Consider the following 55577-nt stretch of genomic DNA (forward strand, 5'->3'; position numbering starts at 1 on the left):
CTGGTCGGCCTCCTGGTGCTCGCGTTCGGCGCCTGGCGGGCCCGGCTGGTGGCGTCGACAAGGGGCCCCTGCCTACCGCTCAGCAGGCGGTGCCGTTCAACTTCACGCTGGCGGGCGCTGAGGCCGTGCCGTTGGCGGTGAAGCCGATGGTCACCGAGGCGCCGGGGGTGAGGGTCTTCGCCCAGTCGGGCGCGGCGGCGGTGACCGTGGTGCCGGACTGGGTCACTGTGGCGTTCCAGCCACTGGCCAGGGTCACCCCGGACGGCCAGGTCCAGGTCACCGACCACGGGTTCAGCGTGCCGGTGCCGCCGTTCTTCACGGTCAGCTCGCCCTGGAAGCCGCCCTGCCACGCGTTGACCTGCTTGTAGGTCGCGGTGCAGGCGCCGGTCGGCGGCGGGGTGGTCGGCGACGCGGTGCCGGTCGGCGTCGGTGACGGGTTGCCCCCGCCGACGGGCGGGATCAGGTACGGCTGGAGGATGTCCTGCTTGGCCTGGTTGATGGTGGTCCAGTCGTCGTTCGCGATACCGCCGGTGTCACCCGAGTTCGGGTTCCACGACCAGTAGGTGAAGGACATTCCGGTCACCCCGGTCCCGGTGTACGCCATGAGGTTCTGCAGCCAGATCTTGTCCTTCGGGTCCTGCAGCGTGGTGCCGAACTCGCCCATCATGATCGGCGCGATGTTCTGCTTGTAGAGGTAGCCCCAGTACTTGTCCCAGATGCCCGGCATGTTTGCCGGGTACGTCGGATCGTCGAACCACGCCTGTCGGTAGACCGAGGTGGCGTACTCGTGCGGGGAGTAGACCAGCCGGTTGGCCACGTTCAGCCGGACCGGGAACTGCCCGGCCTTGGAGAGGTTGCCGCCCCACCAGCCGCAGTCCTCGTCGTTGCTGGGGTCGCCGTCCCACAGGTTGGACAGGCCGCCGCTGGGGCAGCTCACCCCCTCCACGAAGATCAGCCAGTTCGGCTGCACCCCGAGGATCGCGTTGCCCGCCCGCTCGGCGGCCAGCCGCCAGTCGCGGGCGGTGTCGCCGCAGCCCCAGCAGGCGCCGGTGGCGGCCGGGTTGGTGCCCTCGGCGTGCGGCTCGTTGTGCAGGTCCGCGCCGATCACCGTGGTGTTGCCGGCGTACCGCTGGGCCAGCATCTTCCAGTCGTTGATCCAGGTCGTCTCCGAGACCGTGGACGTGTACCAGAGCGGCGACTGGCCGGCCGCGGTGGGCCGGTGCCGGTCCAGGATGACCCGCATGCCCTTGCTGCCCGCGTAGTCGATGACCTTGTCGAGGATCTGCAACGGGGAGAGCCCGACCAGGTCCGGGTTGACGAAGTCGTTGATCCCCGTCGCCGTCGCGCCCGGCTTCAGTGCGTCGTTCGAGTACGGGATGCGCAGCGTGTTGTAGCCCAGCCGGGCCATGGTGTCGAGCTGACTGCGCCACGGGTTGCTGGACCACAGGCCGTGGAAGGTCCTGTTGTCGGTCTCCATGCCGAACCAGTTGATGCCGGTGAGCCGGACCGTGGCCCCCGTGCTGTCGACGATCTTGTTGCCGCTGGTGCGCAGGTATCCGGTGCCGGTGCCGCCGACGGCGGCGGCCGGGGTGGTGCTGACGGCGGCGGCGACGAGGACGCTCGCCGCGGCGGTGGCGAGCGCGGCGAGGGCGCCGCCGAGGGCGGTGGGTCGGTGCATCGCGAGCTCCACTTCGGATGCCCGCGCCGCTCGGGCGCCGCGGGCGGAAGGACCAAGGGAGACGGCCCGCTCGTCATCGAGTACGCGGACAACCGCGACGGGCCGTGTCACGTGGACGGCCACTCGTGGGGAGATCCGGCGACCTCCGACGGCGGGATCAGCCGTCGGTGCCCTGGTGCCGGTGCCGGAACCTGGCTCTGCCGCCCATTCTGATCAGCACGCCTCAATGCGTCAACCGCTCGCGCCGCCGGCTAGCCCCTGATCGCCTCGATGTGCCGCATGTTGTGGTCAAAACCGATGACGTGACCACGGGTTGCCGCACACCGAGTCGATCATCGGGGGTGCGGGGTGCGGACGTGCGGGAGCCCCCGGTCCCGTGGTGGGACCGGGGGCTCCCGGGATCGGCTCAGCTCAGCTGGCCTGCTCGGCCAGCTGGAGGAACTGCCGCTTCGAGGCGAGCGCCTGCTCGGCCTCCTTGATCCGCCGGGCGTCGCCGGCGGACTGCGCCCGGGCCAGCCGCTCCTCGGCCTCGGCGACCTGCGCCCGCATCTGGGCGAGCAGCGGGTTGTCCTGCGGGGCGGTACGCCGCCACGCCGAGTCCATGACCTCGCGGACCTTCTCGTCCACCGCACGCAGCCGGCGCTCCAGCCCGGCGGCGGCCTCCCGGGGGACCCGGCCGGCCTCGTGCCACTGCGCCTGGATCTCCCGCAGCTTCGCCTGGGCGCCCTTCGGGTCGCCGTCGACGTCGAGCGCCTCCGCCTCGGCGAGCAGGGCCTGCTTGCGCTCCAGGTTGGCGCGCTGCTCGTTGTCCCGGGCCGAGAAGACCTCGCTGCGCCGGGTGAAGAACGCGTCCTGCGCCGCCCGGAACCGTTCCCAGAGCTTCTGCTCGGCCTCCTTGGACGCCCGGGGCGCGGCCTTCCACTGCGTCATGAGGTCCTTGAGCTGGCCGGCGGTGACCCCCCAGTCGGTGGAGTCCTTCAGCTTCTCGGCCTCGGCGACCAGCTCCTCCTTGACCGTCTGCGCCTGCTTGCGCTGCTGGTCCAGGGAGGCGAAGTGGGCACCCCGGCGGCGGGTGAAGCCGTCCCGGGCCGCGGCGAACCGCTTCCACAGCTCACCGTCGGTCTTCTTGTCGACCCCGCGGATGGTCTTCCACTCATCCAGGATCTCCTTGAGCCGGTCCCCGGCGGTCTTCCACCCGGTCGACTCGGCGGCCAGCTTCTCCGCCTCCTCGACGAGGGCCGTCTTGCGGGCCAGGGCCTCGCCCCGGGCGGCCTCGCGGGCCGCCTTGGCCTCGCCGGCCTTCTCCTCGGCCACCGCGGCGAGCTTGTCCAGCCGTGCGGCCAACGCGTCGATGTCGCCCACCACGTGCGCCTCGGCCAGGGAGGCGCGGATCCGTCGGATCGTGGTCAGTGAGTGCCCGGCGTCCGCCGCGCCCGAGTTGAGCCGGGCCTCGGTCAGGTCAACCTCCGTCACCAGGTCGTCGAAGCGCCGGGCGAAGTGCGCCAACCCCTCCTCCGGGGCCCCCGCCTGCCAGGATCCGACCACCCGCTCGCCCTCGGCGGTCTTGACGTAGACGGTGCCGTCCTCGTCCACCCGTCCGAAGGCAGTCCAGTCGCTCATGTGCCCATCCTCGTTCTCCCGGCGTCGAAGGGACCGTCCCCGCGATCGCCGCCACGGCGCAGCAAAAGTTACTTCCGGCATTGTCACAGGTCCGACCCGGTCCGTGTCGAGCGCCTGTCGTCGACCGTGACCATACGGTGTCTAAGCGCCCGGACGACCGGATCGGCGCGGGGACGCACCAGGGCAGCCGGATAGGTTGGAGGGGTGCCTCTGGTCGCCGCCGCCGTCTGCCCCCACCCACCCCTGATCGTCCCCGAGCTGGCCGGCGCCGCCGCCGGTGAGCTGGACGACCTCCGCGCCGCCTGCGCCGCCGCCCTGGCCCGGCTCCTCGCCGCCGAGCCGGACGTGGTCCTGCTGGTGGGCGGCGGGCCGGAGACCGAACGGTTCGGGGCGGCCGACTACGGCTCGCTGCGCGGGTACGGCCTCGACCGGTCCGTCCGGCTGTGGCAGACCAACTGCGCCGGGGTGGAGAGCCTGCCGCTGAGCCTCACCATCGGCGCGTGGCTGCTCGGCCGGACCGGCACCGAGCTGCCCCGGCTGGCCCGCTCCGTCGCCGAGGACGCGCCGCCGGCGGAGTGCGCCGACCTCGGGGCGGCCCTGGCCGTCGAGTCGGAACGGCGTACCGCGCTGCTGGTGCTGGGGGACGGGTCGGCGTGCCGGGGGGTCAAGGCGCCCGGCTACGACGACCCGCGCGCGCAGGCGTACGACGACGGGGTGGCCCGGGCCCTGGCCGAGGCGGACGCCGAGGCCCTGCTCGGCCTGGACCCGGTGCTGTCGGCGGAGCTGAAGGTCGCCGGGCGGGCACCGTGGCAGGTGCTGGCCGGCGCGGCCCGCGCGGCGGGCGGCGACTGGCGCGGCGACCTCGGCTACCACCGGGCGCCCTACGGCGTCGCCTACTTCGTGGCCTCCTGGGAGCGGCCGTGACCGGGGCCGTGATCGCCGTGGTCGGGCCGACCGCGGCCGGCAAGTCGGCGCTGAGCATCGCCCTCGCGCACGCCCTCGACGGCGAGGTGGTCAACGCCGACTCGATGCAGCTCTACCGGGGGATGGACATCGGCACCGCCAAGCTGACCCCGGCCGAGCGGGAGGGCGTGCCGCATCACCTGCTGGACATCTGGGAGGTCACCGAGCCGGCCAGCGTCGCCGAGTACCAGAAGCTCGCCCGCGCGGCGGTCGACGACATCCTGGCCCGGGGGAAGGTGCCGCTGCTGGTCGGCGGCTCCGGCCTGTACGTGCGGGCGGTGCTGGAGCAGTTCGAGTTCCCCGGCACCGACCCGGCGGTGCGCCAACGACTGGAGGCGGAGCTGGCCGCGACCGGCCCGGCCCCGCTGTACGCCCGGCTGCGGGAGGCCGACCCGGTGGCGGCGGCCGGCATCCTGCCGACGAACGGGCGGCGGATCGTCCGGGCGCTGGAGGTGATCGAGCTCACCGGCGCGCCGTTCACCGCCGCGCTGCCGGAGCCGACGCCGTTCTATCCGTCCGTGCAGGTCGGGGTGGATCTGGACACCGCGCTGCTGGACGAGCGGATCGCGCGGCGGGTGGATCGGATGTGGGCCGACGGCCTGGTCGCCGAGACGCGGACGCTGGTCGGGCGGGGCCTGCCCGAGGGGCGTACGGCCAGCCGGGCGCTCGGCTACCAGCAGGTGCTGCGCTTCCTGGCCGGCGAGCTGACCGAGGCCGAGGCGCACGCCGAGACGGTCCGGGCCACCCGCCGGTTCGTCCGGCGGCAGCGGTCCTGGTTCCGGCGCGACCCGCGGATCCACTGGCTGGACTCGGCCGCGCCGTCGTTCCTCGACACTGCGCTGCGGTTGGTCGCCGAGCATCGGGAATGATGGGGGCGTGGAGTTCACCAAGGGCCACGGCACCGGCAACGACTTCGTCATCCTGCCCGACCCGGACGGGGCGCTCGACCTGACGCCCGGGCTGGTCGCCGCGCTCTGCGACCGGCGCCGCGGCCTCGGCGGGGACGGCGTGCTGCGCGTGGTCCGCGCCGCCAAGCACCCGGAGGGTGCCGCGCTGGCCGGCGAGGCCGAGTGGTTCATGGACTACTGGAACTCCGATGGCTCGTTCGCCGAGATGTGCGGCAACGGTGCCCGGGTCTTCGTCCGCTACCTGCTGGAGACCGGGCTGGCCACGCCGTCCGGCGCTGCCCTGCCGGTGGCCACCCGGGCCGGCCTGGTCCGCGCCCGGGTCGAGGGGGACGCCGTCGCCGTCGAGATGCGCCGCCCCCGGCTGTACGACACGGCCACCGCCACCCTGGGCGGGCTCACCCTGACCGGCGCGGCGGTGGATGTCGGCAACCCGCACCTGGTCTGCCCCCTGCCGGCCGGCCTGGAGCTGGGCGGCCTGGATCTCACCCGGGCGCCCGACGTCGACCCCGCGGTCTTCCCCGCCGGGGTGAACGTCGAGTTCACCGCTCCCGCCGAGCCGGTCGAGGGTACCGACGGGCACGTGCGGATGCGGGTCTACGAGCGCGGCTCCGCCGAGACGCTGTCCTGCGGCACCGGGGCCTGCGCCGTGGCGGCGGTGGCGCTGCGGGACGCCGGCCGGGAGACCGGCGTCATGACGGTCGACGTGCCCGGCGGCCGGCTCACGGTCACCGTGACCGACGACTCCTGCTGGCTCTCCGGCCCGGCCGTCCTGGTCGCCACCGGCGAGGTCACCCCGTCGTCGCTGGCCGGCTGAACAGCCGGTCGAGGTGACAGGTCAGGATCGCGAGCGCGCCTGCGCGACGACGACCTCATGGGGCTGATGAGCGGCTGTTCCCGCGGCCCAATGTTGTTGAGCGATATGCCGCTGAGTCATAAATATGACTCAGCCGCATATCGCTCTCGGGCGCTGAACGGGGAGGGCGCGACACGCCGGAGCCGGCCGCCCCGCCGCCACCACCGACCGCTTGGGCTTCGTGGGGCGGTCAGGGGGTGGCGCTGGCGTTGGCGGCGATCTCGGGGAGGTCGGCCGGGCCGGGGTCGGCGGCCGGGGGCGGGGTGGCGCCCGGGTTCTGCGCGGCGGCCCGGACGGCGGCGGCGACGGCCGGGGCGACCCGGGCGTCGAAGACGCTCGGCACGATCACCGTCGGGTTGATCTTGTCTTCCCCGACCACGTCCGCGATGGCCTGCGCCGCGGCGATCGCCATCTCCTCGGTGAACTCCTCGGCGTGCGCGTCGAGCATGCCCCGGAAGACGCCGGGGAAGGCGAGCACGTTGTTGATCTGGTTCGGCTGGTCGGAGCGGCCGGTGGCGACCACCGCGGCGTGCTTGCGTGCCTCCCGCGGGTCGACCTCAGGGTCCGGGTTGGCCAGCGCGAAGACGATCGAGTCCTTGGCCATGGTGGCGATGTCGTCGCCGGTGAGCAGGTTCGGCGCGCTCACCCCGATGAAGACGTCCGCGCCCCGGATCGCCCCGGCCAGGTCGCCGGAGTAGTTCTCCTTGTTGGTGTGCTCCGCCAGCCACTGCCAGGCCGGGTTGAGGCCGGTCAGGCCGCGGTGCAGGGCACCCTGCCGGTCGTACGCGATGATGTCGCCCACGCCCTGGCGGAGCAGCAGCTTCATGATCGCGGTGCCGGCCGCGCCGGCGCCGGAGACGACCACCCGGACGTCCGCGAGCTGCTTGCCCACGACGCGCAGCGCGTTGGTCAGCGCGGCGAGCACGCAGATCGCGGTGCCGTGCTGGTCGTCGTGGAAGACCGGGATGTCCAGCGCCTCGCGCAGCCGGGCCTCGATCTCGAAGCAGCGCGGCGCGGCGATGTCCTCCAGGTTGATCCCGCCGTACGCGGGGGCGATCGCCTTGACGATCGACACGATCTCGTCGGTGTCCTGGGTGTCCAGCACCACCGGCCAGGCGTCGACCCCGCCGAAGCGCTTGAACAGCGCCGCCTTGCCCTCCATCACCGGCAGCGACGCGGCCGGCCCGAGGTTGCCCAGGCCGAGCACGGCCGAACCGTCGCTGACCACGGCGACGGTGTTGCGCTTGATGGTGAGCCGGCGGGCGTCGGCCGGGTTGTCCGCGATCGCCTGGCAGACCCGGGCCACCCCGGGGGTGTACGCGCGGGACAGCTCGTCCCGGGTGCGCAGCGCCACCTTCGAGCTGACCTCGATCTTGCCGCCGAGGTGCAGCAGGAACGTCCGGTCGGAGACCTTGCGGACGTCCACCCCGTCCAGCGTGCTCAGCGCCTTGACCACCTGGTCGGCGTGGCCGGCGTCGGCGGTGTCGCAGGTGAGGTCGACGATCACGTGGGCCGGGTCGGAGTCGACCACGTCGAGCGCGGTGACGATGGCGCCGGCCTCGCCGACCGCGGTGGTCAGCCGGCCGATGGAGGAGGCGTCCGCGGGTACGGCGATCCGCATCGTGATCGAGAATCCGGCACTCGGCAGTCGGCTGATGGCCACGAAAACTCCTCCGTAATCACTGCGGTACGCCAGGCATTTGTACTCGCCCGCCCAGGTCCGCCGGCATCCGACCCCGCTACTGGTGGGTATCGCCACGGGCATATAGCGCGTGCATCGGGCGTTGCCACATGTCAGGATTGCTCGTACGCGCCGGAAACCCCCCGGCAATGGACATAACGGACAGGAGACACGGTTTGCGAGAGCAGGAGACCTTCCTTCCCTACGAGGACGACGAGCTCGACGCCACCACCGGCGAGTTCGAGCTGTCGGAGCGGCAGGCGCTGCGGCGGGTCCCCGGCCTCTCCACCGAGCTCACCGACATCACCGAGGTCGAGTACCGCCAGCTGCGGCTGGAGCGGGTCGTCCTGGTGGGCGTCTGGACCGAGGGGACCCAGGAGGACGCGGAGAACAGCCTCACCGAGCTGGCAGCGCTGGCCGAGACGGCCGGCTCCCAGGTGCTCGAAGGGCTGATCCAGCGCCGTAACCGGCCCGACCCGGCCACCTACATCGGTCGGGGCAAGGTCGACGACCTGGGCGCGGTGGTGCTCTCCACCGGTGCCGACACGGTCATCTGCGACGGTGAGCTCTCCCCGTCGCAGCTGCGCAACCTGGAGCAGCGCACCAAGGTCAAGGTGGTCGACCGGACCGCGCTGATCCTCGACATCTTCGCCCAGCACGCCAAGAGCCGTGAGGGTAAGGCGCAGGTCGAGCTGGCCCAGCTCGAATACCTGCTGCCGCGGCTGCGCGGTTGGGGTGAGACGCTCTCCCGGCAGACCGGTGGTAGCGGTCGCGGCGGTGGCGCCGGCGGCGGCGTGGGCCTGCGCGGCCCCGGTGAGACCAAGCTGGAGACCGACCGGCGCCGGATCCGGCACCGGATCGCCAAGCTGCGCCGCGAGATCAAGGGCATGACGACGGTCCGCCAGACCAAGCGGGCCCGCCGCACGCGCAACGCCGTGCCCGCCGTCGCCATCGCCGGCTACACCAACGCCGGCAAGTCCAGCCTGCTCAACCGCCTCACCGGGGCGGGTGTGCTGGTGGAGAACGCACTCTTCGCCACCCTGGACCCGACCACCCGCAAGGCGACCACCTCCGACGGCCGGCTCTACACCCTCTCCGACACGGTCGGTTTCGTGCGGCACCTGCCGCACCAGATCGTCGAGGCGTTCCGCTCGACGCTCGAGGAGGTCGCCGACGCCGACCTGGTGGTGCACGTGGTCGACGGCACCCACCCGGACCCGGAGGAGCAGGTCCGCGCGGTCCGCATGGTGCTCGCCGAGGTGGGCGCCGACCGGCTGCCCGAGCTGCTGGTGGTCAACAAGATCGACGCGGCCGACGAGGAGACGCTGCTGCGGCTCAAGCGGCTCTGGCCGGAGGCGGTCCTCGTCTCCGCACACAGCGGGCGCGGGGTCGACGGGCTGCGCGAGGCGATCGAGCAGCGGCTGCCGCGCCCGGCGGTCGAGGTCCGCGCGGTGCTCCCGTACGACCGGGGTGACCTGGTGGCCCGGGTGCACCGGCAGGGCGAGGTGCTCAGCACCTCCCACCTGCCCGAGGGCACCCTGCTGCACGTACGGGTGGGCGAGGCGCTCGCCGCCGAGCTGGTGCCCTACCGGGCCGGGGATCGGCTGGTCAGCGAGGAGCGGGTGGCCGTCGGCCGGTGAGCCGTCCGGCGTCACCCGCCGGAAACCCCGGCCGTGCGACACTTGGCGCCATGCGGCATGCTGTCTCCTCGGTCACGCTCGCGCTGGGCCTCGTCGGCGCGGTCGTGGCACCGGCAGGGCTCGCCCTGGCGGCCCCCGCCGCGGCCCCCGCGCTGGCCGCGGCTCCCAAGAAGAAGTGCACGGTCGAGGACAAGCGGCTGCGCGAGCTGTCCGGTCTCGTCGCCACCAGCAAGGGCTACGTGGTGATCAACGACGGCAGCCAGCAGGAGAGCCACAAGCAGGTCTTCTTCCTCAACACCAAGTGCAAAGTCTTGGATGAGGTGGGCTACTCGGGCAAGGGGCCGTACGACACCGAGGACCTGGCCCTCGGCCCGGACGGCAAGACCCTCTGGATCGCCGACACCGGCGACAACATCACCAACAAGACCCGCCGGGAGCGGGTCGCCGTCTGGAGCATGCCGCTCGACGGCTCGAAAAAGCCGACGCTGCACCGGCTGTCGTACCCGGAGCAGGAACCGCACGACGCCGAGGCGCTGCTGATCGGCGACGACAACCTGCCGCTGATCATCACCAAGGTGCCCTCCGGGCCCGCCGAGATCTTCAAGCCCGAGGCGAAGCTCAAGAGCGGCGACACCGACCCGGTGCCGATGAAGAAGGTCGGCGAGGTCACCCTGCCGAAGACCGCGACCGACAACCCGCTCAAGGTCAGCGGCCGGGTGGCGGTCACCGGGGCGGCCCGCTCGCCCGACGGCACCAAGGTCGTCCTGCGCACCTACGCGGACGCCTTCGAGTACGACGTCACCGGCGGCGACGTCGTCGGCGCGCTGACCAAGGGCAAGCCGCGGGTCACCCCGCTCGCCGACCCGTTCGGCGAGGCCATCTCCTACACGCCGGACGGCAAGTTGTTCGTCACCGTCTCCGACGGCGGCCTGCTGGACGACTCCGAGCCGATCGACATCCTCAGCTACACCCCGTCCGCCAAAGGTGCGGAGGCGCTGCCGAATGCGGGCAAGGACGCGGCGAAGCCGGCGGAGAAGTCCTGGCTCGAGGAGCTGACTCTGAACGACATCACGTACCTGATCGCGGCGGTGGGTGTGATCGGCGCGCTGATGGTCGGCGCCGGCATCTTCGGTATCCTGCACGCCCGGCGCAAGCCGGCGCCGGCGGAGCCGGACGGCAGCGACGAGGCGTCCCGCAACGGAGGTACGCCGCGCACCGCCGGTCCGCCGCCCGGCGGCCGGCCGGAGGGGCCGGGCGGTCCGCGGGGTGGGGTCTACGGTGGTGGCGGCGTCTACGGCGGCCCGGCGAACGGCGCCCCGGGCGGCCCCCCACCCGGCGGTGTGTACGGCGGCGGCCGTCCGCAGGGCGGCGGCGGTCGCGGTGGCGGCGTCTACGGGGGTGGTCCCCAGCGCGAGGGTGGCCCCCAGCACGGAGGCGGCCCCCAGCAGGGGAGCGGCTCGCAGAACGGTGGCGGCGTCTACGGCGGCGGCCGGCCGGGCGGCGGTGGGTACGGCGGTGGCCGCCCCCCGCAGGGTGGCGGCGTCTACGGCGGCGGGCCGCAGGGCGGTGGGGGCTACGGGGGCGGGCGGCCCGAGGCGCCGCGCCGGGAACCCGGGCCCCGGGATCCGCGTGCGGGCCGCCCCAGCGACCCCTACGGCGAGCGGGACCAGTACGGACCGGTCCCCGGCGCCCGGGAGTACCGGGGCGACCGCTACTGAGCCGGATCGGGTGGGTCAGATCCGGCGCAGCACGGCGACCACCCGACCCATGATGGTGGCGTCGTCGCCCGGGATCGGATCGAAGGCCGGGTTCTGCGGCATCAGCCAGACGTGCCCGTCGCGGCGGCGGTAGGTCTTCACGGTCGCCTCGCCGTCGAGCATGGCGGCCACGATGTCGCCGACCTCGGCGGTCGGCTGCTGCCGGACCACCACCCAGTCGCCGTCGCAGATGGCCGCGTCGAGCATCGAGTCGCCCTTGACCTGCAGCATGAAGACCTCGCCCTCACCCACCAGCTCGCGGGGGAGAGGGAAGATGTCCTCCACCGCCTGCTCGGCGAGGATCGGGCCACCGGCGGCGATCCGGCCCAGCATCGGCACGTACGCCGGGGTGGGCCGCTGCGCGCGGGCGGCCTCGTCGTCGACGTCGCCGGGTGCGCGGACGTCCACGGCGCGCGGCCGGTTGGGGTCGCGACGCAGGAGGCCCTTCTTCTCCAGCTCCTTGAGCTGGTAGGCGACGCTCGACGGGGAGACCAGGCCGACCGCCTCGCCGATCTCCCGCACGCTCGGCGGGTAGCCGTGGCGCTCCACCCAGGTGCGGATGAACTCCAGGATCCGGCGCTGCCGGGCGGTCAGGTCGACCGCCGCCGGGTCGGGGAAGCTGCTCGCCACCGGCGTGACCGGGCGCACGGCGGGCTGGGCCGCCCGGCTGCGCGCGGTGCGGGGTCGGCGGGTCGCCGGCGGACCCGCCCCGTCGATCGGCTGCGGGTTCTTCTGCCGGCTGGCCCGGTCCTCGGTCACGTCCGTCCTCCCTGGTCGGCGCTGGGTGCCTCGTCGGCTCGTGGTGCGTGCTCAGGTGGTGCTGCCGACCGGCCCGACGCGACACGCCGGGCCCGGTCGTTGTTGACCGTATAGGTGAGATCGGCCATTTTCAAACATCTGTACGACCTCTTGTCGGCGTGTCGCGGCGAAATCCTGGATTTCCGAACGCCTGTTCTGCTAATACTACGTCGCTCTCGAACGGGTGTTCTATCGTTGGCCGCCTCTCGGGGTCGTGCGGTAACCGTCCGGGGCGCCGGCCGTTGGGCCTTCGGTGGTCCGAAACGGGTGGTTCGGGAGGGTGATGAGCATGACGCGCCGGACACGCCGGCCAACTTGACCTCGCTAGGGCGACGGCATACGGTCGACCCCTAGATGTAGTAGTCACACGGGCGTAAGTCGCCTACAGGTTGGGTTCGACTACCGAACGCACTCCCGTATCGTCCACCGGCGGAGGCCATCGCAGCGATGTCTCGCCGCGGTGACGCGTGCCCGGGAGTCGGTCGGTGTGCCCGCCCGTCGATGTGCCCGCTGGTTGGTCAAGGAGGTCAGGCGATGCGGTGTCCGTACTGCCGGCATGCCGACTCCCGGGTCGTTGACTCGCGGGAGGCCGACGACGGCCAGCTCATTCGGCGGCGACGGTCCTGCCCGGAGTGCGGCAAGCGGTTCACCACCGTTGAGGAGGCGGTGCTCGCGGTGGTCAAGCGCAGCGGGGTGACCGAGCCGTTCAGCCGCACCAAGATCATTGGCGGGGTGCGCAAGGCGTGCCAGGGCCGGCCGGTCGACGACGACTCCATCGCGCTGCTGGCGCAGAAGGTCGAGGAGACCGTGCGGGCCAAGGGGGCCGCCGAGATCCCCAGCCACGAGGTCGGGCTGGCCATCCTGGGGCCGCTGCGCGACCTGGACGAGGTGGCCTATCTGCGCTTCGCCAGCGTCTACCGGTCCTTCGACTCGCTCGCCGACTTCGAGCGCGAGATCGAGACGCTGCGGGCGGCCGCGCGGGCCCGGGAGGGGGCCGGCGACGAGCCGGTCGAGGCCGCGGGCCACACAGTCTGAGTTTTCGACACATTTCTGACAAGTTGGGACGCGCGGTGGGTGACCGCGCAGACGAGGGGGGCGACGGCGTGACGACCAGCAAGTCACGGAACAAGGCCGGGACAGGGCTGAAGATCGAGCGCGTCTGGACGACCGAGGGGGTGCATCCCTACGACGAGGTCACCTGGGAGCGCCGCGACGTCGTGATGACGAACTGGCGGGACGGCTCGATCAACTTCGAGCAGCGCGGGGTGGAGTTCCCCGAGTCCTGGTCCGTCAACGCGGCCAACATCGTGACCACCAAGTACTTCCGGGGCGCGGTGGGGACCCCGGAGCGGGAGTGGTCGCTCAAGCAGCTCATCGACCGGGTGGTCGGCACCTACCGCACCGCCGGTGAGGAGTACGGCTACTTCGCCACCCCGGCCGACGCCGAGGTCTTCGCGCACGAGCTGACCTGGATGCTGCTGCACCAGGTGTTCAGCTTCAACTCGCCGGTCTGGTTCAACGTGGGCACGCCGTCGCCGCAGCAAGTATCGGCGTGCTTCATCCTGGCCGTCGACGACTCGATGGACTCCATCCTCGACTGGTACAAGGAGGAGGGGCTGATCTTCAAGGGTGGCTCCGGCTCCGGGGTCAACCTGTCCCGGATCCGCTCCTCCAAGGAGCTGCTCTCCTCCGGCGGCACCGCCTCCGGCCCGGTCAGCTTCATGCGCGGCGCGGACGCGTCCGCGGGGACCATAAAGTCCGGCGGCGCCACCCGGCGCGCGGCCAAGATGGTCATCCTCGACGTGGACCACCCGGACATCGAGGAGTTCGTGGTCACCAAGGCGCGCGAGGAGGACAAGATCCGCGCGCTGCGGGACGCCGGCTTCGACATGGACCTGGGCGGCGCGGACATCGTCAGCGTGCAGTACCAGAACGCCAACAACTCGGTCCGGGTCTCCGACGAGTTCATGACCGCGGTGGAGAACAACGGCGGCTTCGACCTGCGCGGCCGGCTCGACGGGCAGACCATCGAGACGATCGACGCCAAGAAGCTGTTCCGGACCATCTCCCAGGCCGCCTGGGAGTGCGCCGACCCCGGCCTGCAGTACGACGACACCATCAACGACTGGCACACCTGCCCGGAGACCGGGCGGATCACCGCGTCGAACCCGTGCTCGGAGTACCTGCACCTGGACAACTCCTCGTGCAACCTGGCCTCGCTGAACCTGATGAAGTTCCTGCGCGCCGACGGTGGCTTCGAGGTGGCGAAGTTCGTCAAGTCGGTCGAGCTGGTCATCACCGCGATGGACATCTCGATCTGCTTCGCCGACTTCCCGACCGAGAAGATCGGCGAGACCACCCGCGCCTACCGCCAGCTCGGCATCGGGTACGCCAACCTGGGCGCGCTGCTGATGGCCTCCGGCCTGCCGTACGACTCGGAGCAGGGCCGGGACGTCGCCGCGGCGATCACCTCGCTGATGACCGGCACGGCGTACCGCCGCTCCGCCGAGCTGGCCGGCATCGTCGGCCCGTACGACGGCTACGCCCGGAACGCCGAGGCGCACAAGCGGGTCATGCGCAAGCACGCCGCCGCCAACGACGAGATCAAGCCGACCGGCACCGTGGCCACCGCCATCCAGCGGGAGGCCACCAAGCAGTGGACCCTGGGCAACAAGGTCGGTGACAAGTTCGGCTGGCGGAACTCGCAGGCCAGCGTGCTCGCCCCGACCGGCACCATCGGCCTGATGATGGACTGCGACACCACCGGTGTCGAGCCGGACCTGGCCCTGGTCAAGTTCAAGAAGCTGGTCGGCGGCGGCTCGATGCAGATCGTCAACCAGACCGTGCCGCGTGCCCTGCGCAGTCTCGGCTACCCCGAGGAGCAGGTCGAGGCGATCGTCGAGCACATCGCCGACCACGGCCACGTCGTCGACGCTCCCGGACTCAAGCCGGAGCACTATCCGGTCTTCGACTGCGCCATGGGCGAGCGGTCCATCGCGCCGATGGGCCACGTGCGGATGATGGCGGCCGTCCAGCCGTTCATCTCCGGCGCCATCTCCAAGACGGTCAACATGCCGGAGCAGGCGACCGTCGAGGACGTCGAGAAGATCTACTTCGAGGGCTGGAAGCTCGGCCTCAAGGCGCTTGCCATCTACCGGGACAACTGCAAGGTCGGCCAGCCGCTGTCCGTCGCCAAGCCGAACAAGGCGGTGGAGCCGGCGGCCGAGCCGGAGAAGGTGGTCGAGAAGGTCGTCGAGTACCGGCCGGTGCGCAAGCGGCTGCCGAAGAAGCGCCCGTCGCAGACCATCTCCTTCTCGGTCGGCGGCGCCGAGGGTTACCTCACCGCCTCCTCGTACCCGGACGACGGCCTCGGCGAGGTCTTCCTCAAGATGTCGAAGCAGGGCTCGACCCTGGCCGGCGTGATGGACGCCTTCTCGGTGGCCATCTCCATCGGTCTCCAGTACGGCGTCCCGCTGGAGACGTACGTCAGCAAGTTCACCAACATGCGCTTCGAGCCGGCCGGCATGACCGACGACCCGGACGTGCGGATGGCGGCCTCGGTGATGGACTACATCTTCCGTCGTCTGGCCCTGGACTTCCTGCCGTACGAGCGCCGCGCGGAGCTGGGCATCTTCACCGCCAAGGAGCGGGCCGCCCAGCTCCAGGCCGAGGCGGAGGCGGAGGCGAACGGTGCGGACCTCACCGCGATGGCCGCCTCCGCCCCGGTCGCGACGCCCGAGCCGAAGGCGGTCCTCCAGCCGAAGCAGGAGGTCGCGGACGTCGCCGCCGTCAAGCCGGCGCCGTCGGTGGGCTCCAGCACCGAGCTGCTGGAGGCCGTGATCGGCAAGGCCGCCGACGCGCCGCTCTGCTTCACCTGCGGTACGAAGATGCGGCCGGCCGGCAGCTGCTACGTCTGCGAGGGCTGCGGCTCCACCAGCGGCTGCAGCTGACGTACGACGTCTCGCGAGCGCGGCAGGGCTTCCTGCCGCGCTCGCGGCGTTTCCCTGGTGGGATCAGGCTTGCGGGCCGGACACCCCGCAGATTGGCGCCAATGACTCATCGTGACCGGACCCGTAGGGTTGCACGCGATGGGCACCGACGAGTTCTCCCGCTCACTGGCGAACGGGACAACGACATGAGCGAACACTCGATCCGGCTACGTCCGGTCGTCGAGGAGGACCTGACCATGTTCCGCCGATTCGCGACGGAGCCAGGCCTGGTCGGCTTGGACTGGACTGGATTCAAGGACCCGCAGGAGCCGGCGCGACGCTATGCCACCGACAGCTATCTCGGGGCTGAGAGCGGCCGGTTGATGGTCGAGGTAGGGGAACAGGTCGCGGCCGGGTTCGTGAGCTGGGCGCTTCGGGACTTCGGCGGCCCCACGAAGCACTGGGAGATCGGGATCGTGCTGCTGCCGGAGTGGCGCGGGCACGGGATCGGTTGGCGGGCGCAGGCGATGCTGTGCGACTACCTGTTCACACACACGCCGTTGCAGCGCATCCAGGCGGGCACTCATCCCGAGAACATCGCTGAGCAAAGGTCCCTTGTGAAGGCCGGATTCCAGCTGGAGGGCGTGGTGCGAGCCTGTGAATTCCGGGACGGCCGATGGTGCGACGGGTACCTGTACAGCCGACTGAGGAGCGATCCGTCGCCCCTATGACCTCCGGGCGTCGGTCGAGCGTCGTTCAATCATGCCGCACCGCCTCTGGGGCCCTGGGTCTGACCGGCGATGGTTCGCACGCTACCAACTTGATGTCGCAGGCGACTCGGCTACTGCCGGCGACGTCGATGAATCTTCTGCGACATTAGGTTGGTAGTGCCGGGGGCTGAGAGGGCTGGCTTCACATCAACGTCAGCATCGGCTTCTTCAGGAGGTAGCAACGTCTGGGTCTGAGACTCGCTGACCAATGCTCAGACCGGAGAGGAAGGCGACCCAGGCCCGGCCCTCGAAGCGAAGCGTCGGACCAGACCGATCCTTGCTGTCGCGGACCAGGATGGCGCTGCCGGCGATGGCCACCTCGACGCACGCGCCGCCGTTGTTGTCGCTGCGGCTGGATTTGCGCCAGACCAGGCGATCCGAGGTCTCCATGACCACCCCCTGGCCTGTCACCGCTTCATGTCGTCCGCCATCCGCAGGATGAGCTTGCGCGACTCTACCGGCCCCAGAGCGGCCGCTCGGAGTCGGTCCCACAGCCGAGTGTAGGCCCGCACCGCGTCCGGCCGGTCAAGGTAATCGGCGTCGGTGAACGTCTCGACGTAGATGACATCCGACGCCGCGTCGTCCCCGAACCGCAGGATGATGAAGTTGAAGGATGCCGTCTCGTAGGTCTGGGCGTCGAACGGGAAGACCTGAAGCGAGACGTTCGCCTGCTTGCCGACTTCGGCGAGGTGAAGTAGTTGGCTGCGCATCGTCGCTACGTCTCCGATGCTTCGGCGCAGCGCCGATTCGCTGAGGATCAAGCTGACATCCGGCCCGCCGTGCTGTCGCAGAATCGCCTGTCGCTCCAGGCGCACGGCGACCTGCCGATCCACATCCTCCGGGGACAGCCGCGGATGGGCTGTGGCGTTCATGGCGCGGATGTACGGCTCGATCTGGAGGATGCCGGGGATGACCTCCGGCTGGTACCAGCGGATCTCGGACGCGTCGCCTTCCAGGTCCAGGTACTGGCGGAACCAGTCCGGCACCGCATTTCGGTACGTGCTCCAGCGGCCGCGTTGGCGTCCGGCCCGGGCGAGTTCGCGCAGCGGTTCGGCCTCTTCGCTCCTGACCCCGTACAGGTCGAGTAGCAGGTTCAGGTCGGTCAGCTTGATCCCCGACTGCCCGAGTTCAAGTCGGCTGATCTTGCTCGCTGCGGCATCGATGACGGCGGCAGCCTCGTCCTGCGTCTTGCCGGCGCCCTCGCGGGCCCGCTTGAGCGCGAGTCCGAGCCGCCGCCGCTGGATCGTCGGATTGGCCATCGGCTGATTATCGCCCTCCCGCTTCGGGTTGCCGCGACACGCCGCAGCAAATTCCCAAAATAGAAGTCCAACTTCTACCCTGGATGGGCTTCCAAAATAGGAATCCAAATCGGGAGGCGGCATGCGGCGCCGCGTGTCGTACGACGACTACCTGCTGGCGGTCGCGCTGACGCTGGCTCGCCGGCACCGGCCGGTGTGGTCGTGGTGGCGGTGGCGCCGGATCTGCCGGTGCGGCTCGGAGTTGCCGTGCCGCGCTCAGCACCGCATCCCGATCCGTCGAGGCCACTGGCCAGGGGAGGAGCAGCCATGACCGAGCCGCAGGTCAGCCAGATCCTGTCGGTGCACCTTCCCGGCATCGACGGCCTGTGCGCCGGCTGCCGCTGGTGGTGGGCGCGGCTGGCTCCGTACCCCTGTTATCAGGCGGAATGGGCCCTGCGGTGGGATGCGCGCGCCGCGACCCGGCGCTTCCTGGACGGTCTGCCATGACGACGCACGGCCCGGTCCTGCCGATCTGGAGCTGCGGCGGCTGCGGCTCGCCGTGGCCCTGTGAGACGCGGCGTAGGGAGCTACGGGCCGAGTTCGACGGCGCGCCGATGTCGCTGGCTCTCTACATGGGGTCCTATCTGGTGTGGGCCGCCGAGGATCTGACCTGGGTGCCGGCCGGTCTGCTGCACCGGCGGTTTCTGGGGTGGATCCGGTGAGCGTCATCCGGCGCGGCGACGAGCGTTTCCACTACAGCGACGGCTCGCACAAGTGGATCCCTCCCGACCCTGACTTCGACCAGGAAGTCTGGGATGCGATGGTCCGGCAGCACCAGAGCCAGCACCTGGAGGAGATCTCGCGGCGGCGGACGTCTCGCCAGCCAAGCGAGGATCGCCGATGACGGGAGGCCCTTACCAGCACGGGCCAGGAGACGCTGCGAAGCCCCATAGACTGCAGTCATGGTGGTGTCGCTGCCGGTCGTCGAGGAGTTCGGTCGGGAACTCGCGGCGCTCGGCTGGGCCGGGGGACTCATGGTCGCGGGTTCGCTGGCCACCGGCGACTACCTCCCCGGCGTCAGCGATCTTGATCTGGTCGCGCTGGTCGATGGTCCGGTCGACGCGGCCCGGCAGGCGACGCTCGTCACCCTGCACCGTCGTCTCGACGAGGGCACCGGCTCGGGTCTGCGCCTCGGCTGCGTCTACGTCGACACCGCCGCGGTGCGCGACGTCGAAGTGCGGCATCCCACCTGGACCCACGGGCAGCTCGTCCAGCGCATCCTCTCCGGGATCACCCGGGCGGAGCTGGTGCATCACGGGTACGCGATCTTCGGCCCCGCGCCCCACGACGTCTTTCCGCCGATGACCCCCGACGACGTACGGGCCGCGGCCCGAGCCGAGCTCACCGGCTACTGGGCGTGGGCGGCCCGGCGTCCGTGGCTGTGGTGGGATCCCGTCATCGCCGACCTCGGCCTCACCTCGATGGCCCGGGGCCGCCACGCACTCCGTAACGGCGCGCTGCTCACCAAGACCGACGCCGTCCGGCAGGCCGACGCCCCGGCCTGGCTGATCGAGCAGCTCGCCGCCCGGCGTCGAGGGGAGAAGATCTCCTCGCCCCGGCTACGCACCGCTCTGATCGCGTGGCGCGACGCCCGCCGGACCGTCGCCCGGGCACAACGGGTGGCCCGATGACCAGGGTGGTGGCTCAGGACCTGATGACGCTCGGTGTGCCGGACTCGCGGATCCGGGTCGAAGGACAGTGGCGGCCCAGCCGTTACCTCACCATCGACGGCGTGCCCGCGTACCAGGTCGGCTACTCCTGCGGCACCTGCGGCCTGGTGCTCCGGCGCCAGCCCGGCGCGCCCGACGGCCGGGCGTCCGCGAGTGAGGTGCGGGACCGGCTCAACGCCGGGCTCGACGGGCTGGACGGCAGGGTGGTCGAGGCGTTCGGGCGCGTCCTGCCCCGGAGCGAGTATCTGGTCCTGCTGCTCGACGTCCGGCCGCACCTGGTCGTGCCCGGCTCGGCCGACGACTACTTCGCGACGGCCGGGCCGGCCGCCTGGCGGAACGAGGAGCACGAGGGCTCGGTCGAACCCACCAACGTCCGGCACTATCGGCTCGGCTCACGTTCGCTGGCCGACCAGCACCAGCTGTTCGAGTTCCTCGTACCGATGACCGCCCCGGACGGTCTCGACGCGGCGACGACCGCGGGCTACGCCAACCTGGCCGGGGCGCCGACCGCCGTCGCGTTCGGACTGCTCGACATCGCGGGGCCCTGGTTCCGCCCGGTGGAACACTGGGGCCTCTTCCACTTCCTGCTGGACGGTCACCACAAGGCGGCTGCCGCCGCGTTGGCCGATCGTCCGTTGCGGTTGCTGACCTTCGTCTCCGCAGCCGACTCCGTCGCCACTGCCGACGATCTGCTCCGCCTCGGTGAACTGCTGGGAAGCCGCCGAGGGTAGGCCGCTCGTCAGCCGGGGCAGCGCCGCCCGGCACCGGCTGCGATGCTTGAGCCATGACGACCGCGGCGAGCTATGTGAGGTTCGCCGACCGGGAAGCGCACGGTGTGTCACCGGCGTACGAGCGGCTGGCCCTGGCGGTGTCCCGCGACGACGAACTGCTCGCCCTGCTGGACGAGCTTCCACCCGCCAAGCGGCAGCCGAACCTGCTGTTCGCGGTGGTCCGCCTCCTCGGTGGCCCGGTCGAGGATCCCGCGGCTTTCCACGCCTACGCCCTGGCGAACTGGCTGGCGATCGCGGCGGAGCTGCGTACCCGGGCGACGCAGACGAACGAGCCGGGCCGGTGTGCCGTACTGCTGCCGGTGCTCGCCGCGTTGCCGCAGCCGCTCGCGCTGCTGGAGGTCGGCGCGTCCGCCGGTCTCTGCCTCTATCCCGACCGGTACGCGTACCGCTACGGCGACCACCTGCTCGGTGCGGGCGAGCCGGCCCTCGACTGCACGGTCGTCGGCACCGCACCCCCGGATCGCCGGCCGGAGGTGGTGTGGCGGGCCGGGCTGGACCTGAACCCGCTCGACGTGACCGACCCGGCCGACGTCGCGTGGCTGGACGCTCTCATCTGGCCGGAGCACACGCACCGCCGCGAACGGCTGCGAGCGGCGGCGAGCGTCGCCGCCGCCGATCCTCCGCTGCTCGTCCGGGGCGATCTGGTGGACGACCTGCCGGCGCTGGCCGCGCTGGCACCGCCCGGCGCGACCCTGGTGGTGTTCCACACGTCCGTGCTGTACCAGGTCCCCGCACCCCGACGGGACGCGTTCGTCGACCTGGTCCGCACGATGCCCGGGCACTGGGTCGCGAACGAGGACCCGGACGTGCTGCCGCACGCCGCACTGCCGCAGCAGCCGGACGGGGCGCTGCACAACGTGCTCGCGCTGGACGGTGCGCCACTCGCCTGGACCCGCGGACACGGCCAGGCCATCACCTGGTTCGGGTAGCGCCCCGGACGCGCGGCCCCGACGGAAGCAACCGTCGCACCTGATCCGCCACCGACCAGCCGCCGGTGAACGCCCAGAGGGCGATGACCGGGTCGCAGATGGCGCAGCCGTGCGAGGAGCCGGGCACGAACGGGATGATCGGAGCCCCCTTCAGGTGGTGCACGACGTCCCAGGCGGTGTGCAGCAGCCAGCCGATGCCGATCCACGTCCACGACGTCAGGCCCCGCCAGGCCACGTACGTCATCAGCGCGACGAAGGGGAACTCCCAGGCCCCGAGACCGCCGCCGCTGAGGTACGCCGCCCCGGCCCCGCCCACCATGATCGCGTTGACGGTGCGGCGGTGCGGTTCGCGGATGAACGCGTTGAGGCACACGTACAGAAAGCCGATGAGCACTGGCGCGAGGATCGTCATGGTGCCCGATTCTGGGGCTCGGCCGGGGCGCCGGGCAGGGGCCGGCTTGCCAACCACCGACGGATTCCCGCCAGGATGGACGCATGCATCAGGTGGTGGTCCTCGCCTACGACGGGGTCGTCCCGTTCGACCTGTCCGTGCCGGTCGAGGTGTTCGGCCGGGCGCACCGGGCGGACGGCAGCCCGGCCTACGGGGTGCGCGTCTGCGCCGACACGGAGGAGGTGCGGGCCGGCGCGGTCGACATCAGGGCGCCGTACGACCTGTCCGCGCTGGCCGGGGCCGACACGGTCGTCGTGCCGGGGGTGGCCGACCTCGACGTGGCGCTGCCCGCGGCGGTCCTTGACGCGCTCGCCGCCACCTCGGCCCGGCTCCTGTCGATCTGCACGGGCGCCTTCGTGTTGGCCGCCGCGGGGCGGCTCGACGGCCGGCGGGCCACCACCCACTGGGCCGCCGCGGCGGAACTGGCCCGCCGGCATCCCGCTGTCACCGTCGACCCCGACGTGCTGTTCGTCGCGGACGGACCGGTGCTCACCTCGGCCGGCGCGGCAGCCGGACTCGATCTGTGCCTGCACGTGGTGCGCGGCGACCACGGGGCCGCGGTCGCCGCGGACACCGCGCGGAGCTGCGTCATGCCGCTGGAGCGCGCCGGTGGTCAGGCGCAGTTCATCGCGTACGAGCCGCCCGTGCCGGGCGGGCACAGCCTGCAACCGCTGCTGGGGTGGCTGGCCGACAACCTGCACCGCCCGCTCACCCTGGCCGACATCGCCGGGCAGGCCGCGATGAGTACCCGCTCGCTCAGCCGGCACTTCCGGGAACAGACCGGCAGCACGCCGGTGCAGTGGCTCAACCGGCAGCGGATCCGTCGCGCCCAGCAGCTGCTGGAACGCACCGACGAGCCGGTGGAACGGGTCGGCTCGCTCGTCGGCTTCACCTCCCCGACGGCCTTCCGCGAGTCCTTCCGCCAGCTCGTCGGCGTCCCGCCCCGCGCCTACCGCGCCGCCTTCCCGCCCGCGCCTCGCGCCGGCCTCGCCTCGCCCCGGCCTCATCGATCATGAAGTCGGCGCATGGACCCGTGGGCATCCGGACCGGAGGTACGGTGCGGCGGCGCGATGCTATTCCCCGGTTGGTGAGAGCTTTCCGGCGGACAGCAGGACTCCCACGCTGACAACGACCGCCAGCGCCAACAGGGCGTTCTCGGCTGCTGCCTCGCCGGTGGGCAGGTCGCCCGCGTGGCGCAGGTGGAAGATCAGGTGGGGGACGTTGGCGACGGCCGCGCCGGCGGCGGCCGCCCGACCCAGCTCGCGGCCGGGACGTACGGCCGCCCAGACGAGCACGGCGCCGAGGCCGACGTACGCGTACCCGAGGTCCGCGATGACGTGCTCGTGATACGGGCCGGTGGCCGCGATCCATCCGCGGCCGAACGGGAACCAGTCGAAGAACCACGCCGACGCCGCCGAGGCGGGCAGGCCGAGCAGGAGCATCTCGGCGGCGAGGGACGCCAGCCCGAGGCGCAGCCACCGGCGGACCCGGCCCGCGGACTCCGCACCCGTGCTCATGTTCGTCGTTCCCCCGGCACGGCAGCACCCGGAGCCGGGCCGGTTCCTGTCGGGATGTTGCCCCTGCGGGCCGCATTCATTGACACGTCTCTCGCCGCCGGTCTATGGTCCGTCCATTCCTCACTTGCTGAATTAGCCCACGGGGGGCTCAGCCTGTCAAGGAGGGCTGACGCTTGCGTTCGTATGGCTCTTACATCGCCGGTGACGACGTACCGGCAGAGAAGTGGATCTACTGCCTACGGGCGTCCGCGTTGTTGGACGACGTCCTGCCCCAGCTCACCCTCAAGCGGGACCTGGAGCGGGGCCGGCGCGACGACGGCGCGGACCACCCGACCGTCGTCGCCCGCTGCGCGCTCGCCGACGAGCAGGTCGCCCGGCGCGCGCTGGCGGCGGCGGCGAAGGCGGCCCCGGTGTGGGGAGCCTTCCCCCTCGACGTCCGGATCCAGGTCGTCCACCGGCTGCACGAGGAGCTGAAGCGGCGCCACGACGAGGTCGTCTCCGTCCTCGTCGACGAAGGGCATCCCCGCTCGCTCGCCGAGTGGGAACTCGCCGGCTGCCTGCAGGGCACCAGCCCGGAGACGGTCAATCTGTGCCTGGAGCAGATGCACCGCGAGTACCACGACGAGAACCGGCGACTGCTCGTGGTGCGCAAGCCGGACGGGGTGGTGGCGCTGAGCCCACCGCAGAACGCGGCGGCGGTCAACTCGCTGCTCGGTGCCCCGGCCATCGCGGCCGGGAACGCCCTGGTGGTCAAGGCCCCGCGCAGCACTCCGTACGGTGTCATGTTCGTCCTCCGGGAGATCGTGGCGCCGATCCTCGACGAACTGGGCGCGCCGCCCGGCACCCTCAACGTCGTCTGCGGGCCGCCGAAGAGGATCCTGGCCGAGTGGCTGGACAGCCCGCTGGTTGACGACATCTTCTACTTCGGCAGCAGTGAGCTCGGCATTCCACTCGGCGAGGAGGCGGTCCGGCGCGGCAAGAAGCCCGTCCTCGAACTGGCCGGCAACGACGGCTGCGTGGTGTGGCGTGACGCCGACCTCGATCGCGCCGCCGAGGCGCTCACCGAGAGCTTTTTCGGCTCGGGTCAGATCTGCATGGTCCCCAACTACGTGGTGGCTCATCCGGACATCGCCGACCGGTTGCTGGACCGGCTGATCAGCCTGGTCGGCAAGATCCGGCCCGGATACCCCGAGGACCCCGACGTCGTCCTGTCCCCGGTCCTGAAGACCGACCTGTTCTTCCAGTATCTCGCCCAGGCGAGGCAGGCCGGTGCCCAGGTGCTGACCGGTGGCCACCGGATGGAGATCGATGGCCGCGTCTCGGAGACCGGCCTGTTCCTCGAGCCGACGGTGCTGCGGGTGGACGGGCTCGCCGGCGCGCGGGAGGTGTGGGCGGTGGCCCGGGAGACGTTCTTCCCGCTGCTGCCAGTGGTGGTCGCCGCGCCGGACCGCGAGGACCGCCTGCTCGACGACGTGATCACGTTCGTCAACGACAACGACTACAGCCTGCGCAACTCGGTCTGGGCCGCGGGCGAGGACACGATCGCGCAGTTCGTCGCCCGGGTGCACAACGGCGGGCTACTGAAGATCAACGATTCGCACATCGGCTTCGTGCCGTACCTGTCCACCCATGGTGGCGACGGGCTGACCGGTGGCCCGTTCGGCGAGAGCAACTACCCCATGTTGCGCACGTCGCACCTGCAGGGCATCAGCATCGGCCGGAACATCCAGCCCCGGCAGGCGGCGTTCGCGTCGGCCCTGCGCACCGGGCGGAGCGAGACACCGGCATGAGTACGCGAACGGAGTTGCCCGCATGAGCTTCCTCGACCTGGAGCGGGAAACCTGCGAAGCCCTTCTTCCGGGCCTGCTCAAACGACTCGGTGAGGTCCCGCTGATGGAGCTGGAACGGTCCGGCGGCCCCGGGATCGGGCTGTTCCGCGGGGCGGGCGGCGCCGGACTGCTGGTGCCGAAGTCGCACCAGGGGCTCGGCGCGACCGCCGTACAAGCCGTCCGGATCACCCGGGCGCTGGCCGCCTGTTCGCCATCGGTGGCCGTGGGCACCACCATGCACCAGTTTTCCGTGGCGAGCCTCGTCGCACTGGCCCGGTCCAGCACCGGGTTCGAGTGGATGCTGCTGGAGGCGGCCGCCGTCGACGGCCGGCTGGTCGCGTCGGGCTTCGCCGAAGGCAGCCCCGGTCGCGGCATCCTCACCCCCACGATGACGGCGCGCCGGGACGGCGAGAGCTGGCGGGTCAGCGGGGCGAAGCGACCGTGCAGCCTGTCCCGCTCGATGGACCTGCTCACGGCGAGCGTCGCCGTGCCGACGGACGACGGTTCCACCCGGCTGGGCGTGGCGCTCATCCCCGCGGAGTCCCCCGGGATCCGGGTCGAGCCGTTCTGGTCCTCGTGGGTCCTGGCCGGCGCCGAGTCCGACGCGGTGATCCTCGACGACGTCGAGGTCCATCCGGACCTGCTCGTCTACCCGGAGATCGGGCTCGACGGTCAGCTCGACGACCTGCAGACGATCGGGTTCATCTGGTTCGAGCTGCTCGTCACGGCCTGCTATCTCGGGGTGGCCGCCGCCCTCGTGGAGCGGGTCCTCAAGAGCGGGCGCGGCCCCGCGACGGAGCGCGCGGCGCTCGCGACCGCGATCGAGGGCGCCGCGCTGATGCTCGACGGCACCGCCCGCAACCTCGATGACGGGGACGGCGGCAACGACGCCCTGGGCCGGGCGCTGGTGGTGCGGTTCGCGGCCGCCGACGCCATCGCCGGCGCGGTACGCGGCGCGGTCGAGCTGCTCGGCGGCATGGCCTTCGTCACCTCGCCCGAGGTGGCCTACCTCGCCGCCGCCTCGCACGCCATCGCCTTCCACCCGCCGTCGCGCGCCAGCGTGGCCGCCGAAATGGCCGACTGGTTCGGCGGCCGGCCGCTCGTCCTCAGTTGAGACCGGAGGAACCATGCCCGTGACCACCACCAGCGAGGAAACGCCTCCCGGCGTGCTGCCCGCCCCGACCACGGGCGGCACCGTCCGCGACCGCTACCGCCGGCACCTGTCGCGCGGACGGGCCAAGCTGGGTGACCTGTTCGGCGGCCACGTCGAGGTCGCCTCGCAGGGCGCCTGGGTGTCCACCGAGGACGGCGGGCGATTCCTGAACGCCGGCGGCTACGGCGTCTTCATTCACGGCGCCCGGCATCCGGCCGTCGTGTCGGCGGTGGTCCGGCAGGTGCGCACCCACCCGGTCGCGACCCGGCTGCTGCTGGAGCCCGAGGTGGCGTACGCCGCCGAGGCGCTGCTCGCGGTCGCGCCGCCCGGACTGGAGCGGGTCCACTTCGCCGGATCCGGGGCCGAGGCGACCGAGGCCGCGATCAAGATGGCGCGCACCTGCGGCAAGACCCGGCTCGTCTCCATGATCGGCGGATATCACGGCAAGACGATGGGCGCCCTGTCCATCACCGCCCGCGACCTCTATCAGCGCCCGTTCCGTCCGCTGTTGCCCGACGTCGTGCAGGTGCCGTACGGCGACGCCGAGGCCCTGGCGGCGACGCTGGCGGGCGGACCGGAGGCCTGCGTCGTCGTCGAGCCGGTGCAGGGCGAGGCCGGGGTGGTCATCCCACCGGTCGGGTACCTCTCCGACGTCGCCCAGCTGTGCCGGGAGCACGGCGCGTTCCTCGTCCTCGACGAGGTCCTCACCGGCGTCGGCCGGCTCGGGCAGTGGTGGGGCGCCGACCGCGAGGGCGTCACGCCGGACGTCATGCTCGTCGGCAAGGGCCTCTCCGGCGGCATCGTGCCGGTCTCCGCCGCCGTGGCCACCGCCGCGGCGTTCCAGGCCTTCGACAAGGACCCGTTCCTGCACACGTCGACGTTCTCCGGCGCGCCGATCGCGATGGCGGCCACCCGGGCGGCGATCGCCGCGGTGATCGACGAGGGGCTCGTGGCCAGGGCCGCCACCATCGGTGCGGACCTGCTCGATCGGCTGCGCGCGGTGGTGGCGCCGTACCCGCACCTGGTTCGCGAGGTGCGCGGGCTCGGGCTGCTGCTCGGGATGGAGTTCACCGGCCCGGGCCTCGTCGGTGAGATGATCATCGAACTGGTCAACCAACGCGTGATCGTCAACCACTCGTTGAACGCCGACACCGTGCTGCGGCTCACGCCACCAGCCGTGATCACACCCGACGAGGTCGATCACCTGGTGTCCGCGGTCGACGCGGCGCTACGGGCGCTCGACCGCCGGTACCCGGCCGGCCGGCAGGCGGAGGTGAGCGGCCATGCGTGACGTCGAGATCCGGGCGTTCCTCCCGGCCGCGGACGCCGGGACGGTGTTCGACCGGCTCATCGAGTTCGAGCGGTACCCCGAACTGGTCGACGTCGTCCGGTCGGTCGTGATCCTCTCGCCGCCGGGCGCCCAGCCGATGGTCAGCTGCTGGGAGGTGTACTTCCGCAACGGCATCCTCGCCTGGACCGAGGCCGACCGGCTCCGCCGCGACGACCTCACGATCGAGTTCGAACAGACCGACGGCGACTTCGACGAGTTCTCCGGGTCCTGGGTGTTGGAGCCGCGCGACGGCGGCGTCGCGCTCACCTTCGCCGCCGCCTTCGACTTCGGCGTACCGACCCTGGCCAGCATCATCGACCCGGTCGCGGAGCGGGTTCTCGCCGAAACCATCCAGCTGGTGCTGCGCGGGCTCTTCGGGCCGGTGGAGTTCCCGGGCGGCTCGGTGCTCCCGGGCGCCTCGGCGGTCCGCGAGGGCGACTCGGCCGCGACGGCCGCCGCCGGCACGATTGCCGGACGGAGCTGATCGTGGACCAGAAGAACACCTTCGACACCCCCGCCACGGCGGCCCTGCACCGGGCCGAGTGCGCGGCGGCGCTCCTGATCGCCAGCGGCCTGTTCGTCGCCCACTGGTCCGAGATCCGCTGGCTGCCGGCGATCGCCCTGTTCGCGTACATCGACCTGATCGGGTACCTCCCGGGGGCGATCGCGTACCACCGCAGCCGCGACGGCCGGATCTCCCGCGTGTACTACGTGCTGTACAACTCGACCCACAGTCTGCTGAGCGCCGGGCTCGTGGTCGCGCTGTGGGCCTGGCTGCTCGGGCCGGAGTGGGCGCTGCTCGCCGTGCCGATCCACCTGTTCGGCGACCGGGCGATCTTCGGCAACCAGCTCAAGCCGTTCGGGGTCCCCTTCGAGCCCAAGCGCCTACCCGGCTTCGACCGGTTGCTGAGCGAGGTGCGGGCGGGCCGTCCGGCGTCGCCGGACTCCGGTCGGCAACCGGCGAAGGTGGGGTGAGGCCCGATGAGCGATGCTCCCGGGTACGCCGTGAGCGGGTGGCAACGCGACCGCCCTCCGGCCGCCGTGGCACCCCCGCTCGGCCGTGACGTCGAGACGAGCGTCGTGGTGGTCGGCGCGGGACTGGCCGGGCTCGCCACCGCGTACCAGCTGTCCCGGATGATGCCGGCGGACGAGCTGCTGGTCCTGGAAGCCAGCCACGCCGGCGCTGGCGCGAGCGGGCGCAGCACCGGCATCGCCGGCCCGGGAGTCGGCGGCCCGATCACCGGGCTGGTCCGTAGATTCGGGCCGGAGGTGGCCGGCCGGATGTTCGGGGCCTCGCTGGACGGGATCGGGGCGCTGCGCCGGCTGGCCGGCGCCCTGCCCGGCGGGTGTGAGCTGACCGACGGGTACCAGCTGGTCACCGCCGCCGCGCCGGCGCACGCGGCCCGGCTGCGCCGGCAGGCCGAGATCCTGTGCGGCCTCGGCTTCGACGTGGGCTACCTGGACCGGGCGCAAACCGCGGCGCGGCTGGGCACCGACCGGTACCACGGCGCGCTGTGCTATCCGGACGTCGCGCTGGTCAACCCGTGGTTGCTGTGCCAGGCGCTGCGGGCGGTGCTGGTCGCCGCCGGCGTCCGGGTCGCCGAGCACACGGCCGTCACCAGCCTGGCCGGCGGGGACCCGGTGACCCTCACCGCCGGCGGCCGCCGGGTCCGGGCCCGCCACGCCGTACTGGCCACGGATGGCTTCACGCCGGCGCTCGGGCTCTTCCGGCGCAGCGTCGCGGTGGTCCGCACGCACGTCCTCCGTACCGACCCGCTGCCGCCGGAGCTGCTGGCGCGGACCGGTTGGGACGGGGCCGGCGCGGTCATCGACAGCCGATCGTTCTTCAACTACTTCCGCCTCACCGCCCAGGGCCACCTTCTCTTCGGCGGCGGACCGGCGATGCTCGAGGCCCGGGCCGGCGAGCGGGGCGTCGCCGGGGTCCGGTCCCGGCTCGGCCGCGAGCTCGCCGGCGTCTTCCCTGCCCTGGCCACCGTCCCGGTGACCGACTTCTGGTCGGGCGTCACCGCCTCCACCTTCGACCGGCTGCCCATCGTCGGTCCGGTCCCGGGCGAGCCCGGCGTGTGGTTCGCGGGAGCCTGGTGCGGTCACGGTCTGGCACTGTCCGCGCTCACGGCCGAGCTGCTGGCGCCGCGGCTGGCCGGAGCCGCCGACTGGCCGGAGCCGGCCCGGATCCTGCCGTGGCTGCGGCACGATGCGGCGCCCATGCCCTCCGGTCGGGTCGGCAGCCTGCTGCTCGCCGGCTACCTGCGCGGGCTGGACACAGCCGACCGGCTCGCCGCCGCCCGCCCGCCGGTCGCGGCCCGCCCGGCTTCGGCGGGGGGCCGTTCCACGGGCGCGGCCGGCGGGGCGGTCACCGCGCGGGCGGGTTCGGCGCCGGTCAGCCCGTCGGGTCCGCACCACCGCGTCGACGTCGCCATCGTCGGCGCCCGGGTGGCCGGATCGGCGCTCGCCGCCCGGCTCGCCGCGGCCGGCCTCTCCGTGGCCGTGTTCGACCGGGAGTCCCTGCCGGCTCCGACCCTCTCGACGCACATCCTGCACGACACCGAGGACCTGCGCATCGAAGGCGTGTACGACGACCTGGTGGCGCTCGGCGTACCCCCACTGACCGACGTGTGGGTCCGACTGGACGACATCGAACTGCGGCTGCACCACCCGGAGAACCCGGGCATGTGCGCGCGGCGGGACCTCCTCGACCGGGTCCTGCTGGACCGGGCCGTGGCTGCCGGGGCGAAGGCGTTCACCGGTACGCCGGTGGTCGGGCTCCGGCGCGCCGACGACGGCACGGTGTGCGGCGTTCGGGCGCAGAACCCGGACGGGTCGGTGAGCGAGGTGTCCGCCCGACTGGTGGTCGGCGCCGACGGCCGCAACTCGTCGGTCGCCCGCTGGGTCGGCGCCCAGCAGTACCTGACCACGCGCAGCGAACGCGCCCTGTTGTGGCGCTACTTCCGGGGCAAGCACCTGTCCCCGGCCCTGCACTGGCACCGGGTCGGCGAGCACATCGTCTCCGTGCTGCCCACCGGCCCCGACGAGTTCGTGCTGATCGCCCAGCCGCCCGATCGGGTGCAGGCCGGGCTCGCCAACGCCGACGTGGAGTCGTTCCTGCGCCACGTGGAGGCGGTGAGCCCGGCGGTGGCCGAGCTGGCCCGCGACGCCGAACCGGTCGGCCCGGTGCACCGGATGGTCCGCTACCCGTGCTATTTCCGGCACCCGTACGGGCCGGGCTGGGCGCTCGTCGGGGACGCCGGGCACGGTAAGGACGCCACGCTGGGCCACGGCATCAACGACGCGCTGCGCAACACGCGGGCCCTGGCCGCCGTGCTGGCGGCGCACTGGTCGGATCCGTCCGCCCTGGAGCGCGGCATGCGCCGCTGGGCCCGGCACCGGGACCGGACCGAGCTGGCGAACTACTGGTACGCCCAGGACCTCGGCCGGGCAGCGCGGATCACCGCCATGGAGCGGGCCATCCTCGCCGGCCTGCAGCGCAGTCCCCGGGCGGTGCGCCGGCTGGACGACGTGATGGGCGACCGACTGTCGGCCGACCGGCTGCTCACCCTCGGCCGGCTGCTGGCGGCGTCCGCCCGGCGGGTACGGGCCGGCGCGGCACCGCGCGTCGTCGCCGGTGAGGCGTTCCAGCTCGTCGGGCAGGCGTGGCGGCGGCACCGGGCGGCAGTCCGGCGCGACGCCAGCGCCCCGCCGCCCGTTCAGCTCTGACCGATGCGGAGGGACCTCGTGGAGCCAGCGGCCGTTCTGGACATCCTTCGTCGACACGCCCACCATTCCAGCGCCGCGCTGGCGCTCAACCGGGACAACCGGCACTTCTCGGTTCCGGGCATCGACGGGCTCATCGTGTACCGCACCGCCGGTCGCCGGCACGCGGTCCAGCTGGGCAGCGTCTACGCCAGCCCGGACGATCAGAAGCGGCTGCTCGACGCGTTCCACACCTGGGCCGGGAAGGAGGGCCGGCGCCTGTGCGCCGTTCAGCTCACCCGGGCCGATCTCGAGCTGTACGGGGCGTTCGGCTACCGGCTGAGCCAGCTGGGCGCCTCGTTCTCCATCGCACTGGACGCCTTCCGGCTCTCCGGCCGGAAGTTCGAGAAGGTCCGCAACAAGCTCGCCCGGTCCCGGCGGGCGGGGATATCGGTCGTGGAGGCCGGCGCTGACGTGCCGTACGACGAGCGGCTCGCCGCCCGCCTGGACGCGCTCGACGCCCGGTGGCTGGCCGGCAAGGGACGGCACGTCAAGAAGATCGAGTTCATGGTCGGCGAGCGGGACCTTCCCGGCGGCGGGCCGCGCCGGCTCTTCGTCGCGCTGTCCGAAGGGGAGCCCGTGGCGTACGTGTCGTACTCGCCGGCGTTCGGGCGGGAAGCGGGCTGGTTGTACGACATCACCCGCCGCGAGCCGACCGCGCCGCCGGGCGCGGTCGACCTGATCTTCGTCGAGGCGCTCCAGCGCTTCCAGCAGGAGGGGGCGGTGTGGTTGCACATGGGGCTGACGCCGTTCTGCGAGCTGTCGGCCGGCCACCGCCCGCCGGCCGGCTCGCATCCCGGTGCGGAGCGGCTCGTGCGATACGTCGCAGAACACGGCGACTGGATCTATCCCGCGCGCAGCCAGTCGGAGTACAAGCGCAAATGGCAGCCCAGCCGGGTCGAGCCGGAGTACGTCGGGTTCTACCCCGCGGTCTCCATGGGTACGGTGTGGCGGCTGCTGCGGTTGACCCGCGCGCTGTGACACGCCGAGCCTCCCGCTCGGACCGCCCGAACATGGTGCGAAGGGTCCGCTACGAGCCCGACGCGGACCAGGGTGTGCGCGGCCGCTCGCGGCGTTGCCCGTCCAGCACCACGTCGACGTGCTCGTCGAAGAAGGCGATCATGCCGGCGATGTCCGCCGCCTCGGCGAGCGGCCGCGGGTAGCTCCACGCCACGTCCGCTGTGCCGCCCTCGACGGCCAGGGACCAGTACGTCGCCTCGCCCTTGTACGCGCAGGTGGTTCGCGTCGCGCTCGGTCGTAGCAGGCCCTCGGTGACGTCCTCGGGCGGCAGGTAGAACCGGACCGGCAGGTGGGTCTCGAACAGCAGCCGCGGCCGGGTGCTCTCCGCGAGGACCCGGCCGCCGGACTCGACGCGCACCCGCCGCGAGCTACGCAGGACGTCGACCCGGTGGAACGGGTCACGCGGATGGGCCACGATCTGGGTGTCCTCCTCGAACCACGCGTCGAACGCCCCGAAGTCCAGGCCGATGTAGCCGGACAGGTCGGGGTCTGTGAACCGGAACGCCGCCCGGTGCCGGTCCCCGCCCGCGAACCGGATGGACAGCTCCTCGCCGCCGACGGTGTGCCGGGTGAACGAGCCCGGACGGACGATGGACACCGCGCCGGCCGCCAGCCCTTCCGGCGCCAGCGTCACGAGCTGCGAGTCGGCGTCCGCGGGCACGGGTACGGGCCGCAGCTCCGCGCGCACGTCCTCCGCCGGCACGGCGTAGTAGGGAACGACGTGCCGCGACTCCCAGACGAGCATCGCCCGCTGTGACTCCACGACGATCTCGCCGTCCAGCGTCGCCCGGACCCGCCTGGCGGTTGGTTCCACCCGTAGCTCGGCAAAGCTGCCGACCAGCAGGTCCCGTAGACGCAAGGCCATATGGCGACCATTCCAAGCAGCGGGAGGCGTGTCAATCATCGGATCCGTTCAATGTTCTGACCGGGCTGGCCGGGTGGTCTCCGCGAGGCGGGCGGTGAGGAAGGCCCGTTCGGCGTCGTTGGCGACGAGGGCCAGGGCGATCCGGTACGCGTCCGCGGCCTCCTCGGGGCGGTCGAGGCGGCGGAGCAGGTCGGCGCGGATCGCCGGGAGGTAGTGGTAGCCGGCCAGGCGGGGATCCGCCGCCAGCGCGTCGACCTCGGCGAGGGCGGCGGCCGGGCCGTCCACCATCGACACCGCCACGGCCCGATTCAGCCCGACCACCGGGGACGGCCAGCGGTTGAGCAGTTCGTCGTAGAGGCGGATGAGCTGCGGCCAGTCGGTCGCGGCGTAGCTGGGCGCGACGGCGTGCAGCGAGGCGATGGCGGCCTGGAGGGCGTACCGGCCGACCCGGCCGGTGCGGAACGCGCCCAGCACCAGCGCGTTGCCCTCGGCGATGGCCGTCCGGTCCCAGGCCGATCGGTCCTGCTGCTCCAGCGTGAGCAACCGGCCCGCGGCGTCGGTGCGGGTGGCCCGACGGGCGTCGGTGAGCAGCAGCAGCGCGAGCAGCCCGCGTACCTCCGGCTCGTCGGGCATCAGCGCCAGCAGCATGCGGGTCAGGTGCACCGCCCGGTCGACCAGATCGGCGCGGATCAGGTCGCCGCCGGTCGGCGCGGTGTGCCCGGTGGTGAAGAGCAGGTGGACGACGGTCAGCACGGCGTCCAGCCGCTCGGGCAGCTCGGCGGCCTCCGGCACCCGGTACGGGATCCGGGCGGCGGCGATCTTCTTCTTGGCCCGGGTGACCCGGGCGGCCATGGTCGGCTCGGAGACCAGGAACGCCCGGGCGATGTCTCCGGTGCTCACCCCGCACACCAGGCGCAGGGTCAGCGCCACCTGGGCCTCCCGGGCCAGCGCCGGGTGGCAACAGGTGAAGACCAGCCGCAACCGGTCGTCGGGCACCACGTCCACGCCGGACTCCTCCGGGAACTCGGCCTCCGCCGGCTCCACCAGCAGCGGCATCTTGGACCGGAACACCTTCTCCCGCCGCAGCACGTCGATGGCCTTGCGCTTCGCGGTGGCGGTCAGCCAGGCGCCCGGCTTTTCGGGTACGCCGTCCCGCGCCCAGGCGGCCAGCGCGGCGACGTACGCGTCCTGCACGCACTCCTCGGCGACGTCCAGGTCACCGGCGACGCGCGCCGTCGCGGCGAGCACGAAGGCCCACTCGCGGCGGTGCGCGTCCGCCACAGCGCGTTCGGCCGCGGCCGTGCCGGCGTCGCTCACTCCGCCGGCGGCACGAACAGCGGCCGGACCTCGACGCCGCCGTCGATGGTGGCCGGGTTCAGCTTGGCGATCTTCAGGGCGACGTCCAGGTCGGGCGCCTCCAGGATGAAGAACCCGGCGACGACCTCCTTGGCCTCGATGAACGGGCCGTCGGTGACCAGGTCGCCGCGGACCGCCGTCGCCGTGGTGCTCGGCTGCAGCGCGAAGCCCGTGACGATCTTGCCGCCCAGCTCCTCGACCTGGGCCGGGTACCGGTCCAGCAGCGCCAGGTAGTCGGGCGTGATCTCCATCGGGTCGGCCGGCGCGGGCGAGTAGATCAGGACTGCGTACTGGGCCATCGGAAGCTCCTCAGATTGTCGTTTCCTCTTGTCTCATCGACGGGCAGGTCCCGCTCGATTCGACAACGGTCCGGGGAAATTTTCTGCCCCGAGGGCCGTCCAGCGAGGGCCGCGGCGACGGTTGATGATCACGTACGATCCGGTGCGCGTCCGACGACCGGGTGAAGGCGGCTATGACGACCAACGAAGGGCGCCGCGAGCGCAGGACCTCCACCGTAACGCCACGGCGGCCGACCGTCGTCGTCGCTCTGACGGCCATGGCTGCCCTCGCGCTGACCGGCGGATGCTCGCGCAGCGAACGGACCACCGAGCGCCCGCTGCCCCAACCTCCGGCTGTCACGTCACTGCCGGACGAGGCTGTCGAGCTGCCCTGGGCATCGGCGATGGTCGCCCGCGACGGCACCCACATCACCGTGTACGGCGGCTCGGGCGACACCCCGTGCAAGGAACTCCGGCAACCGCAGGCGACGGTCACCGCGCAGGACGAGACTCAGGTGGTCGTCACGGTCAAGGCCCGCATCGTGGACGCCACCGACTGCGGCGCCACCGGTTTCGCCCTTCCCCTCGTCGCCTCGCTGCGGAAGCCGCTGGGTGATCGGGTGCTCCGCGACGCCGCCACCACGCAGGCGCCGCCGACCTACTTCGAGCGTGACCTGCCGGACCTGTCGTCGGACAAGCGGTGGAGCCGGCATCCCTCGCACTGGATGTCGACGGACCCGAGCTGGCACCAGGGCTACAACGGACCCCACGGGTCGATGTTGTTGTTGAGCGCGCAACCCACTGCTGACGTGAGCCTCCCCGACCCGGTCACGACCGTCCCGATCGGCTCGCGCCGAGGCACGGTCACCGGTGACGCAGGGAGGTCTTGGACGGTCTGGTGGAAGGTCGGTGCGGTGACCTACTCGCTGCGAGTGACGCCCCCCGAGGGCGGCAGGTTCACGCTGACGCAGTTCAAGCAGGAGCTCGCGGGACTGAGCTGGCGCTAGTGCGGCGGGATGGCGTCGGGTCACCGGCGGACAGGCACCGCTCGTGATCGCGGGGCCACGCGGAGCACCAAGGCTGACTAGTGTGGACGGTCCGGTGACGATGGGAGATCGAATGCTGCTCCGCCAGAGGGTTCGCACGGTGCTCCCGCTCCTGCTCCCGGCGGCCTGGGGACTGTCCGCCGGCTGGTGGACCCCACGCGGCCCGGGCACGGTCGGCACCGCGCTCGCCTCGATCGGGATCAGCCTCGCCGTCGGGCTGGCGGCCGGCTGGCTGAGCCGGTCCCGGTGGGCGATGCTCGCCGCGCCCGTCCTCTTCGCGGTCGCCGTGGAGCTGGCCCGGATCGGCCTGCGTGGGCCGGCCGTCGACCGGCCACATCTGAGCGGCTTCGGCGTGGTGGCCCTGGTGGCCGGGCGCGGGGTGCACGGGCTGCTCACGCTGCTGCCGCTGCTGGTCGGCGCGGCGTACGGGGCCGGGATCGCCCGCCGGGCCGGCAGCGGCGCGCCGCGCGGGCCGGTCCTGCGGTGGCTCGGGCGGGGCGCCGTCGGCCTGCTCGCCGCCGTCCTCGCCCTGGTCACCGCCGGTGCGGCGGTGCCGGCCCGGACCGCGCCGATCCCGGGCGGGATCGCCGCGTTCGACTCGGTCACCTCCGCCGGCCGCCGCCTCGGGCTGCTGATCCGGGGTACGGACCCGTCCGCTCCGGTGCTGCTGGTGGTGCCCGGCCCGCCCGGCGGTTCGGAGATCGCCCCGGTACGTCGGCACATGGCCGCCCTGGAACAGCGCTTCGTGGTGGTCACCTGGGACCGGGCCGCCGGCCCCCGGTCCTGGTCGGCGTTCCGGTCCCCGGCCGCGTGGACGCTGGAGGACGAGGTGACCGACCTGCTCGCGGTGACCCGGCACCTGCGCGAGCGGTTCGGCCGGGACCGGATCCACCTGCTCGCGCACTCCGGCGGCACCATCCCCGGCCTGCTCGCCGCGCAGCGCCACCCCGAGCTGTTCGCCGCGTACGTGGGGGTCGGGCAGGTGGTGAGCCTGCGCGAGGCCGACCGTAGCCAGTACGCCGACACCCTGGCCTGGGCCCGCCGTACCGGGCGGACCGAGCTCGCCGATCGGATGGCCGCTCAGGGCCCACCGCCGTACCCGGACATCTGGGCGTACGAGCCGCTGCTGACCAACGAGGCCGGCGCCTTCGCGTTCGACCGCACGGGCGCTGCCGAGGGCGAGACCGGCATGGTCGGCAACCTCGGGGTGCCGGAGCAGAGCCCCCTGGAGACCGCCCACGTCTTCGGTTTCCTCGACGGCTGGGACGTGCTCTATCCCCGGTTGCAGGAGCTGGATTTCCGCCGCGACGTGCGGCAGCTCCAGGTGCCGGCGTACTTCGTGGACGGTGCGCACGAGGTGCCGGGCCGGCTGCGCCTGTTCGACGAGTGGTACGCGCAGCTCCAGGCCCCGCGCAAGGACCACCTGGTCATCCCGGGCGCCGGGCACCGGTCGCTGTTCGAGCGGCCGGAACCGTTCGTCGCGTACCTGACTGGGCTAGGGGCGGGGGCGGATCCGACCGGCGACTAGGGTTTCCGGTCGTGATCGAACCGACCTGGCTGACCGAGACCCGCGCCGCGTACGACACGGTCGCGGTGGACTACGCCCGGCTGCTCCCCGACGTGGTGGAGGGCCCGCTCGACCGGGGCATGCTGGCCGCGTTCGCCGAGCAGGTCGGGCCCGGCCGACCGGTGCTGGAGGTAGGCTGCGGCACCGGCCGGGTCACCGCCCACCTGCGCGACCTCGGGCTGGACGTAGCCGGCGTCGACCTCTCGTCGGGCATGGTCGAGGTGGCCCGCCGGACGTACCCGGAGCTGCGCTTCGACATCGGCTCGATGACCGACCTGGCGATGCCGGACGCCGGGCTGGCCGGGCTCGTCGCCTGGTACTCGATCATCCACCTGCCGCCGGAGCTGCTGCCCGTCGTGTTCGCCGAGTTCCACCGGGTGCTCGCGCCGGGCGGGCACCTGCTGCTCGCGGTCAAGGCCGGCGACCAGCGGATCCGCCTCGAGCAGGCGTACGGCCACCTCGTCTCGTACGACGTGCACTGGCTGCCGCCGGACCGGCTCGCCGACCAACTCGCCGCGGCTGGCCTGGTCGTGCGGGCCACGCTGGTCCGCGAGGCGGAGGCCAGCTTCGAGCGGGGACCGCAGGCGTTCCTGCTGGCCACCCGGCCCGACGGCGGGGCGGACCGGTGACCGTCGCGCTGTTCACCCTCGGTGGCACGATCGCCATGGCCGGGACCAGCGGTCAGGGCGTGGTCAACCGGCTCACCGGGGCCCAGCTCACCGCCGCCGTACCGGGGCTCGCCGACCTCCCCCTCGACGTCCACGACGTGCAGGCGGTGCCGAGCGCCGCCCTCACGTACCGGCAGGTTCTGGACCTGGTCGACGCGGCCGGGGCGGCGGTGGCCGCCGGGGCGACCGGTGCGGTGATCACCCAGGGCACGGACAGCCTGGAGGAGACCGCCTTCCTGGCCGACCTGGTCTGGCCGCACCCGGCCCCGCTGGTGATCACCGGCGCGATGCGCAACCCCACCCTCGCCGGACCGGACGGCCCGGCGAACCTGCTCGCCGCCGCCCGGGTCGCCGCCGCGCCGGCCGCACGTGACCTCGGCGTGCTGGTCGCGTTCAACGACGAGATCCACGCCGCCCGCTTCGTCCGCAAGACCCACAGCACCAGTACGGCCACCTTCGCCTCGCCCGACGCCGGCCCGCTCGGTCACGTCATCGAGGCAGAGGTACGCCTGCTCACCCGGCCGCCCCGGCGCGCCCCGCTGCCGCCGGTGGACGCGGACCGGCTCGCCGCCACCCGGGTGGCGCTGCACACCATCACCCTCGACGACGACGTGGCGCTGCTCGACGCGCTCGCCCGCGACGTCGACGGGCTGGTGGTGGCCGGCTTCGGGGTGGGGCACGTGCCGCCGGCCTTCGCCCCGGCGCTCGGCGCGCTGGCGGAACGGATGCCGGTGGTGCTCGCCTCGCGTACCGGGGCCGGGTCGGTGCTGCGCCACACGTACGGGGCGGTCGGCTCGGAGACCGACCTGCTCCGGCGTGGGCTGGTCTGCGGGGGGCTGGTCGACCCGTACAAGGCGAAGGTGCTGCTCCGGCTCCTGCTGGCCGGCGGCGCCGACCGCGCCGAGGTCCACGCCGCGTTCCAGCGACACGGGTGACCCGACGCTGAGTCGTCTGCGACATCAGCTCGACAGCGTGCGGCAGGGCCGCGTCCCGCCAGCCCGGCCCCGGTCGGCAGCCGTGCCGGCCTCCGTACACTCGCCCGGTGACCGGAGAGCGACGACCCCTGGCGGACCGGCCGCTGACCGAGCCGCACCCGGCCCGGCTGTCGCCAGACCACCCCGACCGGGAGCGGATCCTGGCCGCCCACGCGGCGGCGCTGGCCGCCGGAGAGGCCGGCTACCTCGACCCGGAGACCGGGCTCTTCGTGCTCACCGCCGGGTTCCTGGCCCGCCGGGGGACCTGCTGCGGGCGAGGCTGCCGGCACTGTCCATACGTGACCGAACTGGAGGGATGAGTGTGCAGGCCCGGATCTGGCTCGCCGCTTCGGCCGTACTGCTGACCGCCGGCTGCGCCGCGGAGGTCACCCCGGTGGCGCTGCCGCCCGCGGCGCCGCCGCCGGTGGCAGCAGCGGCGGCGTCCTCGGGCGGCGCGTGTCGGCTGCTCGACTTCGGGGTGATCGCGAAGCACACCGGGGCGCACTTCGACGTGGCCGCCGCCGTGGATCGGGGGGACACCCACACCTGTGTGCTCCGCGCCGAGGCCGCCCTCCTGCCGGAGCTGACCCTCATCGTCACCGAGACGTCCATCGACACGTCGGGCTTCACCGAGGACGTGCTGCCCAGGGGCGCCACGAAGATCAGCAAGCTCGGGAAGGTCGCCTACCGCCAGAAGCTGCCGAAGACCGGCAAGGCCGGCCCGGGGGCCGAGGTGGGTTGGCTCGCCACCGAGGGACGGCTGGCCATTCTGCGCTGGACCTGCCCGGCGGGGACGGACCCGGCCGAGGCCGAGAAGATGGCCGGCAAGCTGGTCAACCTGGCCAAGGCGGTGGACACCCGCCAGCTCTGACCGGCAGGCCGGCGGTGGGCCCGGACCGGCCGGTCAGCGGGCCGCGACGAACACCCGGGAGGCCACCTCGCGGGGCAGCCGCACCCGGTCGCCGGAGCGGTCGATCGAGACGCCGTCACGTTCCTGCGCCACGGTCACCGTGGCGCCCGGGTCGACGCCCGCCGCGTGCAGTTGCCGGAGCACGTCCGCGTCGGTCTGCACGCTCTCGCAGATCCGCCGCACCACCACCGGGCCGGCGAGGCCGGGGAAGGCGAGGTTGCGCTCGGTCTCCGCGGACTCGGTCTCCGGCTCGCCGGGCTCGCCCAGCTCCTCCAAGCCCGGGATCGGGTTGCCGTACGGCGAGCGGGTGGGGCGGTTGAGCAGGTCGTAGACCCGCTTCTCCACCGCGTCGCTCATCACGTGCTCCCACCGGCAGGCCTCGTCGTGGGCCTCCTCGTAGGGCATCCCGATCACGTTCACCAGCAGCAGTTCGGCCAGCCGGTGCTTGCGCATGACCGAAACCGCGGTGCCGCGGCCCAGCGGGGTGAGCGACAGGTGCCGGTCGCCCTCGACGGTGAGCAGGCCGTCCCGCTCCATCCGGGCGACGGTCTGGCTGACGGTGGGACCGCTCTGCTTCAACCGCTCCGCGATCCGGGCGCGCAGCGGCGGCACCCCCTCCTCCTCGAGCTCGAGGATGGTGCGCAGGTACATCTCGGTCGTATCGACCAGGTCATGCTTCACGTCACGGCCTCCCGGTGGTCGATGCTACCCCGGGCCCCCGACACCAGGCCCCGGGCGAATCGCGGCGTCGCTGCCCGGATGGTGTTGACTGGACCGCATGTCCGGAACCGATGACCTGCTGATCGAGCCCGACCGGCTCGCCGCCGAGCTCGACCGCGCCGACCCGCCCACCCTGCTCGACGTCCGGTGGCGGCTCGTCGGGCCGCCCGGCCGGGACGACTACGCCGCCGGCCACCTGCCGGGCGCCGTCTTCATCGACCTGGACACCGAGCTGTGCGGCCGGCCGGGCGCGGCCGGCCGGCACCCCCTGCCCGACCCCGCCGCGCTCCAGGCCGCGCTGCGGGCCGCCGGCGTCCGCGCCGGTCACCCGGTCGTCGTGTACGACGGCGGCGACGGCATGTCCGCCGCCCGGGCCTGGTGGACGCTGCGCTGGGCGGGCCACCGGGCGGTGCGGGTGCTGCACGGGGGCTTCCCCGCCTGGGCCGCCGCCGGGCTGCCCGTCTCCACCGAGGCACCCACGCCGGCCCCGGGCGACGTCACCGTGGCGCCGGGGGCGCTGCCCGTGCTCGACGCCAGGGAGGCGGCCCGGCTGGCCGCCGCGGACACCGGGGTGCTGCTGGACGTGCGGGCCGCCCCCCGCTACCGGGGCGAGACCGAGCCGATCGACCCGGTCGCCGGGCACGTGCCCGGCGCGGTCAACCTGCCCGCCCCGGAGTACGTCACCGAGGGCCGCTTCCCGGCCGCCGAGGCGCTGCGCCAGCGGTTCGCCGCCGCCGGGGTCACCGAGGACGCGCCGGTCGGGGCGTACTGCGGCTCCGGGGTGACCGCCGCGCAGGCGGTGCTGGCGCTGCACCTCGCCGGCCGGCCGGACGCCGCCCTGTACGTCGGCTCGTGGAGCAACTGGGTGGCCGACCCGGACCGTCCGGTGGCCACCGGTGGCACACCCGGTCACTGAGCAGCGCGTGCCATGAGCGCGACCCGGCGCGCATGGGACCATTGCCCCATGGCCGACGACACGGTGGTGGTGTGGGACGAGGCCCTGCTCGCCTACGACATGGGCGACCATCCGCTCGACCCGGTCCGGGTAGAGCTGACCATGGCGCTCGCCCGCGAGCTCGGCGTGCTGGACCGGCCCGGGGTGCGGCTGGTCAAGCCGGAGCCGGCCGACGACGAGTTGCTGACCCGGGTGCACGACCCGCGCTACCTGGACGCGGTGCGGGCCGCCCCCCGCGACCCGCTCTTCGCCGGCTTCGGGCTGGGCACCTCGGACAATCCCGTCTTCGACGGCATGCACGAGTCGAGCGCACTGGTCGCCGGGGCGAGCGTGGCCGCCGCCGAGGCGGTGTGGCGGGGGGAGGCCCGCCGGGCGGTCAACGTCGCCGGCGGGCTGCACCACGCCATGCCGGCCCGGGCCGCCGGATTCTGCGTCTACAACGACCCCGCGGTGGCCATCGCCCGCCTGCTCGACCTCGGCGCGGAGCGGATCGCGTACGTGGACGTGGACGTGCACCACGGCGACGGCGTGCAGGAGATCTTCTATGACGACCCCCGGGTGCTGACGGTCAGCCTGCACGAGACCCCGCTCGCGCTCTTCCCCGGCACCGGGTTCCCCGACGAGACCGGCGGGCCGGGCGCCCAGGGCAGCGCGGTCAACGTGCCGCTGCCGCCCGGGGTGGGCGACGCCGGCTGGCAGCGCGCGTTCCACGCCGTCGTGCCGTCGGTGCTGCGGGCGTTCCGGCCCCAGCTGCTGGTCACCCAGTGCGGGGCGGACGGCCACCGGCTCGACCCCCTGGCGGATCTGCAGCTGTCCGTGGACGGGCAGCGGGCCACCTACCTGGCGCTGCGGGCGCTCGCCGACGAGCTCTGTGACGGCCGCTGGGTGGCCCTCGGCGGCGGCGGGTACGCGCTGGTCGAGGTGGTGCCCCGGGCCTGGACGCACCTGCTCGCGGTGGCCACCGGCGAGCCGATCGACCCGGCGACGCTCACCCCGTCCGCCTGGCGGGAGCTGGCGGCCGAGCGGCGGCCCGGCCACGAGGTGCCGCTGCGGATGACCGACGACGTCGACCCGTCGTACCAGCCGTGGCAGCCCAACGGCGAGCCGGACCCGGTGGGCCGGGCGGTCACGGCCACCCGCCGGGCCGTCTTCCCGCTGCTCGGGCTCGACCCGCACGACCCGCGGGACTGACCGGGCGGTAGGGGAGGACTGACCGGTGACCACCGTCGAGCAACCGGTGGACGTGCTGCTCAGCGACGGCACGGCCGTCCAGCTGCGACAGATCCGCCCCGCCGACGCTCCGGCGATCGTGGCGATGCACTCGCGCTTCTCGGAGCGCACCCGCTACCTGCGCTACTTCTCGCCGTACCCGCGCATCCCGGAGCGGGACCTGCAGCGGTTCGTCAACGTCGACCACCGGGACCGGGAGGCGTTCGTGGTGCTGGCCGGCGAGCGGATCGTCGCCGTCGGCCGGTACGAGCGGCTCGGCCCCGGGGCACCGGAGGCCGAGGTGGCCTTCGTGGTGGAGGACGCGTACCAGGGCCGGGGGATCGGCTCGGTGCTGCTGGAGCACCTGGCCGACGCGGCCCGGCGGTTCGGCATCGTGCACTTCGTCGCCGAGGTGCTCCCGGCCAACGGGGCGATGCTGCGGGTCTTCTCCGACATCGGCTACCAGGTCCAGCGCCAGTACGCCGACGGCGTGGTGCACCTCAGCTTCCCGATCGCCCCCACTGAGGCGACCCTGGCGGTGCAGCGCGGCCGGGAGCACCGCACCGAGGCCCGCTCGATCGCTCGGCTGCTCGCCCCGCGCGGCATCGCCGTCTACGGTGCCAGCGCCACCGGGCAGGGCGTCGGCGCGGCCCTGCTCGGGCACCTGCGCGACGGCGGGTTCACCGGCGCGATCGTCCCGGTGCACCCGACCGCGGCGACCGTGGCCGGGCTGCCCGCGTACCCGTCGGCGGCCAACGCCGGGCTCGACATCGACCTGGCCGTGGTGGCGGTGGCGCCGGAGGCGGCGACCGGGGTGGTCGCCGACGCCGCGAAGGCGGGCGCGCACGGGCTCGTGGTGATCTCGGCCGGCTTCGCCGAGGCCGGCCCGGCGGGGGCGGCGGCGCAGCGCGCCCTGGTCCGCGCCGCCCACCTGGCCGGCATGCGGGTGGTCGGCCCGAACTGCCTCGGCGTCGCCAACACCGACCCGGCGGTACGCCTCAACGCCACCCTCGCCCCGGTGCTGCCCGCCCCCGGCCGGGTGGGCGTCTTCAGCCAGTCCGGCGCGTTCGGGGTGGCCCTGCTCGCCGAGGCGTCCCGCCGCGGGCTCGGCCTGTCCACCTTCGTCTCCGCCGGCAACCGGGCCGACGTCTCCGGCAACGACCTGCTCCAGTACTGGCAGGACGACCCCGGCACCGACGTGGTCACGCTCTACCTGGAGACGTTCGGCAACCCGCGCAAGTTCGCCCGGCTGGCCCGGCGGATCGGCCGGAGCAAGCCGATCGTCGCGCTCGCCTCGCTGGCCCGCCCGCCCGGCCTCGGCGACGGGCCGGCGCTGGACGCCGCCGCGGTGAGCGCGCTCTTCGCCCAGTCCGGGGTGATCCGGGTGGACACCGTCTCCGAACTGCTCGACGTGGGTGTGCTCCTGGCCCACCAGCCGCTGCCGGCCGGCCGTCGGGTCGCCGTCGTCGGCAACTCGTCGGCGCTGACCGGGCTGGCCGCCACCGCCTGCGCCGCCCAGGGCCTCACCGTCGCCGACGGCTACCCGCACGACGTCGGCCCCCGGGCCGGCGCCGCCGAGTACGCCGCCGCGCTCGCCGCCTCCGCCGCCGACGAGCGGGTCGACGCCGTGGTGGCCGTCTTCGCGCCGCCGCTGCCCGGCCAGCTCACCGACCCGGAGGCCGACTTCACCGCCGCCCTGCCCGACGCGGCGACCGTCGGCAAACCGGTGGTGGCGACCTTCCTCGCCGGCCGGGTACCGGCCGGGGTGCCGGCCTACCCGAGCGTCGAGGAGTCGGTCCGGGCCCTCGCGCGGGTCACCACGTACGCCGACTGGCTGCGCCGCCCGCCGGGGGTGCTGCCGGAGCTGGGCCGGGTGGACCGGGCGGCCGGGCAGGCCGCGCTGCGGGCCGACGGCGCGGACCCGGCGGCGCTGCTGCGGGCGTACGGGATCGACCTGGTGGAGTCGGCGCCGGCGCGCTCGGCCGAGGAGGCGGTGGCGGCGGCCGAGCGGATCGGCTGGCCGGTCGCCCTCAAGGCCGCCGCCCCCGGGCTGCGGCACCGGCTCGACCTCGGCGCGGTCCGGCTCGACCTGGCCGACCCGGCCACGCTGCGCCGGGCGTACGCCGAGATGGCCCCGGCCTTCGGCGCGGACGTCCTGGTCCAGCCGATGGTCCCGCCCGGGGTGGCGTGCGTGGTGGAGCTGGTGGAGGATCCGGCGTTCGGACCGGTGGTCGGCTTCGGGCTGGGCGGGGTGGCGACCGAGCTGCTCGGCGACCGGGCCTGGCGGGCGGTGCCGCTGACCGACCGGGACGCCGCCGAGCTGGTCGACGAGCCCCGGGCGGCGCTGCTGCTGCACGGCCACCGGGGTGCCGCGCCGGTGGACCGGGCGGCCCTGGTCGACCTGCTGCTGCGGGTCGGGCGGCTCGCCGACGAACAGCCCCGGGTCCGCTCGCTCACCCTCAATCCGGTGCTGGCCCGCCCGGACGGCATCTCCGTGCTGCACGCCGCCGTCCGCACCGGGCTCGCGGCACCCCGCCCCGACACCGGCCCCCGCCGGCTGTAAGGAAGGGCCTCCTGTTGACGCCTCCGGCCCCCTCTTGACGCGTCAGGCCCGGCTGGAGATCTGCTGGACGGCCCAGGCGTTGCCGTCCGGATCGGTGAAGAAGACGAAACCGACGTTGTCCAGCGGGTGCGGTACGGGTCGGGGGTTGGCCCCGAGCACCTGGATCTCGCTGACCTCGACGCCCCGCGCGACCAGTTCCTTACGGGCCTGCTCCAGGTCGGGCACGACGAGTTGCAGCCCCTTGAGCGAGCCCGGCGGCATGTCCGGTACGGCGCCCCGGCCGATCACGACGGAGCAGCCCGAGCCGGGCGGGGTGAGCTGCACGATCCGCACGTCGTCGCCGACGCGGGTGTCGTGGTCGATGGCGAAGCCGAGCCGCTCGGCGTAGAACTCCTTGGCCCGGTCCACGTCGGAGACCGGCACCACCACCACTTCCAGGGTCCAGTTCATCGCCCCAGCGTGGTCGCCGCCGGCCGCCGCTTCAAGCGCGACAGGCCCCGGCGAAACCGCCGGGGCCCGTCGAGGTCTGCCGGGTCAGCAGGCGTACGCCTCCAGCCGGTTCGCCCGCTCCGGGGCGCGCAGCTTCAGCAGCGTCACCTTCTCGATCTGCCGGATCCGCTCCCGGGACAGGCCGAACTCGCGGCCCACCTCGTCCAGGGTGCGCTGCCGGCCGTCGTCCAGGCCGAACCGGAGCCGGATCACCGCCTGCTCCCGCTGGGAGAGGGTCGCCAGCACGATCCGTACCTCGTTGCGCAGCTCGCCGTTGGCGGCGGCGTCGGCCGGCTCCTCCCGCGGGTCGACCGCGGCGACGAAGTCACCGAGCGCGCTCTCGCCGTCGTCGCCGACCGCCTGGTCCAGGCTCACCGGCTCCCGGTCGTACGAGATCAGCTCGATGACCTGGAACTCGGGGATCTCCAGCGCCTTGGCCACCTCGGCCACCGTGGGCTCCCGGCCCAGCGCGATGGACAGCTCCCGGCGGACCCGGACCATCCGGTTGACCTGCTCGACCATGTGCACCGGGATGCGGATGGTGCGGGCCTGGTCGGCCATGGCGCGGGTGATGGCCTGGCGGATCCACCAGGTGGCGTAGGTGGAGAACTTGTAGCCCTTGGTGTAGTCGAACTTCTCGACCGCGCGGATCAGGCCGAGGTTGCCCTCCTGGATCAGGTCGAGGAAGGCCATGCCGCGACCGGTGTAGCGCTTGGCGATGCTCACCACCAGCCGCAGGTTCGCCTCCAGCAGGTGGTCCTTGGCGGCGCGGCCCTCGGCCACGATCAGCTCCAGGTCGGCGCGCAGCTCGGCCGAGACCGGGGTGCAGGTGGAGAGCTTCTCCTCGGCGAACAGGCCGGCCTCGATCCGCTTGCTCAGCTCGACCTCCTGCGCCGCGGTGAGCAGCTTGGTGCGGCCGATGCCGTTCAGGTACGCCCGAACCAGGTCGGTGGAGACGCCGCGCTCGTCGGTGGCGTCCAGGTCGGCCAGGGTGGCGTCCTGGTCGACCGGGACAGCGGTGCCGAGCTCGGCGTCGACGGTGGCAGCCGGGCGGGTCTGGTGCTCGATCATCTGCTGGGCCATCTCAGTCTCTCCCCGTGTCCTTCGGTGCCGCGTACCGGTGCCGTGCGCTGCCGCAGCGGTGCCGGTGAGAACAGCTTGGCGGTCGGGACGTGAAACGGGAGTGAGGCGATCGGGGAACCGACAGGAATCCGTGCGGAACATCGGGTGCCGACCGCCGTACCCGGTTACCGTGCCAGCGGCCGGACAGCGGGGCCCGGCAGCGGGGGCGATCGGAGGACGTGGTGATCTTCAAGCGGCTCAGGCAGGCGATGGGGGTGGGCGGTCCGTCGGTGCGGACGGTGCTCGCCAGCCCCGACTGCCGCCCCGGTGGCCCGCTGGAGGGTCGCGTCCAGGTGGTCGGTGGGGACCATCCGGTGGAGGTGAGCCACCTGGCACTCGGCCTGGTCACCCGGGTCGGCGTGGAGAGCGGCGACTCCGGGTACGACACCACGCAGGAGTTCGGCCGGCGGCAGGTGACGGGCGCGTTCGGGCTGGCACCGGGGCAGCGGTACGAGGTGCCGTTCCGGTTCGAGGTGCCCTGGGAGACCCCGCTGACCGACCTGTACGGCCAGCACCTGCCCGGCCTGACGATGGGGCTGCGCGCCGAGCTGGAGGTGGCCCGGGCCGTCGACCAGGGTGACCTGGATCCGGTGGCGGTGCACCCGCTGCCCGCGCAGGAACGGCTGCTGGAGGCGCTGCGGCAACTGGGCTTCCGGTTCGTCGGGGCGGCCGTCGAGCGCGGGCACCTCTACGGCGTGCACCAGACGCTGCCGTTCCACCAGGAGCTCGAGTTCCTGCCGGCGCCCCGGTACGCCCGGGCGGTCAACCAGCTGGAGGTCACGTTCGTGACCGACCCGCACCGGACGGAGGTGGTGCTGGAACTCGACAAGCGGGGCGGCCTGCTCACCGAGGGCGGCGACGGGTTCGGCCGCTTCACCGTCGACCACGCGGCGGTCGACCGTACCGACTGGGGTGCCCAGCTCGACGCCTGGCTCCGCCGGTCCCTCGCCCGTCGCGGCCCCTTCTCCTGACCCCCTCTCTCGCGTTGATCATGAGGCGGGGATCCGGATCAGAGGTCCAGGAGGACGGTGCGGGGGCCCACGTTGACGCTCTCGACCAGCATGTGGGTGCGGAAGCGGCCGGTCTCGACCCGCGCGCCGCGCTCCCGGAGCGCCTCGACGACCGCGGTGACCAGCGGCTCGGCCTGCTCGGCGGGGGCCGCCCCGGTCCAGCTCGGCCGCCGGCCCTTGCGGGCGTCGCCATAGAGGGTGAACTGGCTGACCAACAGGATCGGCGCGCCGGTGTCGGCGGCGCTCTTCTCGTCGTCCAGGATGCGCAGCTCGTGGATCTTGCGGGCCATGGTGGCCGCCACCTGCGGGGTGTCGGCGTGGGTCACCCCGAGCAGCACCAGCAGGCCATTGTCGATCTCGCCCACCACCTCGTCACCGACGGTCACGCTGGCCCGGCTGACCGTCTGCACGACCGCCCGCATCAGTCCGCCACCGGCTCGACGATGCCCCGCTCGACCAGGTGCGCCACGATCGGGCCGGCCGCCTCGGCCAGCTCGTCCGGGGTGACGTCGTGCGCGGCGGCGAGCAGGGCGAGCTGGTCGCGCAGGGGCAGCCGGCCGTCCGCGCCGCCGACCAGGGCGAGCACCAGCGGGTCGATCTCCTCGGTCCAGCGCAGCCCGTGCGGCATGGCGAGGACCTGCCGGTCCACCGCCCAGCCCTCGTCGCCCATGGTGGCCTCCTGCCGCAGCTGGAGCCCTTCGGCGGCCCGGTAACGCGCGGCGAGCAGCCCGTCGGTGTCCCGGGACCGGAGCCAGTCCTGCCGGTCGAACCACTCGGCGATCCGGTCGCCCATCGGCGGTTCCACCCGCTGGCGCAGGTCCTCGACCCGCACGATCGGCTGGTCGTGGCGGGAGCGGCGCAGCGAGACGATGCCGAACCCGATCGCCTCCACCTTGTGCGCGTCGAACCAGTCCAGCCAGGCCGCCATCCGCTGCGGGTCGGCCGCCTCGCCGACGTCGGTCAGCCACAGGTTGACGTACGCCATCGGGTCGGCCACCTCCCGCTGGATCACCCAGGCGTCCAGCCCGGTGCCGGCGAACCACCCCGCCACCCGCTCGTCCCACTCCTCGCCGGAGACGTGCACCCAGTTGGCCAGGTACTGCATCGTGCCGCCCTCGGTAAGCAGGTGCGGGGCGGCGGCGGCCAGCTCGGCGCCGATCGCGTCGCCGACCCGCCCCGAGTCCCGGTAGACGTGCGTGGTGGTGCCGGGGCCGACCACGAACGGCGGGTTGCTGACCACCAGGTCGAAGCGGCGACCGGCGACCGGCGCCACCAGGTCGCCGCGGAGCAGCTCCCAGTCCTGGCCGTTGAGCGCGGCGGTGGTGGCGGCGAAGCGCAGCGCCCGCTCAGAGACGTCGGTCGCGGTCACCCGCCGGGCGTGGGTGGACAGGTGCAGGGCCTGGACACCGGAGCCGGTGCCCAGGTCCAGCGCGGTCTCCACCGGGCGGCGGACGGTGGCGCCGATCAGCGTCTGGGTGGCCCCGCCGATGCCGAGCACGTGCTCGGCGTGCAGCGGCTTGCCGGGTCGGGCGCTGGCCGGCACGTCGGCGAGCACCCACCACTCGTCGCCGTACGGTTCGAGGTCGACGCCGGCGCGCAGGCCGTCGGCGTACCGTTCGACGATCCCGCCGGCGAGGGCCTCCTCGATCGTCAGCGGGGCGAGCGCGGCGGCCACCGCGGCCTCGGGCTCGGTCTGGTCACAGATGAAGACCCGGATCAGCGTGGCGAGCGGGTCGCGGTCCTCGGTGGCGCGCAGCGCGGCCCGGAAGTCGTTGCGGGCCACCCCGCCGGTGGCCTGCGAACCGAGCCGGTCGGCGATGCCGTTGGCGGTGAAGCGCGCCCGGGTCAGCGCGGTCCGCAGCGCCTCGACGCCGGCGGGGGAGAGCAGCATGTCTTGACGGTCCACGTCGCCATCCTGCCTCTCCCGGGCCGGCGATCGGCCGCCACCCACGACTTCCATACCGCAACCTCCATACATTCGCGGTGATCCCTTTCATTGATTTCAATGTCTGGCTACCATCTCCCCCAACATCCGCCGATGGGTACCCCGGTGGCCACGAGCCCCGGCGTGCCCGGTTAGGGAGCCAGACGATGACCGACGTGTCCGTGCCCCGGCGGCGTGCGCTGCGTGCGCTCGCCCTCGCCGCAACCGCCGCGGCCCTCACCGCCGCCGCCTCGACGCCCGCCCTCGCCGCCCCCACCGGCGACATCCGCTACGCCTCCTCGCCGGACGCCATCAGCGGCAGCTACCTGGTGGTGCTCAAGGGCGACGCCGTGGGGGCCGCCAATAGCCTCGCCGCCCGTACCGCGGTCCCGGACCGCGCCGCCGGCCTGGCCAAGCGCTACGGCGGCACCGTTGGCACGGTCTGGAGCGCCGCGCTGACCGGCTACAGCGCGAAGATGAGCGAGGGCCAGGCCCGCCGGCTCGCCGCCGACCCGGCCGTCGCGTACGTCGAGCAGGACCGGGTGGTGACCACCCAGGCCACCCAGACCGGCGCGACGTGGGGGCTGGACCGGATCGACCAGCGCAACCTGCCGCTGAACGGTAGCTACACCTACCCGAACACGGCCAGCAACGTGCGCGCGTACATCATCGACACCGGTATCCGGATCACGCACAGCGACTTCGGTGGCCGGGCGAGCTGGGGCACGAACACCGTGGACACCAACAACACCGACTGCAACGGCCACGGCACCCACGTCGCCGGCACGGTCGGCGGCAACACGTACGGCGTGGCCAAGGGCGTACGCCTGATCGCGGTCAAGGTGCTCAACTGCTCCGGCAGCGGCAGCACCACCGGGGTCATCTCCGGCGTCAACTGGGTCACCGCGAACGCGGTCAAGCCGGCCGTGGCCAACATGAGCCTCGGCGGCGGCGTCAGCAGCAGCCTCGACAGCGCGGTCGCCAACTCGATCAGCTCCGGCGTCACGTACGCCATCGCGGCCGGCAACTCCAGCGCCAACGCCTGCAACTACTCGCCGGCCCGGGTCGCCTCCGCCATCACCGTCGGCGCCACCACCAGCACCGACGCCCGCGCCTCGTACTCCAACTACGGCTCCTGCCTGGACATCTTCGCGCCGGGCTCGTCGATCACCTCGGACTGGAGCACCGGCGACACCGCCACCAACACGATCAGCGGCACCTCGATGGCCACGCCGCACGTGGCCGGCGCGGCGGCGCTCGTGCTCGGCACCTTCCCGTCGTACACCCCGTCGCAGGTGGCCAGCTACCTCACCACCAACGCCACCACCAGCAAGGTGACCAACCCGGGCACCGGCTCGCCGAACCGGCTGCTCTTCGTCGTCAACTGACGATCCGCCCCGCACGCGGCCCGGTGGACCCCGTCCACCGGGCCGTGTCGTGTCGCCGCGTCGCATCGCCGGGTCGTGTCCCGCGGGGAGTCGGCGTGGCGGGCGGCGGCCCGACCGGCAGGATGGGGACATGACGCTCTCCCTGCCCATCGCCCCCGAGGCCAACGAGCTGCTGGCACGCGACCCGCTGGCGCTGCTGCTCGGCATGGTGCTCGATCAGCAGGTGCCGATGGAGAAGGCCTTCTCCTCGCCGTACGTCCTGACCCAGCGGCTCGGCCACGAGCCGGACGCCCGGGAGCTGGCCGGGTACGCCCCGGAGGCCCTGGTCGAGCTCTTCGCCCAGCCACCGGCCCTGCATCGCTTCCCGAAGGCCATGGCGGCCCGGGTCTAGGAGGTGTGCCAGGTCATCGTCGACCGGTACGACGGCGACCCGGCCCGGCTCTGGTCCGACGTCACGGACGGCGGCGAGCTGCTGCGCCGGGTCGGTGAACTGCCCGGCTTCGGCAGGCAGAAGGCGCAGATCTTCGTCGCCCTGCTCGGCAAGCGGTTCGGCGTCGCCCCGGACGGGTGGCGGGAGGCCGCGGGTGGCTACGGCGACGCCGACGCGTACCGCTCGGTGGCCGACGTGACCGACCCCGAGTCACTGCGCCGGGTGCGGGAGTACAAGCAGCGGATGAAGGCGGAGGCGAAGGCCGCGAAGGGCTGACCGCCGCCCGCGCGGGCCGCGGGTGCCGTCGCGACCGCCCGCGCTCAGCCGGCGACGTCGGCGTGCGCTCAGGCGGCGGTGGGGCGGGACAGCGCGGCCAGTGCCCGGCGCACGTCGGCCAGGGAAACCGTCGCTGAGTCGTCCAGGTCGGCCAGCCCGGCCTCGATCCACTGCCGCATCAGCGTGGTCACCCCGATGCCGCGTGCCTCGGCGGCGGCCCGGACCCGTTCGTACGTCTCCAGCGGCAGGCGTACCGAGCGGCTGACCATCGGCACGTCGGTGTCGGGGGCGGGCAGCTCCGCCGCCTGGCTCTCGTCGATCAGGTCGGCGAGCGCGTCGCCGCCGTCGTGGAACCGCTTGGTCGCCTCGTTACGGTGCATCGTGACCGCCTCCTCGTCGGCGTGATCTCCGCACCGCCTCGTCGTAGCGTTTGGCCTCGACGTCGCTCAGTTCGCGGGCGGAGAGGATGTCCCAGTCGTTGTCGGTCCCGTCAGCCTCGGCCAGCAGCACGGCGAGGCGCCGCCCCCGGTGGTCGGTGGCGTAGACCACCATGACGTCGTCGCCGAGGTGCCGGATGACCCGTCGCGTGCTGTGCAGGGCCTCCCAGACTTCCCCGGGCGTGACGTCGTAGACCCGCAGGTTGGCCAACGCCTCGTCGGTGAAGCTGAACCGGTTGCCCACCGGCGGAGCGTACCACGGACGTAACACGTGCCGCCTTGTCACAATTTTCGCCGATCAACCGTCGAGAGTGACAGGATGAGGCGTAACCCCCTCGAGGAGGTCCGTGGTGAAGCGTCAGGCGTACCAGCCCATCCTGATCACCGACGCCTCGCGCAGCCAGGACGACCAGCTCAACAGCCGGCAGAAGCGCTACGTGCTGATGATGGGCATCCGGGTCGCCTGCCTGGTGGTCGGTGCGATCCTGGTCGGCGCGAAGGCACCTCTGCTCTGGCTCTGGCTCCCGCTGTGTGGCGTCGGAATGGTGCTCATCCCGTGGCTGGCGGTGCTGCTGGCCAACGACCGCCCGCCCAAGGAACAGCACCGCCTCGCCAACAAGCTGCACCACCACCGCACCGACACACCCCCCACCGCCCTCCCCGCCGAGGAGTCCCCCCACAAAGTCATCGACGCCGAACCCTGACCCCCGTCCCCACCCCTCCCCGCCGCGATCTTGCACTTTGTGCCCGGGCAGAACGCCCGAACCGGACGCGAATGGGACCGTAAGTGCAAGATCGCGGGGCGGGGCGGGGGGCGGGGCCGGGGGCGTGGGGTTAGGGGGTGGGGCGGGCGCCTGTTGACGAGACTGCTAGGGCGCCGAGGTCGCCGGCGCGGGAGAGGGCTGCGCGGGGGTCCGCGCCGGCCAGCCAGGCGGTGAGCAGGCCGGCGGCGAAGGCGTCACCGGCGCCGGTGACGTCCACCACGGGCACCCCGCGGGCCGGCGCCGCCTCGACCACCCCGGTCCGGTCCACCCAGACCGCGCCGGCCGCGCCCCGCTTGACCACCACCCGCCGGGCCACCGCGGTCAGCGCCCGCCCCTGCGCCGCCGGGTCCAGCCCACCGGCCAGCACCGTCGCCTCGTCCGTGTTGACCAGCAGCAGGTCGATGTCGCGTACCCAGGCCAGGAAGGCCGTGGCGCCGACCCGCCGCAGCGGCGCCGCGGAGGCCGCGTCGACGCTGGTGGTCAACCCGCGCTCGCGGGCCGCGGCCAGCGCGCGGAGTCCCGCGCCGCGCGACCCGGCGTCCAGCAGGGTGTACGCGGACAGGTGCACGTGCCCGGCGTCAGGCGCCGCCGCCAGGGCCCCGTCGACGTGCCCGGCGGTCAGCCGCAGGTTGGCCCCACGCTGGCTGATCATGGTGCGCTCCCCGGCGTGGGTGAGGACGATGACCGTCCCGGTCGGGTAGCCCTCGTGGCGTTCCACCGCGCAGGCCACCCCGACCCGTTCCAGCTCGGCGACCCGGTCGCGGCCCGCCTCGTCGTCGCCGACCGCGGCGGCCAGCGTGACGTCCGCTCCCTGCGCGGCGAGCCAGGCCGCCGTGTTGGCCGCCTGGCCGCCCCCGCTGAACTGGATCCCGGCCGCGGTGTCCGAGCCGGTCGCCAACGGACCGGAGAGCACCGCGACCACGTCGGTGATCACGTCGCCGACGACCACGATGCGCCGCGCGCCGCTCATGCCGGCACCTCCCTCATGCGCTGCGCCGGGCCGCCGTGGCGACCGCGATCCGCGCCGCCAGGTCGGCGTTGCGCAGGATGATCCGGACGTTGACCGCCAGGCTGGCGCCCTCGGTGGCCGAGTGGAAGTGGGCCAGCAGGAACGGGGTGACCGCCTTCCCGGTCACCCCCTCGCGGGCCAGCATGGCCAGCCCCTCGGCGAGGGTACGGTCGTGCAGCGCCGGATCGAGCTGCTCGTCGACCGGCAGCGGGTTCGCCACCACCAGCCCGCCGTGGTGCACGCCCTGCCGCTCCCGTGCCACGAGCACGTCGGCGACCTGCTCCGGCGACTCCACCGACCAGTCCAGGTCGAAGCCGGCGTCGGTCAGGTAGAAGCCGGGGAAGCGGCGGGTGCGGTAGCCGACCACGCTCACGCCCAACGTCTCCAGCCGCTCCAGGGTGGCGCCCACGTCGAGGATCGACTTCACCCCGGCGCAGACCACCGCGATCGGCGTCCGGGCCAGGGTGACCAGGTCGGCGGACTCGTCGAAGGTCTGCGCCGCCTCCCGGTGCACCCCGCCGAGGCCGCCGGTGGCGAAGACCCCGATCCCGGCCGCCGCGGCCACCGCGCTGGTCGCGGCCACCGTGGTGGCGCCGTCCGCGCCGGTCGCCGCGGCGACGGCCAGGTCGCGTACGGAGAGCTTGCTCACGCCGTCGACCGTGGCGAGCCGGGTCAGCTGCGCGTCGTCCAGGCCCACGATCAGCTCGCCGGCGACCATTCCGATGGTGGCCGGAACCGCCCCCGCGTCCCGGACGGCCTGCTCGATCCGCCGGGCGACCAGCAGATTGTCCGGCCGGGGAAGACCGTGCGAGACGATGGTGCTCTCCAGGGCGACGACGGGACGGCCGTCGCGCAGGGCGTCGGCCACCTCGCTGCCGAAACTGATGTGAAAGTTGGTCACTTCGTTACGGTACGGGCCGCCTCCGGACCGGCCTACGGTGGACCGGCCGCGGCGGACCTGCGAAACTGAAAAGTTGGAGGTGCAGACATGAGCACACAGGTTCTTGAGCGTCCCGAGGTGAAGGACGCCGACACCGGCCCGGAGATGTTCCACTACGTCCGCAAGGAGAAGATCGCCGAGAGCGCGGTCATGGGCACGTACGTCGTCGCGTTGTGCGGGGAGACCTTCCCGGTGACCAAGGCGGCCAAGCCGGGGTCGCCGGTCTGCCCGAAGTGCAAGGAGATCTACGACTCCTGGGACCAGTGACGGTGGGCGGCCCGGCCGCCCGCCCACGTAACCTTCGCCGGTGACCACCTCCAC

The 55577-nt window shown here is 73.0% G+C and carries 57 protein-coding genes and 1 pseudogene (1 of these 58 running past the window's edge); 38 read left to right on the plus strand and 20 right to left on the minus strand.

Annotation, left to right across the window (positions count from 1 at the left end; all coding sequences use genetic code 11):
• Positions 1-79: 79 nt before the first annotated feature.
• The gene (locus ABZ570_RS08720; RefSeq protein ID WP_358059038.1) at positions 80-1678 is read right to left on the minus strand and encodes a cellulase family glycosylhydrolase; all 1599 of its coding nucleotides are present in this window, start codon (positions 1676-1678) and stop codon (positions 80-82) included.
• Between the two features lie 411 nt (positions 1679-2089).
• Positions 2090-3298: a DUF349 domain-containing protein gene (locus tag ABZ570_RS08725; protein ID WP_358059041.1), complete on the minus strand. Its 1209-nt coding sequence runs from the start codon at positions 3296-3298 to the stop codon at positions 2090-2092.
• Between the two features lie 204 nt (positions 3299-3502).
• On the opposite strand from ABZ570_RS08725, the gene ABZ570_RS08730 reads away from it, so the two are divergent.
• The 3 genes from ABZ570_RS08730 to dapF are packed head-to-tail and all read left to right on the plus strand — an operon-like array spanning position 3503 to position 5983.
• Complete coding sequence (locus ABZ570_RS08730) at positions 3503-4222, plus strand: hypothetical protein (RefSeq protein WP_358059044.1); 720 nt, start codon at positions 3503-3505, stop codon at positions 4220-4222.
• A complete protein-coding gene (gene miaA / locus ABZ570_RS08735; protein ID WP_358059047.1) occupies positions 4105-5130 on the plus strand; it encodes a tRNA (adenosine(37)-N6)-dimethylallyltransferase MiaA in 1026 nt (341 codons plus the stop codon). Before ABZ570_RS08730 ends, miaA begins: the two co-directional genes overlap by 118 nt.
• Before the next feature lie 7 nt (positions 5131-5137).
• Positions 5138-5983 carry a diaminopimelate epimerase gene (dapF, locus tag ABZ570_RS08740; protein WP_358059050.1) on the plus strand — a complete coding sequence of 282 codons (846 nt, stop codon included), beginning with the start codon at positions 5138-5140 and terminating at the stop codon, positions 5981-5983.
• Positions 5984-6212: 229 nt separating this feature from the next.
• On the opposite strand, the gene ABZ570_RS08745 is transcribed toward dapF, so the two are convergent.
• Positions 6213-7685 (minus strand): NAD-dependent malic enzyme, encoded by a 1473-nt coding sequence (locus ABZ570_RS08745; protein ID WP_358059054.1) that lies wholly within the window; start codon positions 7683-7685, stop codon positions 6213-6215.
• A 167-nt stretch (positions 7686-7852) separates the two neighbouring features.
• Here ABZ570_RS08745 and hflX point away from each other — a divergent pair, with 167 nt between their 5' ends.
• Together hflX and ABZ570_RS08755 are read left to right on the plus strand one after the other, a co-directional pair.
• Positions 7853-9343, plus strand: a complete 1491-nt coding sequence (gene hflX, locus ABZ570_RS08750) for a GTPase HflX (protein ID WP_358059057.1) — start codon at positions 7853-7855, stop codon at positions 9341-9343.
• Positions 9344-9393: 50 nt separating this feature from the next.
• A complete protein-coding gene (locus ABZ570_RS08755; protein ID WP_358059059.1) occupies positions 9394-11061 on the plus strand; it encodes a hypothetical protein in 1668 nt (555 codons plus the stop codon).
• A 15-nt stretch (positions 11062-11076) separates the two neighbouring features.
• Here the strand turns inward: ABZ570_RS08755 and lexA are convergent, their stop codons facing one another.
• Positions 11077-11859 (minus strand): transcriptional repressor LexA, encoded by a 783-nt coding sequence (gene lexA / locus ABZ570_RS08760; protein ID WP_358059062.1) that lies wholly within the window; start codon positions 11857-11859, stop codon positions 11077-11079.
• Between the two features lie 573 nt (positions 11860-12432).
• Here lexA and nrdR point away from each other — a divergent pair.
• From nrdR to ABZ570_RS08775, 3 genes are all read left to right on the plus strand, one after another.
• Positions 12433-12933: a transcriptional regulator NrdR gene (gene nrdR, locus ABZ570_RS08765; protein ID WP_358059065.1), complete on the plus strand. Its 501-nt coding sequence runs from the start codon at positions 12433-12435 to the stop codon at positions 12931-12933.
• Positions 12934-12968: 35 nt separating this feature from the next.
• Complete coding sequence (locus ABZ570_RS08770) at positions 12969-15848, plus strand: vitamin B12-dependent ribonucleotide reductase (protein WP_358059068.1); 2880 nt, start codon at positions 12969-12971, stop codon at positions 15846-15848.
• Between the two features lie 185 nt (positions 15849-16033).
• Entirely contained in the window at positions 16034-16558 is a 525-nt protein-coding gene (locus ABZ570_RS08775) for a GNAT family protein (protein ID WP_358059071.1), read from the plus strand.
• Between the two features lie 207 nt (positions 16559-16765).
• Here ABZ570_RS08775 and ABZ570_RS08780 read toward each other — a convergent pair whose 3' ends face one another.
• The gene (locus ABZ570_RS08780) at positions 16766-16987 is read right to left on the minus strand and encodes a DUF397 domain-containing protein (protein WP_358059074.1); all 222 of its coding nucleotides are present in this window, start codon (positions 16985-16987) and stop codon (positions 16766-16768) included.
• 17 nt (positions 16988-17004) lie between these two features.
• Complete coding sequence (locus ABZ570_RS08785) at positions 17005-17856, minus strand: DUF5753 domain-containing protein (protein ID WP_358059077.1); 852 nt, start codon at positions 17854-17856, stop codon at positions 17005-17007.
• A gap of 121 nt (positions 17857-17977) precedes the next feature.
• Here ABZ570_RS08785 and ABZ570_RS08790 point away from each other — a divergent pair, with 121 nt between their 5' ends.
• From ABZ570_RS08790 to ABZ570_RS08820, 7 genes are read left to right on the plus strand one after another with little or no spacing between them, the layout of a single operon-like run.
• Positions 17978-18166, plus strand: a complete 189-nt coding sequence (locus ABZ570_RS08790; protein WP_358059080.1) for a hypothetical protein — start codon at positions 17978-17980, stop codon at positions 18164-18166.
• Complete coding sequence (locus ABZ570_RS08795) at positions 18163-18342, plus strand: hypothetical protein (protein ID WP_358059083.1); 180 nt, start codon at positions 18163-18165, stop codon at positions 18340-18342. The genes ABZ570_RS08790 and ABZ570_RS08795 overlap by 4 nt, the downstream gene beginning before the upstream one ends.
• A complete protein-coding gene (locus ABZ570_RS08800; RefSeq protein ID WP_358059086.1) occupies positions 18339-18557 on the plus strand; it encodes a hypothetical protein in 219 nt (72 codons plus the stop codon). Before ABZ570_RS08795 ends, ABZ570_RS08800 begins: the two co-directional genes overlap by 4 nt.
• Entirely contained in the window at positions 18554-18739 is a 186-nt protein-coding gene (locus ABZ570_RS08805) for a hypothetical protein (RefSeq protein ID WP_358059089.1), read from the plus strand. Before ABZ570_RS08800 ends, ABZ570_RS08805 begins: the two co-directional genes overlap by 4 nt.
• 58 nt (positions 18740-18797) lie before the next feature.
• Positions 18798-19526 (plus strand): nucleotidyltransferase domain-containing protein, encoded by a 729-nt coding sequence (locus tag ABZ570_RS08810; RefSeq protein WP_358059092.1) that lies wholly within the window; start codon positions 18798-18800, stop codon positions 19524-19526.
• Positions 19523-20296: a hypothetical protein gene (locus tag ABZ570_RS08815; RefSeq protein WP_358059095.1), complete on the plus strand. Its 774-nt coding sequence runs from the start codon at positions 19523-19525 to the stop codon at positions 20294-20296. The genes ABZ570_RS08810 and ABZ570_RS08815 overlap by 4 nt, the downstream gene beginning before the upstream one ends.
• Positions 20297-20349: 53 nt before the next feature.
• Complete coding sequence (locus ABZ570_RS08820) at positions 20350-21285, plus strand: DUF2332 domain-containing protein (protein ID WP_358059098.1); 936 nt, start codon at positions 20350-20352, stop codon at positions 21283-21285.
• On the opposite strand, the gene ABZ570_RS08825 is transcribed toward ABZ570_RS08820, so the two are convergent.
• Positions 21269-21697 carry a DUF6010 family protein gene (locus ABZ570_RS08825; RefSeq protein WP_358059101.1) on the minus strand — a complete coding sequence of 143 codons (429 nt, stop codon included), beginning with the start codon at positions 21695-21697 and terminating at the stop codon, positions 21269-21271. The two genes, ABZ570_RS08820 and ABZ570_RS08825, sit on opposite strands and share 17 nt — an antisense overlap.
• Before the next feature lie 83 nt (positions 21698-21780).
• Here ABZ570_RS08825 and ABZ570_RS08830 point away from each other — a divergent pair, with 83 nt between their 5' ends.
• Complete coding sequence (locus tag ABZ570_RS08830; protein WP_358059104.1) at positions 21781-22752, plus strand: helix-turn-helix domain-containing protein; 972 nt, start codon at positions 21781-21783, stop codon at positions 22750-22752.
• Positions 22753-22809: 57 nt separating this feature from the next.
• Here ABZ570_RS08830 and ABZ570_RS08835 read toward each other — a convergent pair whose 3' ends face one another.
• Positions 22810-23253, minus strand: a complete 444-nt coding sequence (locus ABZ570_RS08835) for a hypothetical protein (RefSeq protein WP_358059107.1) — start codon at positions 23251-23253, stop codon at positions 22810-22812.
• 173 nt (positions 23254-23426) lie between these two features.
• Here ABZ570_RS08835 and ABZ570_RS08840 point away from each other — a divergent pair, with 173 nt between their 5' ends.
• The 7 genes from ABZ570_RS08840 to ABZ570_RS08870 are packed head-to-tail and all read left to right on the plus strand — an operon-like array spanning position 23427 to position 32317.
• Positions 23427-25043, plus strand: a complete 1617-nt coding sequence (locus tag ABZ570_RS08840; RefSeq protein ID WP_358059110.1) for an aldehyde dehydrogenase — start codon at positions 23427-23429, stop codon at positions 25041-25043.
• Between the two features lie 22 nt (positions 25044-25065).
• The gene (locus ABZ570_RS08845) at positions 25066-26196 is read left to right on the plus strand and encodes an acyl-CoA dehydrogenase family protein (RefSeq protein WP_358059113.1); all 1131 of its coding nucleotides are present in this window, start codon (positions 25066-25068) and stop codon (positions 26194-26196) included.
• Positions 26197-26215: 19 nt separating this feature from the next.
• Positions 26216-27526: an aminotransferase class III-fold pyridoxal phosphate-dependent enzyme gene (locus tag ABZ570_RS08850; protein WP_358059116.1), complete on the plus strand. Its 1311-nt coding sequence runs from the start codon at positions 26216-26218 to the stop codon at positions 27524-27526.
• Positions 27519-28049, plus strand: a complete 531-nt coding sequence (locus ABZ570_RS08855) for an SRPBCC family protein (protein WP_358059119.1) — start codon at positions 27519-27521, stop codon at positions 28047-28049. Before ABZ570_RS08850 ends, ABZ570_RS08855 begins: the two co-directional genes overlap by 8 nt.
• 2 nt (positions 28050-28051) lie before the next feature.
• Positions 28052-28540 (plus strand): hypothetical protein, encoded by a 489-nt coding sequence (locus ABZ570_RS08860; protein WP_358059122.1) that lies wholly within the window; start codon positions 28052-28054, stop codon positions 28538-28540.
• Positions 28541-28546: 6 nt separating this feature from the next.
• Positions 28547-31300, plus strand: coding sequence for an FAD-dependent oxidoreductase (locus tag ABZ570_RS08865; RefSeq protein WP_358059125.1), 2754 nt, complete (start codon positions 28547-28549; stop codon positions 31298-31300).
• A gap of 3 nt (positions 31301-31303) precedes the next feature.
• Entirely contained in the window at positions 31304-32317 is a 1014-nt protein-coding gene (locus ABZ570_RS08870) for a DUF2156 domain-containing protein (RefSeq protein ID WP_358059128.1), read from the plus strand.
• A gap of 49 nt (positions 32318-32366) precedes the next feature.
• Here the strand turns inward: ABZ570_RS08870 and ABZ570_RS08875 are convergent, their stop codons facing one another.
• The 3 genes from ABZ570_RS08875 to ABZ570_RS08885 form a co-directional block, all read right to left on the minus strand.
• Positions 32367-33221 (minus strand): DUF427 domain-containing protein, encoded by an 855-nt coding sequence (locus tag ABZ570_RS08875; RefSeq protein ID WP_358059131.1) that lies wholly within the window; start codon positions 33219-33221, stop codon positions 32367-32369.
• Positions 33222-33269: 48 nt separating this feature from the next.
• Positions 33270-34469 carry a DUF6596 domain-containing protein gene (locus ABZ570_RS08880; RefSeq protein WP_358059259.1) on the minus strand — a complete coding sequence of 400 codons (1200 nt, stop codon included), beginning with the start codon at positions 34467-34469 and terminating at the stop codon, positions 33270-33272.
• 65 nt (positions 34470-34534) lie between these two features.
• Entirely contained in the window at positions 34535-34876 is a 342-nt protein-coding gene (locus ABZ570_RS08885; RefSeq protein ID WP_358059134.1) for a YciI family protein, read from the minus strand.
• A 257-nt stretch (positions 34877-35133) separates the two neighbouring features.
• On the opposite strand from ABZ570_RS08885, the gene ABZ570_RS08890 reads away from it, so the two are divergent.
• From ABZ570_RS08890 to ABZ570_RS08915, 6 genes are all read left to right on the plus strand, one after another.
• Positions 35134-35862: a hypothetical protein gene (locus ABZ570_RS08890; RefSeq protein WP_358059137.1), complete on the plus strand. Its 729-nt coding sequence runs from the start codon at positions 35134-35136 to the stop codon at positions 35860-35862.
• 139 nt (positions 35863-36001) lie between these two features.
• Positions 36002-37429 carry an alpha/beta hydrolase gene (locus tag ABZ570_RS08895; RefSeq protein ID WP_358059140.1) on the plus strand — a complete coding sequence of 476 codons (1428 nt, stop codon included), beginning with the start codon at positions 36002-36004 and terminating at the stop codon, positions 37427-37429.
• An 11-nt stretch (positions 37430-37440) separates the two neighbouring features.
• The gene (locus ABZ570_RS08900) at positions 37441-38097 is read left to right on the plus strand and encodes a class I SAM-dependent methyltransferase (protein ID WP_358059143.1); all 657 of its coding nucleotides are present in this window, start codon (positions 37441-37443) and stop codon (positions 38095-38097) included.
• Positions 38094-39071 (plus strand): asparaginase domain-containing protein, encoded by a 978-nt coding sequence (locus tag ABZ570_RS08905; protein WP_358059146.1) that lies wholly within the window; start codon positions 38094-38096, stop codon positions 39069-39071. The genes ABZ570_RS08900 and ABZ570_RS08905 overlap by 4 nt, the downstream gene beginning before the upstream one ends.
• 107 nt (positions 39072-39178) lie before the next feature.
• Entirely contained in the window at positions 39179-39430 is a 252-nt protein-coding gene (locus ABZ570_RS08910; RefSeq protein WP_358059149.1) for a DUF5522 domain-containing protein, read from the plus strand.
• A complete protein-coding gene (locus ABZ570_RS08915; RefSeq protein WP_358059152.1) occupies positions 39427-39981 on the plus strand; it encodes a hypothetical protein in 555 nt (184 codons plus the stop codon). The genes ABZ570_RS08910 and ABZ570_RS08915 overlap by 4 nt, the downstream gene beginning before the upstream one ends.
• Positions 39982-40014: 33 nt before the next feature.
• On the opposite strand, the gene ABZ570_RS08920 is transcribed toward ABZ570_RS08915, so the two are convergent.
• Positions 40015-40701: a metal-dependent transcriptional regulator gene (locus tag ABZ570_RS08920; RefSeq protein WP_148795383.1), complete on the minus strand. Its 687-nt coding sequence runs from the start codon at positions 40699-40701 to the stop codon at positions 40015-40017.
• A 97-nt stretch (positions 40702-40798) separates the two neighbouring features.
• Between ABZ570_RS08920 and ABZ570_RS08925 the strand changes: the two genes are divergently transcribed.
• Genes ABZ570_RS08925 through ABZ570_RS08935 form a run of 3 tightly spaced genes read left to right on the plus strand, consistent with a single transcriptional unit; the run spans position 40799 to position 45467 of the window.
• Entirely contained in the window at positions 40799-41656 is an 858-nt protein-coding gene (locus ABZ570_RS08925; protein WP_358059156.1) for a sulfurtransferase, read from the plus strand.
• Between the two features lie 48 nt (positions 41657-41704).
• Positions 41705-42886, plus strand: a complete 1182-nt coding sequence (locus ABZ570_RS08930; protein WP_358059159.1) for an acetoin utilization protein AcuC — start codon at positions 41705-41707, stop codon at positions 42884-42886.
• A 25-nt stretch (positions 42887-42911) separates the two neighbouring features.
• Positions 42912-45467 carry a GNAT family N-acetyltransferase gene (locus ABZ570_RS08935; RefSeq protein ID WP_358059162.1) on the plus strand — a complete coding sequence of 852 codons (2556 nt, stop codon included), beginning with the start codon at positions 42912-42914 and terminating at the stop codon, positions 45465-45467.
• Positions 45468-45509: 42 nt separating this feature from the next.
• Here ABZ570_RS08935 and ABZ570_RS08940 read toward each other — a convergent pair whose 3' ends face one another.
• Both ABZ570_RS08940 and sigB read right to left on the minus strand, forming a co-directional pair.
• Positions 45510-45917, minus strand: a complete 408-nt coding sequence (locus ABZ570_RS08940) for a VOC family protein (protein ID WP_358059165.1) — start codon at positions 45915-45917, stop codon at positions 45510-45512.
• 84 nt (positions 45918-46001) lie between these two features.
• Positions 46002-47039 carry an RNA polymerase sigma factor SigB gene (sigB, locus tag ABZ570_RS08945; protein WP_358059168.1) on the minus strand — a complete coding sequence of 346 codons (1038 nt, stop codon included), beginning with the start codon at positions 47037-47039 and terminating at the stop codon, positions 46002-46004.
• 221 nt (positions 47040-47260) lie between these two features.
• Between sigB and ABZ570_RS08950 the strand changes: the two genes are divergently transcribed.
• Positions 47261-48049, plus strand: coding sequence for a sporulation protein (locus tag ABZ570_RS08950; RefSeq protein ID WP_358059171.1), 789 nt, complete (start codon positions 47261-47263; stop codon positions 48047-48049).
• 38 nt (positions 48050-48087) lie between these two features.
• Here the strand turns inward: ABZ570_RS08950 and dtd are convergent, their stop codons facing one another.
• Both dtd and ABZ570_RS08960 read right to left on the minus strand, forming a co-directional pair.
• Positions 48088-48510, minus strand: coding sequence for a D-aminoacyl-tRNA deacylase (dtd, locus tag ABZ570_RS08955; protein ID WP_358059174.1), 423 nt, complete (start codon positions 48508-48510; stop codon positions 48088-48090).
• A complete protein-coding gene (locus ABZ570_RS08960) occupies positions 48510-49994 on the minus strand; it encodes a methyltransferase (RefSeq protein WP_358059176.1) in 1485 nt (494 codons plus the stop codon). The genes dtd and ABZ570_RS08960 overlap by 1 nt, the downstream gene beginning before the upstream one ends.
• Positions 49995-50179: 185 nt before the next feature.
• Between ABZ570_RS08960 and ABZ570_RS08965 the strand changes: the two genes are divergently transcribed.
• Both ABZ570_RS08965 and ABZ570_RS08970 read left to right on the plus strand, forming a co-directional pair.
• Positions 50180-51400 carry a S8 family peptidase gene (locus ABZ570_RS08965; protein ID WP_358059178.1) on the plus strand — a complete coding sequence of 407 codons (1221 nt, stop codon included), beginning with the start codon at positions 50180-50182 and terminating at the stop codon, positions 51398-51400.
• A 130-nt stretch (positions 51401-51530) separates the two neighbouring features.
• A pseudogene (locus ABZ570_RS08970) lies at positions 51531-52106 on the plus strand (HhH-GPD-type base excision DNA repair protein).
• A gap of 68 nt (positions 52107-52174) precedes the next feature.
• Here the strand turns inward: ABZ570_RS08970 and ABZ570_RS08975 are convergent.
• Positions 52175-52486, minus strand: a complete 312-nt coding sequence (locus tag ABZ570_RS08975) for a hypothetical protein (RefSeq protein WP_358059180.1) — start codon at positions 52484-52486, stop codon at positions 52175-52177.
• Positions 52476-52787: a hypothetical protein gene (locus ABZ570_RS08980; protein ID WP_231934773.1), complete on the minus strand. Its 312-nt coding sequence runs from the start codon at positions 52785-52787 to the stop codon at positions 52476-52478. Before ABZ570_RS08980 ends, ABZ570_RS08975 begins: the two co-directional genes overlap by 11 nt.
• A gap of 103 nt (positions 52788-52890) precedes the next feature.
• On the opposite strand from ABZ570_RS08980, the gene ABZ570_RS08985 reads away from it, so the two are divergent.
• The gene (locus ABZ570_RS08985) at positions 52891-53247 is read left to right on the plus strand and encodes a DUF3099 domain-containing protein (protein WP_358059182.1); all 357 of its coding nucleotides are present in this window, start codon (positions 52891-52893) and stop codon (positions 53245-53247) included.
• Positions 53248-53377: 130 nt separating this feature from the next.
• Here the strand turns inward: ABZ570_RS08985 and ABZ570_RS08990 are convergent, their stop codons facing one another.
• Positions 53378-54277: a PfkB family carbohydrate kinase gene (locus ABZ570_RS08990; RefSeq protein WP_358059185.1), complete on the minus strand. Its 900-nt coding sequence runs from the start codon at positions 54275-54277 to the stop codon at positions 53378-53380.
• Between the two features lie 13 nt (positions 54278-54290).
• Positions 54291-55217: a pseudouridine-5'-phosphate glycosidase gene (locus ABZ570_RS08995; RefSeq protein WP_358059188.1), complete on the minus strand. Its 927-nt coding sequence runs from the start codon at positions 55215-55217 to the stop codon at positions 54291-54293.
• A gap of 87 nt (positions 55218-55304) precedes the next feature.
• Between ABZ570_RS08995 and ABZ570_RS09000 the strand changes: the two genes are divergently transcribed.
• On the plus strand, positions 55305-55523 hold the full coding sequence (locus ABZ570_RS09000) for a DUF3039 domain-containing protein (RefSeq protein WP_358059191.1): 219 nt from the start codon (positions 55305-55307) through the stop codon (positions 55521-55523).
• A gap of 40 nt (positions 55524-55563) precedes the next feature.
• On the plus strand, positions 55564-55577 hold the start of the coding sequence (locus ABZ570_RS09005) for a TRIC cation channel family protein (RefSeq protein WP_358059194.1). 637 nt of this gene lie beyond the right edge of the window; only the first 14 of its 651 coding nucleotides appear in the window; its start codon is at positions 55564-55566; its stop codon lies off the right edge, out of view.

Source organism: Micromonospora sp. NPDC007271 (assembly GCF_040634005.1).
Lineage (GTDB): Bacteria > Actinomycetota > Actinomycetes > Mycobacteriales > Micromonosporaceae > Micromonospora.

What these genes read in the sequence shown, in the direction of transcription:
- ABZ570_RS08720 (WP_358059038.1), bottom strand. Translation starts at nt 1,678, where the DNA reads ATGCACCGACCCACCGCCCTCGGCGGCGCCCTCGCCGCGCTCGCCACC.
- ABZ570_RS08725 (WP_358059041.1), bottom strand. Translation starts at nt 3,298, where the DNA reads ATGAGCGACTGGACTGCCTTCGGACGGGTGGACGAGGACGGCACCGTC.
- hflX (WP_358059057.1), top strand. Translation starts at nt 7,853, where the DNA reads ATGGACATAACGGACAGGAGACACGGTTTGCGAGAGCAGGAGACCTTC.
- ABZ570_RS08755 (WP_358059059.1), top strand. Translation starts at nt 9,394, where the DNA reads ATGCGGCATGCTGTCTCCTCGGTCACGCTCGCGCTGGGCCTCGTCGGC.
- nrdR (WP_358059065.1), top strand. Translation starts at nt 12,433, where the DNA reads ATGCGGTGTCCGTACTGCCGGCATGCCGACTCCCGGGTCGTTGACTCG.
- ABZ570_RS08775 (WP_358059071.1), top strand. Translation starts at nt 16,034, where the DNA reads ATGAGCGAACACTCGATCCGGCTACGTCCGGTCGTCGAGGAGGACCTG.
- ABZ570_RS08780 (WP_358059074.1), bottom strand. Translation starts at nt 16,987, where the DNA reads ATGGAGACCTCGGATCGCCTGGTCTGGCGCAAATCCAGCCGCAGCGAC.
- ABZ570_RS08785 (WP_358059077.1), bottom strand. Translation starts at nt 17,856, where the DNA reads ATGGCCAATCCGACGATCCAGCGGCGGCGGCTCGGACTCGCGCTCAAG.
- ABZ570_RS08790 (WP_358059080.1), top strand. Translation starts at nt 17,978, where the DNA reads ATGCGGCGCCGCGTGTCGTACGACGACTACCTGCTGGCGGTCGCGCTG.
- ABZ570_RS08795 (WP_358059083.1), top strand. Translation starts at nt 18,163, where the DNA reads ATGACCGAGCCGCAGGTCAGCCAGATCCTGTCGGTGCACCTTCCCGGC.
- ABZ570_RS08800 (WP_358059086.1), top strand. Translation starts at nt 18,339, where the DNA reads ATGACGACGCACGGCCCGGTCCTGCCGATCTGGAGCTGCGGCGGCTGC.
- ABZ570_RS08810 (WP_358059092.1), top strand. Translation starts at nt 18,798, where the DNA reads ATGGTGGTGTCGCTGCCGGTCGTCGAGGAGTTCGGTCGGGAACTCGCG.
- ABZ570_RS08815 (WP_358059095.1), top strand. Translation starts at nt 19,523, where the DNA reads ATGACCAGGGTGGTGGCTCAGGACCTGATGACGCTCGGTGTGCCGGAC.
- ABZ570_RS08820 (WP_358059098.1), top strand. Translation starts at nt 20,350, where the DNA reads ATGACGACCGCGGCGAGCTATGTGAGGTTCGCCGACCGGGAAGCGCAC.
- ABZ570_RS08825 (WP_358059101.1), bottom strand. Translation starts at nt 21,697, where the DNA reads ATGACGATCCTCGCGCCAGTGCTCATCGGCTTTCTGTACGTGTGCCTC.
- ABZ570_RS08830 (WP_358059104.1), top strand. Translation starts at nt 21,781, where the DNA reads ATGCATCAGGTGGTGGTCCTCGCCTACGACGGGGTCGTCCCGTTCGAC.
- ABZ570_RS08835 (WP_358059107.1), bottom strand. Translation starts at nt 23,253, where the DNA reads ATGAGCACGGGTGCGGAGTCCGCGGGCCGGGTCCGCCGGTGGCTGCGC.
- ABZ570_RS08845 (WP_358059113.1), top strand. Translation starts at nt 25,066, where the DNA reads ATGAGCTTCCTCGACCTGGAGCGGGAAACCTGCGAAGCCCTTCTTCCG.
- ABZ570_RS08855 (WP_358059119.1), top strand. Translation starts at nt 27,519, where the DNA reads ATGCGTGACGTCGAGATCCGGGCGTTCCTCCCGGCCGCGGACGCCGGG.
- ABZ570_RS08865 (WP_358059125.1), top strand. Translation starts at nt 28,547, where the DNA reads ATGAGCGATGCTCCCGGGTACGCCGTGAGCGGGTGGCAACGCGACCGC.
- ABZ570_RS08870 (WP_358059128.1), top strand. Translation starts at nt 31,304, where the DNA reads ATGCGGAGGGACCTCGTGGAGCCAGCGGCCGTTCTGGACATCCTTCGT.
- ABZ570_RS08875 (WP_358059131.1), bottom strand. Translation starts at nt 33,221, where the DNA reads ATGGCCTTGCGTCTACGGGACCTGCTGGTCGGCAGCTTTGCCGAGCTA.
- ABZ570_RS08885 (WP_358059134.1), bottom strand. Translation starts at nt 34,876, where the DNA reads ATGGCCCAGTACGCAGTCCTGATCTACTCGCCCGCGCCGGCCGACCCG.
- ABZ570_RS08890 (WP_358059137.1), top strand. Translation starts at nt 35,134, where the DNA reads ATGGCTGCCCTCGCGCTGACCGGCGGATGCTCGCGCAGCGAACGGACC.
- ABZ570_RS08915 (WP_358059152.1), top strand. Translation starts at nt 39,427, where the DNA reads ATGAGTGTGCAGGCCCGGATCTGGCTCGCCGCTTCGGCCGTACTGCTG.
- ABZ570_RS08925 (WP_358059156.1), top strand. Translation starts at nt 40,799, where the DNA reads ATGTCCGGAACCGATGACCTGCTGATCGAGCCCGACCGGCTCGCCGCC.
- ABZ570_RS08930 (WP_358059159.1), top strand. Translation starts at nt 41,705, where the DNA reads ATGGCCGACGACACGGTGGTGGTGTGGGACGAGGCCCTGCTCGCCTAC.
- ABZ570_RS08940 (WP_358059165.1), bottom strand. Translation starts at nt 45,917, where the DNA reads ATGAACTGGACCCTGGAAGTGGTGGTGGTGCCGGTCTCCGACGTGGAC.
- sigB (WP_358059168.1), bottom strand. Translation starts at nt 47,039, where the DNA reads ATGGCCCAGCAGATGATCGAGCACCAGACCCGCCCGGCTGCCACCGTC.
- dtd (WP_358059174.1), bottom strand. Translation starts at nt 48,510, where the DNA reads ATGCGGGCGGTCGTGCAGACGGTCAGCCGGGCCAGCGTGACCGTCGGT.
- ABZ570_RS08965 (WP_358059178.1), top strand. Translation starts at nt 50,180, where the DNA reads ATGACCGACGTGTCCGTGCCCCGGCGGCGTGCGCTGCGTGCGCTCGCC.
- ABZ570_RS08975 (WP_358059180.1), bottom strand. Translation starts at nt 52,486, where the DNA reads ATGCACCGTAACGAGGCGACCAAGCGGTTCCACGACGGCGGCGACGCG.
- ABZ570_RS08990 (WP_358059185.1), bottom strand. Translation starts at nt 54,277, where the DNA reads ATGAGCGGCGCGCGGCGCATCGTGGTCGTCGGCGACGTGATCACCGAC.
- ABZ570_RS09000 (WP_358059191.1), top strand. Translation starts at nt 55,305, where the DNA reads ATGAGCACACAGGTTCTTGAGCGTCCCGAGGTGAAGGACGCCGACACC.